Genomic DNA, 55,293 nt, shown 5'->3' on the forward strand with positions numbered 1-55,293 from the left:
GCTGATGGTCAGCGGCCGGTCGAGCTTCGAGCTCACGCAGAAGGCGGCGATGGCCGGCATCCCGGTGCTGGCCGCGGTCTCGGCGCCGTCGTCCCTGGCCGTGGAGCTCGCCCGCGAGGTGGGGATCACCCTGATCGGCTTCCTGCGCGGCGACGGCTGCAACGTCTACACCTGCCCGGAGCGGCTGGTCCTGCCGGCGAGCTGAGGTCGCGGCGGCCTGGCCGGAACCTCTGCCGGCAGGGTGAGCGCCGGCCGGCCGGACAACTCGACCTGACGCCGTCCTCGGGCCCGCGCGTCGCGCGGGCGTCACAGCGGCTACGAGCCGTACACGAGGCAGAAGGGGTGCCCGGCCGGGTCGGCGAACACCCGGAAGCCGCTCTCGCGTTCCGCGGGGAGCTTGGTGGCGCCCAGGGCCAGGACCGCTCGCTCGGCGGCCTCGACGTCGTCCACCCGGATGTCCAGGTGCTCCTGCTGCGGGCGGTGCGGGTCGGGCCACTCGGGCGGCACGTAGGTCTCCGCGCGCTGGAAGGCGAGCTCCCGCAGGCCGGGCTCGCGGCCGATGACGACCCAGTCGTCGCTCTCCTCGTTCATGCGCATGCCGAGGACCTCGGCGTAGAACGCCGCGAGCGCCCGCGGGTCCGGGCAGTCCAGGACCGTCTTCTCCAGCCGTCCGATCACCCGCGCAGCATGTGCCGCGGCCGGTCGGCGCGCAGCCCGGGGGCTACTCGGGGGACTGCAGGCCGACGAGGACGCCGCTCTCCCGACGCAGGACCTCGGGCAGCGGGTCCTCCGGCCCGGAGAAGCCGCCGGTGAACCACTGGGGGCTGCGGACCACCGGGCGCAGCACGTAGCCGCCATCGATGGGGATGTAGCTCCCCGTCGCGTCCTGCCGGTAGGCCTGCTCCACGACCCGAACGCTCGCGACCGTCGCCGTCGTCGGTGGCAGCACCTCGTCGGGGAGGCCGCCGTGCAGATCGGCGCTGAGGCTGCCCCGGCGCGGAACGGCGTCCGCCGAGAGACCGATCCACCAGGCGTACAGCGTCCCGTGCCGCAGCAGGAGTCCGCCGGGCATGGGCCCTACGCCCGCGAAGACCTCCTCCACCGTCCACGGAAGGTCCACGGCGCCGGGGCCGGCGGGGTCGTCGCCCCAGAGCAGGGGCCAGGTGACGCGGTCGCCCTCCCCCGGCGGCGGCTCGCAGCACTCGATCTCCCAGCCGGCCAGGAAGACGTCGACCTCCACGTCAGTGATCGCCGCCGCGCAGCTGGCTGACCACGTGGGGGAGCAGCGGGCCGAGGACGGCGAGGCCGTCCTTCACGCCGCCGGTCGAGCCGGGCAGGTTCACGATCAGCGTGCGGCCGGCGGTGCCCGCGATCCCCCGGGAGAGCACCGACGTGGCCACCTTGGGCTCGCCGTAGCGGCGCACGGCCTCCGCCAGCCCCGGCGCCTCGCGCTCGAGCACCACCCGGGTCGCCTCCGGCGTCACGTCGGTGGGGGACAGCCCGGTGCCGCCGGTGGTGAGGACGACGTCGGCGCCGCCGGTGACCGCCTCGCGCAGCACCTGGGCGAGCTGCTCGACGTCGTCCGGGCGGACGTGCGGGCCGTCAACCGCGAAGCCGAGCTCCCGGAGCCCCTCGGCCAGCGCCTGCCCGCTCCGGTCGGGGTAGACCCCCGCCGCGGCGCGGTTCGAGGCGGTGACGACGACGGCGCGGGCGCCGGGCGGCAGCTCCGGGCTCACCGGACCCAGTCCCCGCTCTTGCCCCCGGACTTGGCCAGCAGCCGCACGTCGGTGATCGCCGCCCGGGGGTCGACCGCCTTCACCATGTCGATCATGGTCAGCCCGGCGACGGCGACCGACGTGAGCGCCTCCATCTCCACGCCGGTGCGGTCGGCGGTGCGCGCGGTGGCGGTGATCTCCACCGCCTCGTCGGTGACCTCGACGTCGACGGTGACGCCGTGCAGCGCGATCGGGTGGCACAGCGGCACGAGGTCCGGCGTCCGCTTGGCACCGGCGATGCCGGCGATGCGGGCCACCGCGACCGCGTCGCCCTTCGGCACGCCGCCGCCGCGCAGCAGCGCGATCACCTCGGGGCTGACCAGCACCCGCCCGGCCGCCGTGGCCACCCGCGTGGTGACCGCCTTCTCCGACACGTCGACCATCCGGGCGGCGCCCGTCTCGTCGACGTGCGTGAGCCTCGGCTCAGAGGTCACTGCAGCGCTCCTTCGATCAGGACGACGTCCACCTCGGCGCCCTCGGGCAGTTCGGTGACGTCCTCGGGGACCACGACCAGGCAGTTGGCCCGGGCCAGGTGGGCGACCAGGTGCGAGCCCGGGCCGCCGACCTGGGAGACCAGCCCGCCGTCGTAGCGGCCGCGCAGGAACTGCCGCTTGCCGGCGGGGGAGCGCAGCGGCGATGTCAGCCGGGCCGGCGCCCGCAGCCGGCCGGGGGCGGCGTGCCCCAGCGCCCGGCGCAGCGCCGGCCGCACGAACACCTCGAACGACACGAACGAGCTCACCGGGTTGCCGGGCAGCGTGACGATCGGGACGCCGTCGACCGTGCCCGCGCCCTGCGGGCCGCCGGGCTGCATCGCCACCTTCACGAACTCCACCGTGCCCAGCCCCGAGAGCGCGTCCTTGACGACCTCGTAGGCGCCGGCGCTGACCCCGCCGCTGGTGATCAGCAGGTCGGCCGAGTCCAGCTCGGCGCGCAGCGTGGCCAGGAACTGGTCGACGTCGTCGGGGACGAAGTGCAGCCGCCGCGCCTGGCCGCCGGCGTCCTCGACGGCGGCGACCAGCAGCCGCGAGTTGGACTCGTAGATCTGCCCCGGCAGCAGCGGCCTGCCCGGCTCGACCAGCTCGCTGCCGGTGGACAGCACCAGCACGCGGGGGCGCCGGCGCACCGGCAGCGTCGTCACCCCGACCGCCGCGGCCAGGCCGAGCTGGGCGGCGCCGAGGGGCGTACCGGCCGCCAGGGCGACGGCGCCGGCCGCGATGTCCTCGCCGGCGGCGCGCAGGTGGGTCCCCTTCGCGGGGGCCTCGCGGATCTCCACGACGTCGGTGCCGCGGTCGGTGAGCTCCACGGGGACGACGACGTCGGCCCCGGCCGGCAGCGGCGCGCCGGTCATGATCCGTTGCACGGTGCCCGGCTCGAGCGGGCGGACGTCGGTGCGGCCGGCCGGGATGTCGTCGGCGACCGGCAGGCGGACGGGCAGCTCGGCGAGCTCCGCCGAGCGGGCCGCGTAGCCGTCCATCGCGGAGTTGTCGAAACCGGGCAGCGCGACCGCCGCCGCGACGTCCCGCGCCAGCACGCGGCCGTGCGCGTCGGCCAGGTCGACCTCCTCCTCGGCCAGCTCCGCCAGCAGGGCGGCGACCACCGCCTGGTGTTCCTCGACCGTCCGCACGGGCTCATCCTGCGCGAACGGCCCGCCGCCGGGTAAGGCGGGAGGCATGGCGGACGTCGTCGTGGTCGGGCAGGTGGGGCGGGACCTCGTGCTGCGGGTGGATGAGCTGCCGGACGCGGGAGGGGCGGTGCCGGCGGCCGAGCGGCGCGAGCTGCTGGGCGGGAAGGGCGCCAACCAGGCGGTCGCGCTCGCCCAGCTCGGCGTCCCGGTGGCGCTGGTCGGCGTCCTCGGCACCGACCACGCCGGCGACGAGGCCCGGGCGCAGGCGGCCGCGGACGGCGTCGACGTCTCCGCCGTGGTCGGCCGTCCGGGCGCGGCCACGGCGCTGCTGCTGGACCTGGTCGAGGACGGCGGCCGGCGCCGGCTGGTGGAGGCCGTCCCGGACCAGGTGCGGCTGACCGCCGACGACGTGTGCGCCGCCGCCGGCCAGCTCGCGGCCTGCGCGGCGGTGAGCCTGCAGCTGCAGACGCCGGGCCCGGCCGTGCGGGCCGCGCTGGACGCCGTCCGGCCGGACACAGTGGTGGTCTGCGACGGGGCGCCCGCCGACGACGCCACCCGGACGGCGGTGCTGGCCCGCGCCGACGTGGTCCGCGCCGACGCCGCGGAAGCCGCCCGGCTGGTGGGGCGCGACCTGGCCGGGCCGGACGACGTCCGCGACGCCGCCGCCGAGCTGCTGACCGCCGGTCCCCGGCTCGTCGCCCTCGGCGCGGGGGAGGACGGCGACCTCGTCGCCTGGCGGGCCGGCCCGCGCCTGGGCATCGCCGCCGAGGAGCTCGAGGTGGACCCGAGCTGGGCCGACGGCGAGCTGCTCCTCCCGCTGCTCGGCGGCCCGCCGGTCGACCCGACCGGCGCCGGCGACTCCTACGTCGCGGCGCTCACCGCCGCGCTGCTGGGCGGCGCGGCACCAGAGGACGCCGCCTGGGCCGCCGCCGCGGCGGCCGCGCTCTGCGTCGTCCGGGCGGGAGGCCGGCCGGAGCTCACGCCCGAGGCCCTGGGGGCGGCGGTCCGCCGGTTCCGGGTCCCGTGAGCCGTCCGGTTAGGGTCGGCCGGACGCAGGGGGCACGACGGAGGTGGCGATGTCGGAGATCGACCGGATGCTGGCGGCCAACGAGGACTGGGCGCGCCGGTTCCCCGGCTCGAAGGACGTCCGCCCGGCGCGCAAGGTCGCCGTCGTGGCCTGCATGGACTCCCGGATGCCGCTGTTCCAGATGCTGGGCCTCGAGGTCGGCGACGCGCACGTGATCCGCAACGCGGGCGGGGTGATCACCGAGGACGTCGTCCGCTCGCTCACCGTCTCCCAGCACGTGCTGGGCACCCGCGAGATCCTGCTAGTGCACCACACCCAGTGCGGCCTGCAGGCGACCGACGACAACTCCTTCGCCGACCTCGTCGAGGAGGCGACCGGCCGGCGTCCCGCGTGGGCGCTGCGCGCCTTCAAGGACGCCGAGGCCGACGTCCGCGAGTCGATCCGGCTGATCCAGGAGAGCCCCTACCTGCTCTCCCGCGAGGTCCGGGGCACCGTCTACGACGTCGAGACGGGCCGGCTGCACGAGGTTCGCTGACGTCGGCTTTCGGCCCCGTCCAGAGGCTCGCCCCGAGCTCGCGAGGGGTGAGGAGGACGGGGTCCTTCGACTGGTATCGTGGTCGGCTGGCGCGCGGGCCGGCTGGTGTCCGCGCGCGCTGCACCGTCTCCCGTGCTCGGTGAGGCGATCCCACCAGCCGTCCCGACGACGACGGAGGACACGAGCGCCGTGCGCACGTACACCCCGAAGCCCGGCGAGGTCAGCCGGGCCTGGCACGTCATCGACGCCACCGACGTGGTGCTCGGTCGACTGGCCAGCCAGACCGCGCAGCTGCTGCGCGGCAAGCACAAGCCCCAGTACGCCCCGCACGTGGACGTCGGCGACTTCGTCGTCATCGTCAACGCCGGCAAGGTCGCCCTGACCGGCACCAAGCGGGAGACCAAGAACGCCTACCGGCACTCCGGCTACCCGGGCGGCCTGAAGACCATCAACGTGGGCGACCAGCTGCGCACCCACCCCGACCGCGTGATCGAGCGCGCCGTCAAGGGGATGCTGCCGCACAACAGCCTCGGCCGGCAGATGCTGAAGAAGCTGAAGGTGTACGCCGGGCCGGAGCACCCGCACACCGCGCAGCAGCCCCAGACCTTCGAGATCAAGCAGGTGGCCCAGTGACCAGCGCCCTGACCGTGACCGACGCCGAGGGACGTCCCGTCCAGACCGTCGGCCGGCGCAAGGAGGCCGTCGTCCGCGTGCGGCTGCTGCCCGGCACCGGCCAGTTCAAGCTCAACGGCCGGACCCTCGAGGAGTACTTCCCGAACAAGGTCCACCAGCAGCTCATCCGTGAGCCGTTCGTGACCCTCGAGAAGGCCGAGCAGTACGACGTCGTCGGCATCCTCAAGGGCGGCGGCGTCACCGGCCAGGCCGGCGCGCTGCGCCTGGCGATCGCCCGCGCCCTCATCGAGGTCGAGGCCGAGGACCGCCCGGCCCTGAAGAAGGCCGGCTTCCTGACCCGCGACGCGCGGGTCAAGGAGCGCAAGAAGTACGGCCTGAAGAAGGCCCGCAAGGCGCCGCAGTACTCGAAGCGCTGACCCTTCGTGGGTCGCCTCTTCGGGACCGACGGGGTCCGGGGTCTGGCCAACGCCGACCTCTCCCCGGAGCTGGCGCTCTCGGTGGCGCGTGCCGCCGCCGGCGTGCTCGCCGACCGCGACGGGACCTCGCGTCCCGTCGCGGTCGTCGGCCGTGACCCCCGGGCCAGCGGGGAGATGATCGAGGCCGCCGTCGTCGCCGGGCTGACCAGCGCCGGCGCCGACGTGCGGCGGGCGGGTGTGCTGCCGACCCCGGCCCTGGCGTTCCTCACCGCCTCGACCGGCGCCGACCTCGGCGTCATGATCTCGGCCAGCCACAACCCGATGCCCGACAACGGCATCAAGCTGTTCAGCCGCGGCGGGCACAAGCTGCCGGACGCCGACGAGGCGGTCATCGAGCGCCTCGTCACCGGCCACGTCGACGGCGGCCACCGGCCGACCGGCCGCGGCATCGGTCGGGTCGGCGACCTGCCCGGCGGCGTCGAGGACTACGTCGAGCACCTGCTGTCGACGCTGGACCGGCCGCTCGCCGGCCTGGACCTGGTCGTCGACTGCGCGCACGGGGCCGCGGCGGCCATCGCCCCCGAGGTCTACCGCCGGGCGGGCGCCACCGTGCACACGATCGGCGCCGCCCCCGACGGCTGGAACATCAACGACGGCGTCGGCTCCACCCACCTCGGGCCGCTGACCGAAGCCGTCCGGAAGCGCGGCGCCGACCTCGGCATCGCCCACGACGGGGACGCCGACCGGTGCCTCGCCGTCACCGCCGGCGGCGAGGTGGTGGACGGCGACGCGATCCTCGCCGTCTGCGCGCTGGCGCTGCACGAGCGCGGCACCCTCAAGCAGGACACCGTCGTCGCCACGGTGATGAGCAACCTGGGCTTCCACCACACGATGCGCGACGCCGGCATCGCCGTGCAGACCACCGCCGTCGGCGACCGGTACGTGCTCGAGGCGCTGCGCGCGAACGACCTGTCGCTCGGCGGTGAGCAGAGCGGTCACCTGGTCTTCCTGGACCACGCCACCACCGGAGACGGGCTGCTGACCGCGCTGTCCCTGATGTCGCGGATGGCGGCCACCGGTGCCTCGCTGGCCGACCTCGCCTCGGTGGTGGTCAAGCTGCCGCAGGTGCTGATCAACGTGCCCGTGACCGACCGCCTCGCCGTCGTCGAGAGCGACGCGGTCGCCGACGCGGTCAACGCCTGCGAGGAGCAGCTCGGCGACTCCGGCCGGGTGCTGCTGCGCCCGTCGGGCACCGAGCAGCTGGTGCGGGTGATGGTCGAGGCGCCCACCCAGGAGCAGGCCGACGCCGTCGCCGCCCGCCTCGCCGACGTGGTCGCCGCCGTCAGCTGAGGTCCGGTACGTCGCTGCCGTCGTGATCTCGCCCACGGGGCGTGACCCGAGTGGCGGGTGCGGCCCCCGAGCGGGTGTAAGTGGACGGAGCGGTCCCCCTCCACCGGTACCCTCGGTGAAATGTGCGGGATCGTGGGTTACGTCGGCCCGCAGGACGCCCTGGACGTCGTCCTGGAGGGCCTGCGGCGGCTGGAGTACCGAGGTTACGACTCAGCGGGCGTCGCCGTCCGGACCGAGGACGGTGAGCTGGCGTCGGCCAAGAAGGCCGGCAAGCTGGCCAATCTCGAGAAGGTCCTGAGCGAGCACCCGCTGCCCGCCTCGACGCTGGGCATCGGGCACACCCGCTGGGCCACGCACGGCGGCCCCACGGACCGGAACGCCCATCCCCATCTGTCCTCCGACCGCAAGGTCGCGGTGATCCACAACGGGATCATCGAGAACTTCGCGCCGCTGCGGGCCGAGTGCGAGGCCGACGGCGTCGAGTTCACGTCGGAGACCGACACCGAGGTCACCGCCCACCTGCTCGCCGCCGCCTACGCCGACGCCCCGGAGGGCCCGGGCCGGCTCGCGGAGGCGATGCGCGTCGTCTGCCGCCGGCTCCAGGGCGCGTTCACCCTCGTCGCCGCGCACGCCGACGAGCCGGACACCCTGGTCGCCGCCCGGCGCAACAGCCCGCTGGTCGTCGGCGTGGGGGACGGCGAGTACTTCCTCGGCTCCGACGTCGCCGCCTTCATCGCGCACACCCGCGAGGCGCGCGAGCTCGGGCAGGACCAGGTCGTCGAGATCGACCGCGAGCGGGGCGTGACGGTCACCGACTTCTCCGGCACCGTCGTCGAGCCCACCGCCTACACCGTCGACTGGGACGCCGCCGCCGCCGAGAAGGGCGGCTACCCCTGGTTCATGCTCAAGGAGATCGCCGAGCAGCCCCAAGCGGTCGCCGACACCCTGCTCGGCCGGCTCGGCAGCAAGGGCGAGCTGGTCCTCGACGAGGTGCGGCTGTCCGACCAGGAGCTGCGCGACATCGACAAGGTCTTCGTCGTCGCCTGCGGCACCGCCTACCACGCGGGCCTGATCGCCAAGTACGCCATCGAGCACTGGACCCGGATCCCGGTCGAGGTGGAGCTCGCCAGCGAGTTCCGCTACCGCGACCCGGTGCTGGACCGCTCCACGCTGGTCGTCGTCATCAGCCAGTCCGGCGAGACCATGGACACCCTCATGGCGCTGCGCCACGCCAAGGACCAGAAGGCCCGCGTGCTGGCCATCTGCAACGCCAACGGCTCGACCATCCCGCGTGAGTCCGACGCGGTCCTCTACACCCACGCCGGGCCTGAGGTGGCGGTCGCCTCGACCAAGGGTTTCCTCACCCAGCTGGTCGCCTGCTACCTGGTCGGTCTGTTCCTCGCGCAGGTGCGCGGCATCAAGTACGAGGACGAGGTCGCCGCGATCGTCGCCGACCTGCGCACGCTGCCCGACAAGGTGGCCACGGTGCTGGCCGGCATGGAGCCGGTGCGTGAGCTCGCCCGGTCGCTGGCCGACCGCAACACGATCCTGTTCCTCGGCCGGCACGTGGGCTTCCCGGTGGCGCTGGAGGGCGCGCTCAAGCTCAAGGAGCTGGCCTACATCCACGCGGAGGGCTTCGCGGCCGGCGAGCTCAAGCACGGCTCGATCGCCGTCATCGACCAGGGGACGCCGGTGGTCGTCGTCGTCCCGTCGCCGCGCAGCCGGGAGTCGCTGCACGGCAAGGTCGTGAGCAACATCCAGGAGGTCCGGGCCCGCGGGGCGCGCACCATCGTGATCGCCGAGGAGGGCGACGAGGACGTCGTCCCGTACGCCGACCACCTGGTCCGCGTGCCCCGGACGCCGACCCTGCTCGCCCCCGTGGTGACGACGGTGCCGCTGCAGGTGTTCGCCTGCGAGATCGCCGACACCCGCGGTCTGGACGTCGACCAGCCGCGCAACCTGGCCAAGTCCGTCACCGTCGAATAGGCCACCCTTCAGGGGCCCGCGCCGAGCCTGCGAGGCGTGGGGGGAAGGGTGGTCCTTTGACAGACTGAGCGGGTGATCATCGGGGTGGGCATCGACGTCGTGCCCGTGCAGCGCTTCGCGGAGTCCCTGACGCGCACGCCGGGGTTGCGGGACCGCCTGTTCACCCCGGCCGAGCAGCAGACGCCGTCCGGCACGCCGCGCACCGGCGAGTCGCTCGCGGCACGGTTCGCGGCCAAGGAGGCGGTCGCCAAGGCCCTCGGCGCCCCCGGCGACCTGCAGTGGCACGACGCCGAGGTGACCGTCGGCGAGTACGGCCGGCCGCACCTGGAGATCCGCGGCACGGTGGCCGGCCGCGCCGCGCAGCTCGGCGTCACCTCCTGGCACCTCTCGCTCAGCCACGACGGCGGCATCGCCTCGGCGGTCGTCGTGGCCGAGGGGCTCGGGCACGGCGGACCCGCGTGATCGGCCTCTACACGGCCGCCGAGGTGCGGGCGGCCGAGGCGCCGGTGCTGGCCGCCACCCCCGAGGGCGCGCTCATGCAGCGCGCGGCCACCGCCCTGGCCACCGTCGGCCTGCGGCTGCTCGGCCGCGCCTACGGCGTCCGGATCACCGCGCTGGTCGGCGCCGGCAACAACGGCGGCGACGCGCTGTTCGCCGGCGCCGCGCTGGCCGGCCGCGGCGCGCAGGTGACCGCCGTCCTGCTCGCTCCCGACAAGGCGCACCCGGCCGGGCTGGCCGCGCTGCGCCGGGCGGGCGGCCGGGTGGTCGTGGACGGCGACGACGGTCTCGACCGCGCCGACCTCGTCCTCGACGGCATCGTCGGGATCGGCGGCTCCGGGGGGCTGCGGCCCCCGGCCGCGGCGATCGTCGAGCGGGCGGCGACCGGCCCGGGCCTGATGGTGGCCGTCGACGTCCCCAGCGGGGTGGACGCCGACACCGGAGCGGTGCCCGGCGCGGCGTTCCCCGCCCAGCACACCGTGACCTTCGGCGCGGTGAAGCCTGGGCTCGTGGTGGGTGCCGGCCGGGGCTACGCCGGCACGGTGCACCTCGTCGACATCGGCCTGGACCTGCCGCGGGCGTCGGCCCACCAGATCACCGACGCCGACGTCGCCGCCCGCCTGCACCCGCCGGCGCCGGACGACGACAAGTACTCGCAGGGCGTCGTCGGCATCGTGGCCGGGTCGAGCACCTACCCCGGCGCCGGCGTCCTCTGCACCGGCGCAGCCCTGCGGACGCGTCCGGGCCTGGTCCGCTACGCAGGGACGGCGGCCGAGGGCGTGCGGGCCGCCTGGCCGGAGGCGATCGTCACCTCCGGCCGCCCGTCGGACGCCGGTCGGGTGCAGGCCTGGGTGGTCGGCCCCGGCATGGGCACCGACGACGACGCGCGCAGCGTGCTGACCGAGGTGCTCGCCACCGATCTGCCGGTGCTCGTCGACGCCGACGGGCTGACCATGGCGGCGCGGGAGCCGGAGCTGGTCCGGCGGCGCGGCGCCCCGACCGTGCTCACCCCGCACGACCGCGAGTTCGCCCGCTTCGGGTTCGAGGTCGGCGCCGACCGGATCGGCGCGGCCCGCCGGCTGGCCGCGGAGCTGGGCGCCGTCGTCCTGCTCAAGGGCGACGCGACCGTCGTGGCCGGTCCGGACGGCGCGGCGTTCGTCAACGCCACCGGGACGTCGTGGCTGGCCACCGCCGGCACCGGCGACGTCCTCTCCGGGATCATCGGCGCCCTGCTCGCCACCGGGCTGCCCGCGGCCGAGGCCGCCGCCGCGGGCGCGCACCTGCACGGGCGCACCGGCCAGCTCGCGGCCGAGCGCGGGCCGCTGGTCTCGGGGGACCTGATCCGCCGGCTGCCCGACGCGGTCGGCCTGGTGCGCGGGGTTCCGGCGCGCCGCCTGGGAGACTGGACGGCGTGAACGACGCTCGGGCCGAGGTGGTCGTCGACCTCGACGCCATCGCCGCCAACACCGCGGTGCTGCGCGAGAAGGTCGGCCGGCCGCTCATGGCCGTCGTCAAGGCCGACGGCTACGGCCACGGCATGCTCCCCGCGGCCCGTGCCGCGCTGGCCGGCGGCGCCGACATGCTGGGCGTCGCCGTCATCGAGGAGGCGCTCGGGCTGCGCGCCGGCGGTGTCACCGCGCCGCTGCTGGCCTGGATCCACGCGCCGGGGGAGGACTTCGCCGCCGCGCTGACCGCGGACGTGGAGGTCTCGGTCAACGCCGAGTGGGGCCTGGCCGAGGTCCTCGCCGCCGCCCGCCAGGTCGGCCGGACCGCCCGCGTGCACCTGTTCGTCGACACCGGGCTCTCCCGGGAGGGCGCGACGATGGAGGAGTGGCCCGGGCTGGTGGCCGCGGCCGCCCGTGCCCAGGCCGACGGCGAGATCGAGGTCGCCGGGCTGTGGAGCCACATGGCCTACGCCGACGCGCCCCGCCACCCGACGATCGGCCGGCAGGTCGCCGTCTTCGAGGAGGCCGTGGCCCTGGCCCGCGGTGCGGGGCTGACCGAGGCCCGGCGGCACCTGGCCAACTCCGCGGCGACCGTGGCCCTGCCGGAGACCTGGTACGACATGGTCCGCCCCGGCGTCGCCGTGTACGGGCTCGACCCGCTCGGCGGCGACCCTGCCGACCACGGGCTGCGGCCGGCGATGACCGCCCAGGCCCGGGTCGCGCTGACCAAGCGGGTGCCGGCCGGCGTCGGCGTCTCCTACGGCCACACCTACTCGCCGGCCACCGAGACCACGCTGGCGCTCGTGCCGGTCGGCTACGCCGACGGCGTGCCGCGCGCCGCGGGCAACCGGGCACCGGTCCTGGCCGCGGGGGAGCACCGCCGGATCGCCGGGCGGGTGTGCATGGACCAGTTCGTGCTGGACGTCGGCGACTCCCCGATCCGGCCCGGCGACCGGGTCGTGCTGTGGGGGCCGGGCAAGGACGGCGAGCCGACGGCGCAGGACTGGGCGGACGCCGTCGACACCATCCACTACGAGCTCGTCACCCGGATCGGCGGCCGGTTCAGCCGCCGCTACGTGGGCTCGGCGGGCGCCGTCTGATGGCGCAGAAGCCGAGGAAGACCGCGCACCACGTCTCCAAGGGGCAGGCCGCCGGGATCGCCGGCGCCGTCCTCGGCCTCGCCGCCGCCGGCACCGCGGTGGGCGTCGCCGTCACGAGGGCCGTCGCCCGGCGGCGGCTCGGCCCGCCGCTGCCCGAGGCGTCGGAGCCCGACGCGGAGCTGCGCGAGGACGACCCGCTCGGCCCCGCCGCCCGCCGCGCCGACCGCACGGCACTGGTCCAGGCCGACGACGGCGTGCTGCTGTCGGTGGAGGAGGTCGGCCCGACCGACGCCCCGCTGACCGTGGTCTTCGTGCACGGCTACACGCTCTCCATGGCGTCGTGGACCTTCCAGCGGCTGGCGCTCGGCGCGGAGCTGGCCACCGCCAACGGCTCCCGGCCGACCGCCCGGCTGGTTTTCTACGACCAGCGGGGGCACGGCTCCTCCGGCCGCGGTTCGGCCGAGCACGCCACCATCGAGCAGCTGGCCCGCGACCTGGCCGCGGTGCTCGACCGGCGGGCGCCCCGCGGTCCCGTCGTCCTGGTGGGCCACTCCATGGGCGGCATGACGATCATGGGTCTGGCGGCGCTGCACCCGGAGCTGTTCGGGGACCGGATCGTCGCCGCGGCGCTCCTCTCGACGTCGAGCGGCAACCTCGCCGACCTCAGCTTCGGCCTGCCGGAGCTGCTGACCCGGGTCCGGGCGGCGGTGTTCCCGGTCGCGGCCTGGACGATGCGCCGCCGCCCCGCCTTCGCCGAGCGCACCCGCCGCTGGGCCGCGGACCTCGTCTCGGCCATCACCTGGTCGCTGTCGTTCTCCTCGGCCGACGTCGACCCGCGGCTCGGGCACTACGTGGACTCGATGATCGCCGGCACGCCCGTCGACGTGATCGCGGAGTTCTACCCGGCACTGGCCGGCATGGACGAGACCGGGTCGCTCGAGCCCCTGCGCCGGGTGCCGACGCTGGTGCTCACCGGCGACAAGGACCGGATGATCCCGATGGAGCACAGCGAGCTCATCGTGGATCGGCTCACGGACGCGGACTTCGTGGTCATCCCGGACGCCGGCCACCTCGTGCTGCTGGAGAAGCACGAGGAGGTGACCGCGGCGCTGTCCCGGCTGCTACGGCAGGCCGCCGCCGAGGCCGGCGTCCCGGTCGCCCGTCACTGACTGCTCAGCAGGAACCGCCGCCGCCGTCCGCGCCGCCGCAGCCGCCGTCCCCACCGAAGCCGCCCCAGCCGCCGGCGTCCCCGCCGGCCCAGTACGCCGGCATGTACGAGTGGGCGCCGCCGTGGTCGCGGACCCGGGCCCGGCGGGGCGGCGTGGGCGGCTCGAAGAGCGAGGCCCACAGGGCCGCGTCCGGCATCGCCCGGACGCCGGTGAGAGCGACCAGCATCGCGCTGGTCCCCGGCGCCACGTGGTCGGCCGGCGGGTCCGCCTTCAGCCGGCGCAGCGCCGCCCGGCCCGCACGGGTCAGCGCCGGGCGCGGGCGGTCGCCGGAGAACCAGCGCTGCCGGCCGGAGAGCAGGCCGTCGGCGGCGAGCCGGTCGCCGATGGCGGCGATGCGGGGGTCGCGGTCGAGCAGCCAGCGCAGCGTGCCCGCCGACCGGCGCGGGCGCGAACCCAACGCGTCCAGGACGGCGGCCTCGACGGGGAACCGCCGGCGGACGTCGGTCGCGGACAGCTCGCCCGTCGCCCGTGCCTTCACGCGGCCGCTCTCCGCGAGAGCCACCAGCGCGGTGTCGACCACGTGGTGGGGTCCGCCGGCCAGATAGGCGATGTCGTAGACGTCGTACCGGTCGAGGGAGGGTGCCGTGGTCGTCATCGCCGTCCGTCCTTCGGTCGGAGAAGTGGGAGGGTGTGCGGCCGCGAGGACACGGTGGCATGCGTGCATCCATGCGCGAAAGCTGGCTTGCAAGATTGCACGGGTGAGAGCACGATCATTGCCGTGATCGACACCCCGTCCGTGCGCGAGCGGAGGCTGGCCCAGGAGCTCCGGCTGCTGCGCGAGGTGGGTCAGCTCCACGGCAAGGACGTCGCCGAGCGGCTGGGCTGGTCGCCGTCGAAGGTGTCCCGCATCGAGAACGGGCGCATCGGCATCAGCCCGGAGGACCTCGAGCTGCTCATCGGCCTCTACGAGGTCCCCGAGCAGCAGGCCGGCTTCCTGCGCCGCCTGGCGCCGTCGGCCCGCCCGAAGGGCTGGTGGGACGCCTACGCCGACACCCTCTCGGCCGGCTACGCCAACCTCATCCGCCTGGAGGCCGGCTCGCGGGCGCTGCGCTGCTACGCGGCGGTGATCCCGCACGCGCTGCTCCTCGCTCCGGACTACCTGCGCGAGGTCATCCTGGCGACCTGGGAGCGCCCCGCGCAGACGGAGATCGACCGCCGGGTGGCCGTGTGCCGCCGCCGCCAGGACGTGCTGGCGGCGGACCGGCCCGGCGGGCCGCTGCAGCTCTCCGCGGTCGTCGACGAGTCGGTCCTGCACCGGCGCGTGCACCCCGATCCCGCGGTGCTGCGCGGCCAGCTCCAGCGGCTGCTCGAGGTCGCCGAGCTGCCGAACGTGACCATCCAGCTGCTGCCGTTCACGGCCGGCCTGCCGCCGGTGACCGCCGGGTCCTTCTCCGTCCTGGAGTCCCGGGCGACCGGCACCGAGGACGTCGTCTACCTGGAGAACAAGACGCGGATCTTCTTCATCGACGCCGAGGCCGAGGTGCACCGCTACTCGCGGGCGGTCGATCTGCTCGGCGAGATGGCGCTTGACCCGGACGAGTCGGCGGCCCGGATCGGCCGGGCGCTGGCCGCCCTCTGACCTGCTCGGCCTAGGGTGCTGGCGTGCCCGCCCCCCGTCCGCCGCGTCTCGACGCGGCCGCCGAGGAGGTGGCGCGCACCGCCGCCGCGGCCCCGGACTGGGGCAGCCTGGCCGCCGCCGCCCGCCCCTGCGTGGCCTGTCCCGAGCTGGCGGCGTCCCGCCGGCACGTCGTCGTCGGCGACGTCCCCGCCGCGGGCCGTCCGCGGTTCGCGCTGGTCGGCGAGGCGCCCGGGGCGCAGGAGGACGAGACCGGCCGGCCGTTCGTCGGGAGGTCGGGGGCGCTGCTGGACCTGCTGCTCGCCGAGGCGGGGCTGGACCGCGGGCAGGCCGCCGTCCTCAACGTGGTCAAGTGCCGGCCGCCCGGCAACCGGACGCCGAAGACGCCGGAGGTGGCCCGCTGCAGCGGGTGGCTGCGCCGCCAGCTCGAGCTGCTCGACCCGCCGGTCGTGGTCGCGCTGGGGCTCTCGGCCGCGAAGTGGTTCCTCGGCCCGCGGACGGTGCTGGCCGCCGTCCGCGGCGCCCCGCACGACGTCGGCGGCCGGGCGGTGTGGGCGACCTACCACCCCTCGGCGGCCATCCGGTTCGGCCCGAACGGCGCGCCCCGCGCGGGGCTGGCCGCCGACCTCGCGGCGGTGGCGGCGAGCCTGCGGGAGGTGCGCGCGTGAACCTCGAGCACACCCTGCCGACGCCCGCGGACACCCGCGCGCTCGGCGCCGAGCTGGCGAAGGTGCTGCGCCCCGGCGACCTCGTCGTCCTGGTCGGTCCGCTGGGGGCCGGCAAGACCGCGCTGACGCAGGGCATCGGCGACGGCCTCGGCGTGCGGGAGCCGGTGACCTCCCCGACGTTCGTCATCGCCCGCGTGCACACCGGCGGGCGGCTGCCGCTGGTGCACGTGGACGCCTACCGGCTCGGCAGCGTCGCCGACGTCGACGACCTGGACCTCGACGCCTCGGCGGAGGAATCGGTGACGGTCGTGGAGTGGGGGCAGGGGCTGGTCGAGCAGCTGGCCGACGAGCACCTCGAGGTGCGCCTGGACCGTCGGGACGACGACGTCCGGACGGCGGCGCTGGTGCCGCACGGCGCCGGCTGGGCGAGCCGGCTGGCCTGAGGACTACCTGCGGAAGACGACCAGCCGCAGCATGACGAAGTTCCACGCCGTCCCGAGTCCCTGGGAGATCGCCCAGGCCACCGTCACCTTCCACCAGGTGTCCGGCAGGACGAGCAGCGCCAGGGCGTTCACGCCGAGGATCAGGAAGAACGTGGTGCCGTAGAGCAGCGCGAAGCCGGTCGCGCGGCGGGCGCCGCCCTCGACCTTGAACGCCCAGCGCCGGTTGAGGGCGTAGGCGGTCGCGGTGCCGACGACGAAGCTGATCGCGCGCGCGACGTAGGTGGGCGCGCCCAGGTGCAGGGCGAGCGTGTAGACCGACAGGTCCACGATCGCGCTGAACCCGCCGACGAGGACGAACCGGATCAGCTGGCCGAGGACCTCGCTGCGGGTCCCCTCGGTGGTCTTCTCGTCGATCACGAACAGGTCCTCCAGGAAGCGGGAGCGCCCCACCCTAGGCACGTGCCCCCGCCCGCCGCCGCACCGACGCCGGGACGGGGGAGCGCGCGGGACCCGTGTGACGGGAGGGTCCGTTCTGTCGGTGCACGGTCCTACGGTGCGGGGCCATGACGCTTTCCGGCAGGGTGGCGCTCGTCGCCGGGGCGACCCGCGGCGCGGGCCGGGGGACGGCGGTGGCGCTGGGGGAGGCCGGCGCGACGGTCTACTGCACGGGCCGCACCACGCGGGAGCAGCGCTCGGAGTACGGCCGCGCCGAGACGATCGAGGAGACCGCCGAGCTGGTCACGGCGGCCGGGGGCACCGGGATCGCGGTGCAGGTCGACCACCTCGACCAGGCGCAGGTGGCGGCCCTGGTCGCGCGGATCGACCGGGAGCAGGGCCGGCTCGACGTGCTCGTCAACGACGTCTGGGGTGGCGACCCGTTCATCGAGTGGAACACCCCGGTCTGGGAGCACGACCTCGCGGCCGGGCTGCAGCTGCTCCACCGGGCCGTCGACACCCACCTGATCACCGCCCACCACGCCCTGCCGCTGCTGATCCGCCGGCCGGGCGGACTGGTCGTCGAGATGACGGACGGGACGGCCGCGTACAACGCCGGGCACTACCGGGTGAACGCGTTCTACGACCTGGCCAAGGCCGCCGTGCTGCGCCTGGCCTTCGCCTGGTCCCACGACCTGGCGCCGTACGAGGCGACCGCGGTCGCGCTGACGCCCGGGTGGCTGCGCTCGGAGGCGATGCTCGACGCCTTCGGCGTCGCCGAGGAGAACTGGCGGGACGCGCTGGAGCGGGTGCCGCACTTCGTGATCTCCGAGTCGCCGCGGTTCGTCGGGCGGGCGGTCGCCGCGCTGGCCGCGGATCCCGACCGCCGCCGGTTCGACGGGAAGTCCCTGTCGAGCGGCGAGCTCGCCGGCGTGTACGGCTTCACCGACCTCGACGGGTCCCGGCCCGACGCCTGGCGGTACGTGGTCGAGGTGCAGGACGCCGGCAAGCCCGCCGACGCCACCGGATACCGGTAGTCGCCGTCCGGTCGTCAGCGGCGGATCCCGCGCACCGACCGGTAGGTGTTCCGTGACGCCCGCATGGCCGCCCGGACCTGACCGACGAAGTAGCCGACGACGAGGCCTCCGGTGCCGCCGAGCAGCAGCCCGCTCATGAAGTCCTGCGACACGAAGCGCCTCCTGTCGAGCGAGCGTGGTCGCGCGTCAGTGAAGGGAATCGCACGGGCTCGGCCGATGCGACGCGCCGTCCCCGTGGGGTCGGCGTCCCGCTCCGGGCGAGCCCCCACCGTCGGTGGACGCCGAATCGCTCCGCGTTCACGACACGAGGGGGCTCCGGGCGCTCAGTAGTCTTGCCGTCCGTGCTCGTCCTCGCCCTCGACACCGCCACCCCGACGCTCGTCGCCGGGGTGGCCCGCTGGTCGGCCGGCGCGGCCGTCGAGGTGCTCGCCGAGCGAGCCGTGCCCTCCGGCAACCGGCACGCCGAGCTGCTGACGCCGGCCATCCAGGCGGCGCTGGCCGGGGCCGGCGTCGCCCTCGGCGACCTCGGCGCGATCGTCGCCGGCCTCGGCCCGGGCCCGTTCACCGGCCTGCGCGTCGGCGTCGTCACCGCGACGACCCTCGCCGACGCCCGCGGCCTGCCCGCCGTCGGCGTCTGCTCGCTGGACGCGATCGGCACGGGCGCGCGCACGGTGGTCACCGACGCCCGTCGCAGGGAGGTCTACTGGGCCGCCTACGACGACGCCGGCGCACGCGTCGCCGGGCCCGGCGTCGACCGGCCCGAGGAGCTGGCCGCGGCCGGGCCGTTCGTCGGCGACAACCGCTTCGCCGAGCGGCTGGGCGCGCCGGTCGCGCCGGCCGACGTGACGACGGCGGGACTGGTGGCGGCCGCGGCGGCGCAACTGTCCGACCCCTCGGCGGCCGGACCGCTGCTCCCGCTCTACCTGCGCCGTCCCGACGCCACCCCGCCGGCCTCGATCAAGGCGGTCACGCGGTGACGTTCTTGCGGGCCATGCGGCTGAGTGACCTGCCCGCCGTCCTGGCGCTGGAGGAGGAGCTCTTCGCGCCCGACACCTGGACCGCGGCGATGTACCGCGACGAGCTGGCCCGTACCGACACCCGCTGGTACCTGGTGGCCGAGGACGACGAGGCCGTCGTCGGCTACGGCGGCCTGATCGCCTATCCCGACGAGGCGCACGTGGCGACGATCGGCGTGACGAGGTCCCGGCAGGGCGAGGGGATCGGCGCGCGGCTGCTCGACGCGCTGCTGGCCGAGGCCGACCGCCGGGGCAGCCCGGTGGTGCTGCTCGAGGTGCGCGCCGACAACGAGGTCGCGCAGGGGCTCTACCGGCGGCGCGGGTTCGCCGAGATCGGCCGGCGGCGCGGCTACTACCAACCCAGCGGCGCGGACGCCGTGGTGATGAAGAGGGAGCGGCTGTGAGCGAGCCCCTGGTGCTCGGGTTCGAGACGTCGTGCGACGAGACGGGGGTCGGCCTGGTGCGCGGGCAGACGCTGCTCGCCGACGCGCTGGCCACCTCGATGGCCGAGCACGAGCGCTTCGGCGGCGTCGTCCCCGAGATCGCCTCGCGGGCGCACCTGGAGGCCATGGTCCCGACCGTGCACCGCGCGCTCGCCGACGCCGGCGTCCGGGCCGACGACGTCGACGCGGTCGCGGTGACCTCCGGACCGGGCCTGACCGGCGCGCTGCTGGTCGGCGTCGCCGCCGCCAAGGCCTACGCGCTGGCGCTGGACAAGCCGCTCTACGGCGTCAACCACCTGGCGGCGCACGTGGCGGTCGACGAGCTGCAGCACGGCCGGCTGGCCGAGCCGTCGATCGCGTTGCTGGTCTCCGGCGGGCACAGCTCGCTGCTGCTCGTGCCCGACCTCGCCCGGGAGGTACAGTCGCTGGGCCGCACGATCGACGACGCGGCGGGGGAGGCCTTCGACAAGGTCGCCCGGGTGCTCGGCCTGCCCTTCCCCGGCGGCCCGCCGATCGACAAGGCCGCCCGCGAGGGCGACGCCGCCGCGATCGACTTCCCGCGCGGGCTGACCGGCCCGCGCGACGCCCCCTACGACTTCTCGTTCTCCGGCCTGAAGACGGCGGTGGCCCGCTGGATCGAGGCGCGGCAGAAGGCCGGCGAGCCGGTGCCGGTGGCCGACGTCGCCGCCTCGTTCCAGGAGGCGGTGGCCGACGTCCTGACCGCGAAGGCGGTGCGCGCCTGCCGCGACACCGGCGTCGACCACCTGGTGCTCGGCGGTGGGGTGGCGGCCAACTCGCGGCTGCGCGCGCTGGCCGAGGAGCGCTGCGCGGCGGCCGGCATCGTGCTGCGGGTGCCGAGTCCCCGGCTGTGCACGGACAACGGTGCGATGGTCGCCGCGCTCGGGTCGCGGCTGGTCGAGGCCGGTGTGGCGCCGTCGGCGCCGGACCTCGGCGCGGACAGCTCCCTGCCGATCGACGTCGTCTCTCGTTAGCGGAGGTCGACAGCGCAGGTTTCCTGCGCTCTCAGCCTCCGGTGAGGTCGCAGACGAGGGCGGTCGGCACGCCGGCGACCCTCGTGACGACGACGACGGCGGACGCCGGCCCTGGCCCGCGCAGCCGGCGGGCCAGGGTCTCGGGCTCGATCGCCGAACCGCGCTTCTTGACCGTCACCCGTCCGACGCCGCGGGTCCGCAGCAGCGCGCGCAGCTTCTTGAGGTTGAACGGCAGCACCTCGGCCACGCGGTACGAGCGGACCCAGGGGGAGCCGGCCGCCGCGTCCGAGGTCAGGTAGGCGATCGTCGGGTCGACCAGAGTGGCGTCGAACCGGGCCGCGACCAGCGAGACCAGGCCCGAGCGGATGACCGCCGGGTCCGGCTCGTGCAGCCAGCCGCCGACCGGGCCCACCGGCGCCGGCCCGGGGTCCTCGTCGGCGGTGAGCTCCAGGAACGCCCCGTCGTGGACGAGCGTCGCCCGGCGCCACGTCGCCGCCAGGCCGGTGCCCCACAGCAGCGCCTCGGCGATCGAGCCGCCGGCGGAGACCCACTCGGCCTCCACGCCGGCGGGCACGCGCTCGTGGTCCAGCCCGGGCGCCACCTTCACCACCGTCCGCGGCACCCGGTCGAGCAGCGCGGCCACCGTGGACCACGGCGGGGACCACCGGTCGGGGTCCAGCTGCCGCCTGCCGCCCGCCCGCCGCGCCGGGTCCAGCACCGCGGCCGGGCAGCCGGCCACCCGGGCGTGCTCGGCCCGGTCGACCAGGTCGACGACGTCGCCGGCCGTGACCTGGACGCGGGAGGCCAGGCCGAGTGCGTCGGCGTTGGCCGCGGTCAGCTCCCGCGCGACCGGGTCCCGGTCGACGGCCAGCACCGAGGCGCCCCGCCGCGCCAGGGCTATCGAATCCGTTCCCGCGCCGCAGCCGAGGTCGGCGACCGGACCGCCCCCGTCGGCCAGCAGCCGCCCCGCCCGCCGGTCGGCCAGCTCCGGGCGACCGGCCTGCTCGAGGGTGTCGGCGGTGAGGAACAGCCGGTCGGCGTCGGCGCCGAACACCGGCCGGGCGCGGGCGCGCAGGCCGGCCAGCTCCCACGCCGGCCCCGCCAGCTCGGGGCTCAGCTCCTCGCGCAGCCGGGAGAGCCCGGGCAGCAGGTCGACCCCGTCGGCGAGCAGGCCGGCGGCCCGCTGCACCGCCGCGGCCCCCTCCGCCGTCCGCAGCCGGCGCAGCACGCCCAGCGCGGTATCGGCGGAGGCCGGGTCGGGTACTGCGGGCACGCGGAGAGCCTCGCGCACGCCGCCGTCGCCGGGGCGGGGGACCCGGTTGAGCGGCTGGCACTCTCATGGGTAGAGTGCCAAATCGACACGGGCGCAGTGGTCTGACCCCCGCGACGGCAGGCCCGGTTCCCGTGCCACAGCTCAGTTCCACTTATCAGCCGTCCGATCCCGAAGGGGGCGTCACGACGTGACGACCGCTACCAAGGTCAGCATCAAGCCGCTGGAGGACCGCGTCGTGGTCCAGGCCAACGAGGCCGAGACCACCACGGCCTCCGGCCTGGTCATCCCGGACACCGCCAAGGAGAAGCCCCAGGAGGGCACCGTCGTGGCGGTCGGCCCCGGCCGCATCGACGACAACGGCAACCGCGTTCCGCTCGACGTCTCCGTCGGCGACGTGGTGATCTACTCGAAGTACGGCGGCACCGAGGTCAAGTACGGCGGCGAGGAGTACCTGGTCCTCTCCGCCCGCGACCTGCTCGCCGTCGTGGAGAAGTGACCTCTCCTCTCCACCGGAGCTGACCAGCTCTTCCGACCGCCCCGGCGGCCCGCACTCCCGGGTCCCCGGGGCGGTCGTCGTCTCACCCTGCGAACCCCGAGAGGTCAGGCATGGCCAAGATCATCAAGTTCAACGAGGACGCGCGGCGCTCGCTCGAGCGCGGCGTCGACAAGCTGGCCAACGCGGTCAAGGTGACCCTCGGCCCGCGCGGGCGCAACGTCGTCCTCGACAAGAAGTTCGGCGTCCCCACCATCACCAACGACGGCGTGACGATCGCCCGTGAGGTCGAGCTCGAGGACCCGTACGAGAACCTCGGCGCCCAGCTGGCGAAGAACGTCGCCACCAAGACCAACGACGTCGCCGGCGACGGCACCACCACGGCCACCGTGCTGGCGCAGGCGCTGGTGCGCGAGGGTCTGCGCAACGTGGCCGCCGGCGCCAACCCCATCGCGCTGGGCCGCGGCATGCGCGCCGCGGTCGAGGCCGTCCACCAGGAGCTCGACAAGATCGCGATCCCGGTCGACGACCGCAGCGCCATCGCCGGCGTCGCCACGGTCTCCGCGCAGGACGCCACCGTCGGCGAGCTGATCGCCGAGGCGATGGACAAGGTCGGCCGGGACGGTGTCATCACCGTCGAGGAGAGCAACACCATGTCGACCGAGCTGGACGTCACCGAGGGCGTCCAGTTCGACAAGGGCTACCTCTCGCCGTACTTCGTCACCGACGCCGACGCGCAGGAGGCCGTCCTCGAGGACGCCCTCGTCCTGCTGGTCACCGGCAAGATCAGCGCGCTCGCCGACCTCCTCCCGCTGCTGGAGAAGATCCTGAACAGCGGGGGTTCGCCGCTGCTCATCGTCGCCGAGGACGTCGAGGGCGAGGCGCTGTCCACGCTCGTCGTCAACTCGATCCGCAAGACCATCAAGGTGGTCGCCGTGAAGTCGCCGTACTTCGGCGACCGGCGCAAGCAGTTCATGACCGACCTCGCCGTCGTCACCGGCGGCCAGGTGGTCAGCGAGGACGTCGGCCTCAAGCTCGACGCCGTCGGCCTGGAGGTGCTCGGCACCGCGCGGCGGGTCACCGTCACCAAGGACGCCACCACGGTCGTGGACGGCGGCGGCTCGGCGGAGGCGGTCTCCGACCGGATCGCGCAGATCCGACGCGAGATCGAGGCGACCGAGTCCGACTGGGACCGCGAGAAGCTGCAGGAGCGGCTGGCCAAGCTCGCCGGCGGCATCGGCGTCATCCGGGTCGGCGCGGCCACCGAGGTCGAGATGAAGGAGAAGAAGCACCGGATCGAGGACGCCATCTCGGCCACCAGGGCCGCGGTGGAGGAGGGCGTCGTCCCCGGCGGCGGCTCCGCGCTCGTGCACGCGGCCGCGGTGATCGACGGGCTCGACCTCACCGGTGACGAGGCGACCGGCGCCCGCGCCGTCCGCCGCGCCCTGGACGCCCCGCTGGCCCGGATCGCGGCCAACGCCGGCCTCGAGGGCCAGGTCGTGGTCAGCCGGGTCCGGGACCTCGGGCAGGGGCAGGGCTACAACGCCGCCACCGGCGAGTACGGCGACCTGGCCGCCCAGGGCGTCGTCGACCCGGTCAAGGTCACGAAGGCCGCCCTGGAGAACGCCGCCTCGATCGCGGCCATGGTGCTCACCACCGACTCCGCCGTCGTGGAGGCACCGGAGGAGCACCACGACCACGGGGCCGGGCACCACACCCACGGCCACTCGCACGGCCACGGGCACAGCCACAGCCACTAGGCCCTGATCGATCACCGCCTGAACGCGACAGAGGGCCGGGTCCGGACATCGTCCGGACCCGGCCCTCTCGTACGTCTGTAGGAACTACACCCCGGCGGCGACGGCGGCAGGCTCCGCGGCGATCAGCCGGGCCCGCTCCTCCTCGCTCATGCCGCCCCAGACCCCGTACGGCTCGCGGACGGACAGCGCGTGCTTCAGGCACGCCTGCACCACCGGGCACTTCGCGCAGACGGCCTTCGCCGCGGCCTGGCGCCGCGCCCGTGCCGGCCCGCGTTCCCCGTCGGGGTGGAAGAAGAGGGACGTGCTCTCGCCACGGCAGGCGCCGTGCAGCTGCCAGTCCCACACCTCGGCAACGGGGGTCGGGAGTCGGCGGATGTCGGCCATGTCGTCCTCCTGGGCTCGGGTCGCGAGCCGGAGGGGGGCTGGTCCGGCTGCAAGGGGGCCGATGCCCGAGGTCCTTCGGGGTCAAACACACCCAGGTCGCGCATTTTCGCGCGGATTCCCCGAACGCGCGACCTCACCCCCGGGAGTGAGGGTGCCTGTTGCTCCCACCAACGGTCGATCAAGGTGATTTCGGGTCGTGCCGACGACCGGGTGGGGGAACCCGGCCGCGGCACGGCTCACGTGTCGGACGGCGACTCCCTGGACGGGAGTCCCCGTCCGAGCGACACCCGGCCGGGCGCTCCCCGGCAGGGAGGGACCGGCCGGCAACGCGTCCGGGGGAACGAGGAGCAGGCGTGATCGACGATCGGATGCGCGGTCCGGGCCACGGTGCCACGACCGTCTGGGTGTACGACGAGCGGCGTCGCGTGCGCGACGACGTCGCGTCCCGACTGGTGGCCCTGCCCTTCGTGGGCCGGGTGGAGGTGGTCGGGGACGCGCAGTCGCTGCTGTCGCGGCTGGCCACCCGCACGCCCGACGTGCTGCTGGTCGGCACGCAGCGGGCCGTGGACTCCGGCCTCACCGTGGCCACCCAGGCGCTGCGCGCCCACCCGGGACTGCCGGTGCTGGTGCTCGGCGCGCCCGACGACGCCGAGACCGTCCGCGCGGCCGTCGCCTTCGGTGCCCGCGGGTACCTGCGCTGGGACGCCACCCCGATCGAGATGGGCCTCGGCCTCTCGCGGGTCGGTCTGCGCGCCGACGGCCGCATCCCGGCCCCGGCCGCCCCGCCGCAGCAGCTGGCCTCGGTCGGCGCCGGCTCGTCGTCCTGGAACACCGCCCCGCTGGCCGGCTCGCAGCCGACCACGGTGCGCTCGACCGTCCGCGAGCTGGCCCCGGTCAGCCTGTCGATGCGCGAGATGCAGGTGCTCACCGGCATGAGCCAGGGCAAGAGCAACGCCCAGATCGGCCGCGAGCTCTACCTGTCCGAGGACACGATCAAGACCCACGCCCGGCGGCTGTTCCGCAAGCTCGGCGCCAAGGACCGTGCCGAGGCCGTCGCGACGGGCTTCCGCCGCGGCATGATGCAGTAGGAGCGGGACCTACCCGACCGAGCCCCGGTGCCTCGTGCACCGGGGCTCGGGTCGTTCCAGGGTCCTCTGTCAGTCGTCCCGCGCGTGGCGGCCGCGGCTCTCGGTCCCCGACTCCCGCTCGGCGGCCGCGGCGATGCCGTCGGCGTAGCCGCTGGCGTAGTCCCAGCTGACGTAGTCGTCGGGGTTCGGGTCGAACGGCGGCTCGTGCCGGCCGGTCTGCCCCTCCTCGAGCAGCTGCCGCAGGTTGGCCTGCATGAGCGCCCAGTCGACGTGGTGCTCCTCCTCGCAGTCCGGGCAGTCGACGACGATGCCCTTGACCCCGGTCGGCTCCAGCAGGGTGCGGAAGACCTCGAGTTCCGCGAGATCGTCGAGGACGCCGGCCCGCTCCTCCATGGTCAGCGGCGGCGGACCCGGTCGGTCGGCGGGCCCGAAGTCCGGCCCCGTTGCGTCGTCCCAGCTGTTCACGGGTCCCACGGTAGTGCGACGGCAGGGGAAAGACCGCCCCCGCGACGCCGCCGCCTACGATCGGGGACGGTCCCCGCCTGCGCCCGGCCAGGGGCGCCTGCCGCCGCGGGACCCGAGAACCGAAGGGGTGGCCGCCGACGATGCAGCCCGACGACGACGTTTTCCGCAGTCTCGCGACGGAGCTGCCGGCGAAGTTCGCTCCGCTCGGCCTGACCTACGACGACGTCCTGCTCATCCCTGGCGCGTCGGACGTCGTCCCGGCCGAGGTGGACACCAGCAGCCGGCTGACCCGGCGGATCCGGCTGGCGGTGCCGCTGGTCTCCAGCGCGATGGACACCGTGACCGAGGCCCGCATGGCGATCGCGATGGCCCGCGTCGGCGGCGTCGGCATCCTGCACCGCAACCTCGCCGCGGAGGAGCAGGCCGGTCAGGTGGACCTGGTCAAGCGGTCCGAGGCCGGCATGGTCACCAACCCGGTCACCGCCTCCCCGGACAACACCCTGGCCGAGCTCGACGCCCTCTCCGCGCGCTACCGGATCTCCGGCGCGCCCGTGGTCGACGCCGACGGCGTGCTGGTCGGCATCTGCACGAACCGGGACATGCGGTTCGAGACGGACAAGAACCGGCTCGTCCGCGACGTCATGACGCCGATGCCGCTGGTCACCGCCCCCGTCGGCGTGGACCCCGACACCGCGCTGCAGCTGCTGTCCAAGCACAAGGTCGAGAAGCTGCCGCTGGTCGACGAGGCCGGCCGGCTGCGCGGCCTGATCACGGTCAAGGACTTCGTCAAGCGCGACCAGTACCCGAACGCCACCAAGGACGCCGACGGCCGGCTGGTCGTCGGCGCCGCGCTCGGCGTCGGCGACGACGCGTACAAGCGGGCCGGCCTGCTGGTCGACGCCGGGGTCGACGTGCTCGTCGTCGACACCGCGCACGGCCACCAGCGGGCGGTGCTGGACATGGTCGCCCGGGTCAAGACCGACTTCGGCGGCGAGGGCGGCCTCGAGGTCGTCGGCGGCAACGTCGCCACCCGTGCCGGGGCGCAGGCCCTGATCGACGCCGGCGTGGACGCGGTCAAGGTCGGCGTCGGCCCGGGCTCGATCTGCACCACCCGGGTGGTGGCCGGCGTCGGCGTGCCGCAGGTGACCGCCGTCTACGAGGCGGCGCTGGCGGCCAGGCCCGCCGGCGTCCCGGTGATCGCCGACGGCGGCCTGCAGTACTCCGGGGACATCGCCAAGGCCCTGGTCGCCGGGGCGTCGACGGTGATGATCGGCGGGCTGTTCGCCGGCGTCGAGGAGGCGCCCGGCGAGCTGGTCTTCGTCAACGGCAAGCAGTTCAAGACCTACCGCGGCATGGGCTCGCTCGGCGCCATGCAGAAGCGCGGCAACCAGTCCTACAGCCGCGACCGCTACTTCGCCGACGACGTCCTCTCCGACGACAAGCTGGTGCCCGAGGGCATCGAGGGCCAGGTGCCCTACCGCGGCCCGCTCGCGGGGGTCGCCCACCAGCTGGTCGGCGGCCTGCGCGCCTCGATGGGCTACGCGGGGGCGCCCACCATCGAGTACCTGCAGGAGCACGGCCAGCTGACCCGCATCACCTCCGCCGGGCTGGTCGAGTCGCACCCCCACGACATCCAGATGACCGTCGAAGCGCCCAACTACCGGGGGCGATGAGCATGCCCGTGCGCGAGACCGTCGAGATCGGCCTCAACCGCTTCGCCCGCCGCGGCTACGACCTCGACGAGGTGTCGATCGTGCCGTCGCGGCGCACCCGGGACGTCGACGACGTCTCCACCGCCTGGCAGATCGACGCCTTCCGGTTCGACATCCCGCTGGTCACCAGCCCGTCGGACGCCGTGATCAGCCCCGAGACGGCGATCGCGGTCGGCCGGGTCGGGGGCTTGAGCGTCCTCAACGCCGAGGGGCTGTGGGCCCGCTACGAGGACCCCCTGCCGGTCTACCGGAAGCTGCGCGAGGCGGCCGGCCCGGCCGGCCCGCCGGTCGCGCTGCTCCAGGAGGTCTACTGCGAGCCGGTCAAGCCGGATCTGATCACCGCCCGCATCAAGGAGATGCGCGACGCCGGGACGACGACGGCGGTGCGCGTCTCCCCGCAGCACACCGAGCAGCTGGCGCCCACGGTCCTGGCCGCGGGGGTCGACCTGCTGGTCATCCAGGGCACCGTGGTCTCCGCCGAGCACGTCACGACGCAGGGCGACGCGCTGAACCTCAAGGAGTTCATCGCCGACCTCGACGTCCCGGTGATCGTCGGCGGCGCCGCCGACTACCGCACCGCGCTGCACCTGATGCGCACCGGCGCGGCCGGGGTCATCGTCGGCGTGGGCGCCGACAGCTTCTCCACGACCGACCTGATCATGGGCATCCGGGTGCCGCTGGCCAGCGCGATCGCCGACGCCGCGGCCGCCCGTCGCGACTACCTCGACGAGACCGGCGGCCGGTACGTGCACGTCATCGCCAACGGCCGGATCGAGACCAGCGGCTCGATCGCCCGGGCGCTGGCCTGCGGTGCGGACGCCGTCCAGCTCGGCGAGCCGCTGCGGATCGCCCGCGAGGTCCCCGGCGGCGGCGTGTGGTGGGACTCCGTGGCCGCGCACCCGCGGCTGCCGCGCGGCGGCGCCTCGGCGCCGCTGCCGCCGGCCGGCTCGCTGGAGCAGGTGCTGCTCGGCCCGGCCGAGGAGGCCGACGGCCGGACCAACCTGTTCGGGGCGCTGCGCCGCACCATGGCGAAGACCGGCTACCGCGACCTCAAGGAGTTCCAGCGGGTCGACCTGGTGCTCGGGGGCTGACGCGTGGACTTCCCGACCGTCCTGGTCGTCGACTTCGGCGCGCAGTACGCCCAATTGATCGCCCGGCGGATCCGTGAGGCCGGCGTCTACTCCGAGATCGTCCCGTCGACGACGCCGGCGGAGGAGGTCCTGGCCCGCAAGCCGGCAGCGATCGTCCTCTCCGGCGGCCCCTCCAGCGTGTACGAGCCCGGCGCCCCGCAGGTGGACCCGGCGCTGTTCGAGTCCGGCGTCCCGGCCTTCGGCATCTGCTACGGCTTCCAGGCCATGGCGCAGTCGCTCGGCGGCACCGTCGCGCACACGGGCGACCGCGAGTACGGCGGCACCCCGCTGACCCTCACCACCGAGGGCCGGCTGTTCGGCGCGCTGCCGGTGCAGCAGTCGGTGTGGATGAGCCACGGGGACGCCGTCGCCGAGGCCCCGCCCGGGTTCACCGTCACCGCCACCTCCACCGGCGCGCCGGTGGCGGCGTTCGAGGACGTCGACCGCAAGCTCGCCGGCGTCCAGTTCCACCCCGAGGTGCGGCACACCGCGCACGGGCAGACGGTGCTGCAGCACTTCCTGTTCGACATCGCCGGCCTCGAGCCGACCTGGACGATGGCCAACGTCGTCGAGGAGCAGGTCGAGCGGATCCGCGCGCAGATCGGCGGCGGCCGCGCGCTGTGCGCGCTCTCCGGGGGCGTGGACTCGGCGGTCGCGGCCGCGCTGGTGCAGCGCGCCATCGGCGACCGGCTCACCTGCGTCTACGTCGACCACGGGCTGATGCGCGAGGGCGAGACCGAGCAGATCGAGCGCGACTTCGTCGCCGTCACCGGGGTCGACCTTCGGGTGGTCGACGCGCGCGAGCAGTTCCTCGGCGCGCTGGCCGGCGTCTCCGATCCGGAGGAGAAACGCAAGATCATCGGCCGGGAGTTCATCCGGGTCTTCGAGCAGGCGGCGCTCGACGTCGTCGGCGACGCCAAGGCGCACGGCGAGACGATCGACTTCCTCGTCCAGGGCACGCTCTACCCCGACGTCGTCGAGTCCGGCGGCGGCACCGGGACGGCGAACATCAAGAGCCACCACAACGTCGGCGGCCTGCCCGAGGACCTCACCTTCACCCTCGTCGAGCCGCTGCGCACGCTGTTCAAGGACGAGGTGCGCGAGGTCGGCATCCAGCTCGGGCTGCCGGAGACGATGGTGTGGCGCCAGCCGTTCCCCGGCCCCGGCCTCGGCATCCGCATCGTCGGCGAGGTGACCCAGGAGCGGCTCGACGTGCTGCGCAAGGCCGACGCGATCGTGCGCGCGGAGCTCACCTCGGCGGGTCTGGACCGCGAGATCTGGCAGTGCCCGGTGGTGCTGCTCGCCGACGTCCGGTCGGTGGGTGTGCAGGGCGACGGGCGCACCTACGGGCACCCGATCGTGCTGCGCCCGGTGTCCAGCGAGGACGCGATGACCGCCGACTGGACCCGCCTGCCCTACGACCTGCTGGCGAAGATCTCCACGCGGATCACCAACGAGGTGCGCGACGTCAACCGCGTCGTCCTCGACGTGACCAGCAAGCCGCCCGGCACGATCGAGTGGGAGTAGAAGGACCCCGCTGCCCCCACCGCTCGCAAGCTCGCGGCGGGCCCTGCGGCGGGGCCGTAACAGCGCGTCAGCCGGCGCGGTAGATCAGGCCGTTGCCGTCGGCGGCGGTCAGCGTCAGCCGGTCGCCGTCGATCGCGACGCGCGGCCCGTTGTCGAGGACGGCGAGCACGTGCTCGTCCTGACGCCCGACGTCGCCCGGGCAGCCGATGTCGTCGCGCGTGACGTCCAGCGTCAGTACGGCGCCGGCGATCTGCCACGTCCCGAGGACGCCGCGGCAGCCGGTCGAGCCGGTCGCCGTGCCGTCCTCCGCCAGGCGCAACGTCGCCTCCCCGAGCACGGACGACGCCACCTCGCCCTCCACCAGGGTGTCGAGGGTCCAGCTCGTGCCCACGAGCTCTCGGTCGGGGACCGGTGCCTGCCGGGTGAACCGCAGCGCGAGGTCGGCGCCGGTCAGCACCAGCTCGTCGCCCTCCCGGGCGGCCCGGTCGGCCGCCCCCAGCGCGGTCAAGAAGGCGGTCTCGGCGGCCATGACGTGGGGATCGCAGCCCATCTCGGTGCCGCCCAGCCCGTCGATCGTCAAGGCATCGCCGTCGAGGGTGTAGCCGCCCGCGTAGTGGTTGCAGAAGGAGATCCCGCGCAGCCGGGTGTCCTCGAACACCAGCGTCGCAGACGCGCCGGTCGGTTGCGGCAGGGCGGCGCCGCCGGAGCTGCCCGCCACGAACTGCCAGCTGCCGAGGACGTCGGGGCTGCTGCCGGCCGAGGTCCTCGCGCAGCCGGCGACCGCGAGCAGCGCCACCAGCACCAGCACCCGGACCACGGCGGCAGCGTGGAGGCCGGTGGACCCCCCGCGCAAGGACGAGGGCCCGGGGAGCGGTTGCTCCCCGGGCCCTCGTCCAGCCCCCTCTCCGTCAACGCCGGTGGCGCGCCCGCCGCGTCTCGCGCAGCAGCAGGGCGATCCCCGCGACGATCAGCACGGCCCAGAGGACGCCGCCGTCGTGGAACAGGGTGAGCGGGACGTCCACCCCGCCGAGCACCACGATCGCCAGGACGACGAAGGCGAGGCCCGGGACCAGCGCGACCAGGTCGACCCGCGGGCGGGGCGGGACCGGCGGCTCCTCCGTGGTGAGCGGCTGGACCTCCTGCCAGGCCCGCTCCTGCCACGCGGTCGGGGTGGTCGGGAACTCGCTGTAGTCGGGTTCAGGCACGGGACACCTCCACGTCGCCGGCGCCGGAGTCGATGGTGATGACGAACTCGGGCTCGCCGTCGCCGGTCCAGGCGGCCGAACCGGTGCCGGCGAAGTAGCCGTCGGTCGCCCCCTCGTCGAACACGTCGAGGTCGCCGATGCCCTGGTCGACGTCGATCTGGACGTCGGCCGAATCCGGCAGGACCACCTCGAGGTCGCCGACGCCGTGGTCGATGCGCGTCCGGATCGGCGCGTCGAGGCCGGAGACGTTCACGTCGCTGAGGTCGACGGTCAGGTCGCCGGCGCCGAGCTCGTAGAGCGGGCGGACCTGGTCGGCGGCGACCGGCCGGTACGTGCGGTCACCGACGCCGCCCTCGAAGTGCCACGGCCCGCTCGAGGCCCCGATCGCCGCCAGCGACAGGACGGCGCCGATGGCGATCAGCCCGCCGCGGGCGCGCCGGCCGCCGGAGAAGGCGGCGGCGACCAGGCCGAGGCCGACGACGAGCAGCGCGGAGCCGAGGAAGCCGCGGGCGGAGATCTCCCAGGCGCTGAACCGGTCGATCAGCACGAGGACGCCGACCACGATCAGCACCCCGGCGACGGTGATGCCCGGGACCGGCGAGCGCGGCCCGGCCGCGGCGCGGCGGTCGGCGATCCGGTCGAGCGGCGCCTGGCGGTCGCGCGGGACGGCGTCGCCGGACGGCATGAGCAGCCACAGCAGCAGGTAGACGAGGACGCCGGAGCCGCCGGCGAACGTGAGGGCGACGAAGCCGACCCGCCAGAGCAGCGGGTCGATGCCGCTGTACTCGGCGAGGCCGCCGGCGACGCCGCCGATCATCCTGTCGCTGTCGCTGCGGCGGAGCCGGGGGCGTGCGGGTGGTCCGGGCGGTGGGCTCGGCGGCTCCCAGCCCGGGTCCACCGACGGTGCGGGGGGCGGTGCGGATGTCATGGCAGAAGCGTCCTCAGCACGGCAGGAGAAGACCATCGGGGAACGCCCCCATCCGACCCTGGTCCTCGCCGCGCCCCCGACCCGGGTGATCACCGGTGTCCTCGCGGGCGGGGACGGTGCGACGATCGGAAACGTGAACACCCCTGTCGCCGGGCCGCCGGCCGTCGGAGCGGCGCCCCGGCCGCCCCTGGCGCGCCCGCGCTCGGGCCGCGTGCTGGCCGGCGTCGCCGTGGGCACGGCCGCCCACCTGCGGCAGGACCCGCTCATGGTCCGGGTCGTCTTCGTCGTCCTCGCCGCCCTGGGCGTCGGCGTCGTCCTCTACGGGCTGCTGTGGCTGACCATGCCGGTCGCCGAGGAGGGCGCGGAGCCGGTCTTCGCGCTGTCGTCGGCCACCCCGCGCAGCACCCGCCAGCTCCTGGGGCTGGGGATCGCCGGCCTGCTCGCGGTCATCCTGTTCGGCCAGGTGCTGTCGCTGGGCAGCGGCAACGTCATCCTCCCGCTGGTGCTGGTGGCGGTCGGCCTGGCGGTGATCTGGCGGCAGCTGGACACCGACCGCACGCTCGCCCTCCCCGGGGTCCGCTGGGTGCTCGCCGGCGGGGTCGCCCTGGCCGGGGGCGGCGTCGTCCTGCTGCTGGCGACGACCGGCCAGCTGGCCAACGCGCGCAACGGCTTCGCCGCGACCCTGGTCATCCTGGTCGGCATCGTCCTGGCGACCGCGCCGCTGTGGCGGCGGCTGCTGGTCTCGCGCGAGGCCGAGCGCGCCGCCCGGATCCGCTCGGAGGAGCGGGCTGCGGTCGCTGCGCACCTGCACGACTCGGTGCTGCAGACGCTGGCGCTGATCCAGCGCAACGCCGACGACGCGGAGGCGGTCAGCCGCCTCGCCCGTGGCCAGGAGCGCGAGCTGCGCACCTGGCTCTACGAGCCCGCGGTCGCGGCCGGCGGCACGTGGGCCGGGCTGGTGGCCGGGATCGTCGCCGAGGTGGAGGCCGACCACGCGCTGACCATCGACCCGGTCGTCGTCGGGGACGCCCCGGTCGACGACGCGCTCGCCGCGCTCGGCGCCGCGACCCGGGAGGCGCTGGTCAACGTGGCCAAGCACTCGGGGGTGACCTCCGCGGACCTCTACACCGAGGTCACGCCGGACCGGGTCTCGGTGTTCGTGCGCGATCGCGGCAAGGGGTTCGACCCGGAGACGGTGTCCGACGACCGGCGCGGGCTGCGGGACTCGGTGCGCGGCCGGATGGCCCGGCTGGGCGGGACGGCGGAGATCCGGTCGGCGCCGGGGGAGGGGACCGAGGTGGAGCTGGCACTGCCGCGCGAGGTGGCCCCGTGACCGACGAGGTGCGGGTGTTCGTGGTGGACGACCACGCGATGGTGCGCGCCGGGGTGCGGGCCGAGCTGGGCGACGACGTCACGTTCGTCGGGGAGGCGGCGGACGTCGCCGGCGCGGTCGAGGGCATCCGGGCGACCGTCCCGGACGTCGTCCTGCTCGACGTGCACCTGCCGGGCGGCGGCGGACGGGCGGTGCTGGAGAGCCTGCGGGCCGAGCTGCCCTCGGTGCGCTGGCTGGCGCTGTCGGTGTCCGACGCGGCCGAGGACGTCATCGCGGTCATCCGTGCCGGGGCCCGCGGCTACGTGACCAAGACGATCTCCGGGCCGGATCTGCTCGCCGCCGTCCGCCGGGTCGCCGACGGCGACGTCGTGTTCAGCCCGCGGCTGGCCGGGTTCGTGCTCGACGCCTTCGCCGCGACCGGCCCCGCCCCTGCGCCGGCGGAGGACCCGGCCACCGACCCCGGGCTGGACCTGCTGTCCGCCCGCGAGCGCGAGGTCATGCAGCTGCTGGCCCGCGGCTACACCTACCGGGAGATCGGCTCGCGGCTGTTCATCTCGGTGAAGACGGTGGAGTCGCACGCGTCGAACGTGCTGCGCAAGCTGCAGCTGTCCAACCGCAACGAGCTCACCCGCTGGGCAGCGACGAACAGGTTGCTGTGAGGCGTGCGCTGCTCGTCGTCCTCCTGGTGGTCGTGGTCGTGACCGGACTCCTGTGGACCGTCCAGCGGCGGCTGATCTACCTGCCGCAGGGGTCCCCGGGACCGGTGCCGGCGGGAGCGCGGGACGTCGAGCTGCGGACCTCCGACGGCCTGCGGCTGGACGGCTGGTTCTTCGCTGCCGACGACGGGGCGCCGGCCGTCCTGGTCGCCAACGGCAACGGCGGCCACCGGGGTCTGCGGGTGCCGCTCGCGCAGGCGCTGCACGACGCCGGCCTGTCGGTGCTGCTCTTCGACTACCGCGGCTACGCCGGCAACCCCGGCAGCCCGAGCGAGGAGGGGCTGGCGCGTGACGTCCGCGCCGCGCGGGAGTACATGCTCGAGGACGCCGGGGTGCCGCCGGAGAGGCTGCTCTACCTCGGCGAGAGCCTCGGCGCCGCCGTGGTGACCGAGCTGGCCGCCGAGCACCCGCCGGCCGGGCTGGTGCTGCGCTCCCCGTTCGTCGACCTCGCGGCGGTGGGCAGCGTGCACTACCCGTTCCTGCCGGTCCGGGCGCTGCTGCGCGACCGCTACCCGGTGGCCGAGCGCATCGCGGACGTGCGGGTGCCGACCGTCGTCGTCCTCGGCGCTGCCGACTCGATCGTGCCGCCGGAGCAGAGCCGCGCCGTGGCGGATGCGGCGGCCGGCCTGGTCCGGCTGGTCGAGGTGCCCGGCGCCGACCACAACGACCTCGTCCTGCTCGACGGACCGCAGCTGGTCGGTGCCGTCGTCGAGCTGGCCGGTCAGCTCGACTGAGCGGCCACGAAGGCGCGTGCCTCCTCGACGAGCGACGGCCACTGGTCCGACGGGGCGACGACGACCCAGCCGTTCATCGGCCGGCCGTCCATGGGCTCGAACGGCTCGGCCTGCCCCGCGGCCACCAGCGCCTGCTGCCGCTCGGCCGGCAGCTTGAGCACGAGCTGCTCGTGCCACCAGATCGCGAAGAACTTCCGGCCGGTCCGCAGCCCGTGCGAGCCGAACATCCTGCCGCGGGTCACCTCGCCACCGACCGCGCGGTCGGCGAGCTCGTCCCAGCGTGTTCCCGCGCTCATGCCGTGAACACCACGTGGAAGGCCTCGGCCAGCCGGCCTTCCGGCAGGCCGAACCGCTGCGCGGTCTGGCCCATCCAGCCGCGCACGAAGCCGTCCAGGTCGTCCAGGTGGCTCACCTGGCTCTTGTGGCAGGACAGCGCCTCGATCTTGCGCGCGGCCACGTCGGTGACGTCGACGGCGTGGTCGGCCCGCGGGCTGGCGCTCAGCCAGACCTCCGACACCGTCCACGGCTCGAGGCCCTCGTCGGCCAGCAGCTCCGGGAACGCGAACGGGTTGCGGGCGTCGGGGTACACCGCGCGCAGCGTGGACTCGCCGACCGTCAGGTGGTCGGGGTGGCTGGCCCCGATCCGCTCGTAGAACCGCTCCGGCGAGCTGGTCAGCACCCGCTGGGGCCGCACCTGCCGGATCACCCGGCTGATGTCGCGGCGCAGGTCCAGCGTGAGCTCCAGCCGCCCGTCCGGGTAACCGAGGAAGCGGACGTCCTCGACGCCGCACGCAGCGGCCGCCGCCCGCTGCTCGGCCTGCCGGAGCGGGCCCATCTCGTGCCGCGGCGTCTCGTCGAAGCCGCCGGCGTCCCCGTCGGTCACGATGCAGTAGCTGACCTCGGTGCCCGCCGCCGTCCAGGTCGCCACGGTGCCCGCGCTGCCGAAGTCGACGTCGTCGGGGTGGGCGAGCACGCAGAGCGCGCGCTCCACGTGCTCCGCGGGCGTCGTCGGACGGGCGAACGGACTGGTCACCCGCGGCAGCCTAAGTTCCGCCGGGCGCCCCGGCGATCCCGGCCAGCTTGTCCGGGTTGCCCATGAAGAACACCCGGTCGACCAGCCCGTCGACGAGGACCAGCTGCAGGGCCATGTACGGCCCGGCGTCGGTCCAGGCGACGACCGCCGGCGCGCCGTTGATGTCCGCGAACCCGATCCGCAGCCCCAGGTCCGCGGCCTGCGGGCCGACCCCGGCCAGGAAGCGGGCCACCTTGTCCGCGCCGACGATGGGCCGCCGCGCCGCCGAGACCTTGCCGCCGCCGTCGGAGACGAGGACGACACCCGGCGACATCGCGGCGAGCAGGCTCTCGACGTCCCCGCCGACGGCGGCGGCCAGGAGCCGTTCGGTGACCTCCCGCGTCTTCCGGCGGTCGGTGTCGAACCGCGGACGCCGGGCCTGGACGTGCTCCCGCGCCCGGTGCCCGAGCTGGCGGACCGCGGCCTCGGACCGGTCGAGGACGCCGGCGACCTCGGCCCACGACATGCCGAACACCTCGCGCAGCACGAACACCGCCCGCTCGACCGGTGAGAGCGTCTCCAGGACGACGAGCACCGCCAGGGAGACTTCCTCGCCGAGCTCCGCGGCCTCGGCCGGGTCGGGATCGGTCCCGGTGAGCAGCGGTTCGGGCAGCCACGGCCCGACGTAGGTCTCCCGCTGGGCCCGGGCCGACCGCAGCCGGTCCAGCGCCAGGCGGGTGACGATGCGGACCAGGTAGGCGCGCTCGTCGGCGACGTCGCCGCGGTCGGCCGCCGACCAGCGCAGCCACGCGTCCTGCACGGTGTCCTCGGCGTCGGCGACGCTGCCCAGCATCTCGTAGGCGACGGTGAACAGCAGCCGCCGGTGCCGGTCGAACGCGGCGAGCAGCTCGTCGCCGGCGCCGACCGTCACGACGCCGCGCTCCGCACCCCGGCGGTCCGCGCGGGGGCCTCCGGGATCTCGCAGCGGTCCTTGAAGCCCTGGCTGGTCAGCCCGAGCGCGCTGTTGAACCGGGAGCGTTCGTTCTCCACGGCGATCATCATGGTCAGCTCGACGAGCGCCGCGTCGTCGAGCTCCCGCCGCAGGTCGGCGACCATGTCGTCGGTCACGGTGGGCGGAGTCGCCGTCGCCGCCTCCGCGTAGGCGAGAACCTTGCGCTCGAGGTCCGTGTAGACGTCGCTGTCCCGCCAGCGGGGGACGTCGCGCAGCTTGACCGGATCGACGCCCCGGTTCGTGCTGATCCAGTAACCGAAGTCCACGCACCACGAGCAGCCGATGGCGGCGGCCGACGCCATCTCCGCCAGCGCCTTGAGGGTGGGGTCGAGCCGGTGCCACTTCTCCACCGACATCTCGAACCGGGCGTTGCTGATCAGCACCCGGGGGTGGTGCCCCATCGCCGCGGCGGGGTCGGCGACCACCCCGAATCGGCGGCGCGAGTACCAGGCGACCAGCCGGTTGACCAGCGTGCGGGGCGGGTCGAGCGAGATGCGTGCCATGACGAACTCCTCTTCATCGGGTGAACACCCATGAAGACGGGACGGGCCCGGCGGATGTGACACCGGCGCGCCCGACGGGGTTGGCGTCGGCGGGCGGCCGCGGGAGGCTTGGGGATCGGGACAGTGCCGGAACCGGGAGGACGGCCGTGGAGACGGACCTCGCGCGCACGCTGGAAGGGGTGGCCGACGGACTCGGCGGGATCGCGGCCGGCGATCCCAGCGGCTACGCCGCCTGCTGGGCCCGCACCGACGACGCGACGCTGTTCGGCGCGTGGGGGCCGATCGAGAAGGGCCACGACGCCGTCGTCCGGACCTTCGACTGGGTGGCCTCCCGGTTCAGCGACGGGGAGCTGAAGCCCGAGTACGAGGTCGTGGCGGCCAGCGGGGACCTCGCGTACACGGTGGGCTTCGAGCGCGGCACGGTGCGGGTCGACCGCGGGGAGCGCCGTCCGATGACCATCCGGGTCACGCACGTCTACCGCCGCGTGGACGGCGACTGGCGGCTGGTCCACCGGCACGCCGACTTCCCGCCGGCCGACGAGCGCCGGTCGTAGCTCCGTCAGAGCCGGCCGCGGCCCTGGCGGAGCAGCATCATCCCGAGCGTCGCGCCGTCGGCACCGAGCGCGCCCTGGAACTTGGCGAGGATCTGCTGCTCGCGGGCCAGCGACAGACGGGTGCCGCCCGCGGCGGCGCGCAGCCGGCCGATCTCCCGGGAGATGGCCAGCCGGCGCTGCACGAGCTCGATGATGGCGGCGTCGCAGGCGTCGATCTCGGTGCGCAGCTCGCCGATCCGGGCCGTGGGGTCGACGGCGGCGTCAGCGGTGAGGTCGGCGGTGGTGGTGCTCATCGGAGGGCTCCTCAGGGGCGGTCCGGGCCGTCGACCCCGGGAACGAGAAACGCCCCGGGCTCTCGGGCCCGGGGCGTCGGTTGCGGCGGTGTGCTCAGCCAGCGGTGACGGACACCGGATCCCGGTGACCGTAGAAAAAGCTGACCGTGGCGAGCACGGCGGGAAGTGTGCCACACCGGCCGCGGACGGCGCCAGCAGCTCATCCGGGACGGGTGGGACGGGCGGTCCTGCGCCGGAAGGGAGCGTCACCCGACCGGCTTACAGTGATGTGGTCATGAATCCACCCCACGAAAACGCTCCGCTGGCGCTCCCCGTTTCCGCGGGGACCCCGGAATGAGCGCCCAGTCAGCCCTTCCCGGTACCGCTACCCTGCAGCGCACCGCGCCGGGCTCGGCGGGTCGCGACCTCGACCGCATGCTCGCCGGGCTCAACGGCCCGCAGCGCGACGCCGTCGTCCACGAGGGCGGCCCGCTGCTCATCGTGGCCGGCGCCGGATCGGGCAAGACCCGCGTGCTCACCCACCGCATCGCCTACCTCCTCGGCGCGCGCCACGTGCAGCCCGGCGAGATCCTGGCGATCACCTTCACCAACAAGGCCGCCGGCGAGATGAAGGAGCGGGTCGCGCAGCTCGTCGGCCCCCGCGCCCGGGCCATGTGGGTGTCGACGTTCCACTCGATGTGCGTGCGGATCCTGCGCGCCGAGGCGGCCAAGCTGGGCCTGAAGTCGTCGTTCACCATCTACGACCAGGGCGACTCCGTCCGGCTCATGACGATGGTCGCCCGCGATCTCGACCTCGACGCCAAGCGCTACCCCGGCCGCAGCCTCGCCGCCCAGGTGTCGAACCTGAAGAACGAGCTGATCGACGAGGAGAGCTACGTCCCACAGGCGGCGCCCGAGAAGGTGCTGGCCGAGGCGTACCGGCTCTACCAGCAGCGGCTGCGCCAGGCGCACGCGCTGGACTTCGACGACCTGATCATGACCACGGTCCACCTGCTGCAGGCGTTCCCGGACGTCGCCGAGCACTACCGCCGCCGCTTCCGGCACGTGCTGGTCGACGAGTACCAGGACACCAACCACGCGCAGTACGTGCTGGTCCGCGAGCTGGTGGGGCCGCCCGGCGGGCCGGTGCCCCCGGCGGAGCTCTGCGTCGTCGGCGACGCCGACCAGTCGATCTACGCCTTCCGCGGCGCCACGATCCGCAACATCGACGAGTTCGAGCGCGACTACCCCGAGGCCACGACCATCCTGCTGGAGCAGAACTACCGCTCCACCCAGCGGATCCTGCGGGCGGCCAACACGGTCATCGCCAAGAACACCGGGCGCCGTCCGAAGAACCTGTGGACCGACGCCGGCGACGGCGAGCTGATCGAGGGCTACGTCGCCGACAACGAGCACGACGAGGCCGCGTGGGTCGCCGAGCAGATCGACGCGCTGGTCGACGAGGGCAAGGCGGCCCCCAAGGAGATCGCCGTCTTCTACCGGACCAACAACGCCTCGCGCGTGTTCGAAGAGGTCTTCATCCGCGTCGGCATGCCCTACAAGGTCGTCGGCGGGGTGCGCTTCTACGAGCGCAAGGAGGTCCGCGACGCGCTGGCCTACCTCAAGGTGGTCGCCAACCCGGCGGACGTCGTCAGCCTCCGGCGGGTGATCAACACCCCGAAGCGCGGCATCGGTGAGCGGGCCGAGGCGTGCATCGAGCAGTTCGCCGACCGCGAGCGGATCGCCTTCGCCACGGCGCTGCGCCGCTGCTCCGAGGTCACCACGCTGGCGCCGCGGTCGCTGAAGAACATCCAGGAGTTCGTGGCGCTGCTCGAGGAGTTCGAGCAGCTGGTGGCGACGGGCTCGGGCCCGGCCGCGCTGCTGGAGAGCATCCTCGACCGCACCGGCTACCTCGCCGAGCTGTCGGCGTCGACCGACCCCCAGGACGAGGGCCGGGTCGACAACCTCAACGAGCTCATCTCGGTGGCCGCCGAGTTCGAGGCCGCCAGCCCCGGGGGGTCGGTCACCGACTTCCTCGAGCAGGTCTCGCTGGTGGCCGACGCCGACCAGGTGCCCGTCGCCGGCGACGACGCCGGCGTGGTCACGCTCATGACCCTGCACACCGCGAAGGGTCTGGAGTTCCCGGTCGTCTTCCTGACCGGCCTGGAGGACGGCGTCTTCCCGCACCTGCGCGCGCTCGGTGACCCGCGCGAGCTGGAGGAGGAGCGCCGGCTGGCCTACGTCGGCATCACCCGGGCGCAGCAGCGGCTGTTCCTCTCCCGCGCCCAGGTGCGCACCAGCTGGGGGCAGCCGGCGTACAACCCGCCGTCCCGGTTCCTCGACGAGCTGCCGGCCGACACCGTGCACTGGGCGCGCACCGAGCCGGCGCCGGCGTCGACGTCCTTCTCCTCGGCCCAGCAGCGGGTGGCCGCCACCGGGCTGTCGACCGGCGGACTGCGCGGGGGCCGCGGCAACCGCGAGGTCATCTCCGTCGACGTCGGCGACCGGGTCAGCCACGACGCGTTCGGCATGGGCACCGTGGTCGAGGTCAACGGCGTGGGCGACAAGGCCCAGGCGACGGTCGACTTCGGCTCCGGCGGCACGAAGCGCCTCGTCCTCCGCTACGCCCCGCTCGTCAAGCTGTAGCCGGGCGCCGCCCACCGTCACTGGTGCGGTGTTGCTGCCGCGTCTGCGGTGCTGCACGACCGCAAGAGCGCGCGGAACACCGCAAGTGCGGGCGGGCGGCGGAAGGCTCAGCCGACGGTGATGCCACGCTCGGCGAGCCACTCCTGCGGGTCGAACGGCCGGCCGGTCATGCCGCCGCGGTGCAGCTCGAAGTGCAGGTGCGGGCCGGTCGACTGGCCCTGGTTGCCGACCTTGGCGATCTGGTCGCCGGCGTGCACGACGTCGCCGGCCGCCACGTCGTAGTAGCGCATGTGGCCGTAGATCTGCACGTTGCCGTCGGCGTCCTGGATGTAGACGGCGTTGCCGTACCCGGAGGCCGGGCCCGCGCGGAGCACGACCCCGTCGGTCGCGGCGTAGATCGGCGTGCCCAGGGGAGCGGCCAGGTCGATCCCCCAGTGCATGGTGCCCCAGCGCGTGCAGAAGCAGGTGGTCAGCCGGCCCTCGGTGGGCAGCACCGTCTTCGGCTCGCGGGCCGCGCGGGACGCCGCCAGCTCCCCGAGGCGGGCCTGCGCCTCGGCCTCGGTGATGCTCTGCCGCGCCGCGGCGTCCTCCAGACCCCCGGTCATGCCGACGTCGGACCCGGTGCCGAGCCCGTAGTCGGCGGCGGTGGCGGAGATGTCGGTGGCCCCGCCGCCGGTGAAGGCCGGGATGCCGGCGATCACGGCGCCGGCGATGAGGGCGGCCAGCCACAGGTGCGCCCGCTTGCCGGGCGGCTGGGGCAGCCGTCGTCCGGAGAGGCGGCGCGTCGGCTCGCTCCGCTCGCCCTCGACCGCCTTCTCGACCGCGGGCGCGGCAGCTGACACGGCAGCGGGGAGGGTCCCGGGCCGGGGAAGGACCAGGGAGCTGGACACGGGTGCACCTTCCGGTGGATCGACGACCACCGGCTCGTACCGGGACCGTGACCGGACCGTAACGATGCGTCAGGAGTCGACAAAGCACCGCGCGGAACGTGTCGTGCCGACTGCGTTCCGTATGGGACGAGTGGGACTCAGGCGACGGCGGCGGGTGCGTCCAGGGCCGTCACGGCGGGCCGGCGGACGCCGGCCAGCGTGGCCGCCACCTCGTCGAGGACGCCCCGGTGGATCGGCAGCGACAGGTGCCCGACACCGCGGACGAGGACGTTGCGCGCACCGAGATCGGGGTGGTCGCACCTGCCCGAACTCGTGGGCACGACCATCTGGTCGATGTCGCTGTAGATCGCGGTGATCCGCGTGGTGAACCCGGGAGCCGGCTCGGCCAGCTGCTGCAGCAGCTCCGAGCCCGGGCGCAGCTGCCGGATCAGCGGGGTGGGGACGACGTGCGCCCACACCGAGCCCTCGTGCGGTGTCCCCAGCGTGACCAGGGACTCGACCCGGCGGTCGCCGCCGAGGCGCTGGACGAGGTAGCGGGACATCAGCCCGCCGAGGCTGTGCCCGACCACGTGCACCCGCTCGTGGCCGGTCTCCTCGCAGATCTTCTCGATGTGGTCGCCGAGGTGGCGGGCGCCCGCGGCCACGTCGCCCAGCAGCGGGCTGTAGTTCCACGAGCAGACGGAGGCGAACCCGCGGCGGCGCAGGCTGCGGCGCATGACCGCGAAGACCGAGCGGTTGTCGACCAGCCCGTGCACGAGCAGCACGGGGATGCGTGCGGCGAGCGGGTCGCCGGCGAACAGCGCCCGTACGGCCGGCGGCTGGACGCCGGGCCGGAAGCGCCCGTCGGGCCGCAGCGGCTCGGTGCGCGTGCCGAGCGGGTAGAGCAGCGCGTGGCCGGCCACCCAGGCCAGCTCGGTCAGCCCCCCGGTGAGCGTCGCGGCGGTGCAGAGGGAACGCAGGCCACCTCGTGGCGGAACGGAGACATCGGCGCCGGTGTGCGACTCTGGACCAGAGCCCGGATCGCTCGTTGGGCGCATGGACAGCTACCTCCGTCTGTTCCCACCGGTGAGGTCCGGGACCACCTGCCCGCCGGTGGCGGAGCACTGTCGGTGTGCTCCGTTCACGCGACGGTAATGCCCGTGTGTGGTTGTCGTCACACAAGCGTTGCTGCTCATCGGCGGATCGAGGCCCGTTCGTGACCGTCCCTGCCGAAGGGGGAGCCGTGCCCGCCCGCGACGCCCGAAGCGGACCCGCCCGCGACCGCGCCGCCAGCCGGAAGGACGGCGCCCGGTCCCGCCCCGGCCGGGTGCCCGGCAAGCCGTCCGCCCGCCGCAGCGGGGCCGGGCGGGACGGCGCGGCGCCGGCGGACGCGCTCGTCGTCGGCCCGGTTCCCGCGGCCGCCCGGCTCACCGGCGTGCTCCTCGTGCTGGCCGGGCTGACCGCCATCGCCGGGCTGGTGCCCACCTACCTCGTCGTCGGCGGCACCGAGGTGTCGCTGGCGACCGGTGTCGGCAGCGCGCTCGTCGCACTCCTCGTCCCGGTCGCCCACCTCGCCGTCGGAGGCACCCTCGTCCGCGGACTGGTGCCGAAGTTCGGGCTGGCCTACGCAGGGGTGTCCGCCGCGCTCGCCATCGGCGAGCTGCTCATCGAGCTCTACCGCGGCAGCAGCTCCACGACCCGGCCGGGGGTCGAGGTCCTCGCCGGCCAGCGCGTCCTGACCAGCACGGTCGAGGTCGGCGCCGGCTGGGTCCTCGGCGTGGTCTCCCTCGCGCTCACCGTCCTCGCCGGCATCTGCGCGGCCGTCGCGTGGGGCCGCACGGTCATGGAGGACGGCGGGACGCTCGACCCCGCTCGGTCGTCGCTGGCCGGCGGCGCGGTCCTGGTCGGCGTCGCGACCGTGCTCTGCCTGAGCCTGCCCGCCGCCGACGTCCCCGCCCGGATCGTCACCGACCCCTCCACCGGACTGCAGACCGTCGTCACCCAGGAGGGGCCGCAGGCCCTGCTGGAGCGGCCCGGCCTGGCGCTGCTGGGCGGGCTGCTGCTCGCCGGCGCCGTCGTGCTCTGCTCGGTCATCGCGCCGTCGCTGCGCCCGCGGCTGGCCACGGTGGGCGCGCTGCTCGCGCTGGCGGTCGCGGTGCTGGCCGCCGGGCTGACCGGCGTCCGGGACGCGGTCGCCTCGAGCGAGCTGCAGTGGACCGTCCCCGGGGCGGGCCTCGTGGTGGCCGGCCTGGCCTACGCGCTGCTCACCGTCCTGGCCTGGCGACTGCGGCGCGCACCGGCCTCCCGGCGGGTGTGATCGCCGCCACTACGCTGCCTGCCGTGGCGGACGAACGCATTCGGGTGGTCATCGCCAAGCCCGGCCTCGACGGGCACGACCGGGGCGCCAAGGTGGTGGCCCGGGCGCTGCGCGACGCCGGCATGGAGGTCGTCTACACCGGCCTGCACCAGACGCCGGAGCAGATCGTCGAGACCGTCGTGCAGGAGGACGCCGACGCGGTCGGCCTGTCAGTCCTCTCCGGGGCGCACATGACGCTGTTCCAGCGGCTGGCCGAGCTCATGCGCGAGCGCGGCATCGACGACGTCGTGGTGTTCGGCGGCGGGATCATCCCGGACGAGGACATCCCCGAGCTCGAGCGCATGGGGGTTGCCCGCATCTTCACGCCGGGCGCCACCACGACGGAGATCGTCGACTGGGTCCGCGAGCACGTCGGGGCGCCCGCCGGCGCCTGAGGCAGGGAAGACGAGCCGCGCGGTCACGAGGTCACCGGCAGGGTGAGCTGCTGGACAGCGCCGGGGCCGGTCGTGAGCGTCACCGGCTGCGGCGCCGTCGACCCGCGGTAGGCCAGGTCCCCACCGGCGAGGACGACGGCGAGCCGGTGCCCGGGCTCGAAGCGGTGCACGATGCCCGGCAGCTCGATGGTCACCGGCCGCGTCACGTCCCCGATGCGGGCCGGTGAGATCAGGCGGTGCGGCAGCTCGACCGCGCCGTCCGGGCCGATGTCGTAGAGCTTGGCGAAGACGACCAGCTGCCCGGCCGGCCCGGCGCCCTGGGTGAGCGCGGCGGGGGAGTCCAGCCGCACGGTCAGCCGCGGCGAGCCGACGACGTCGAGCGGCCGGGTCAGCGGCGCGGTGGCGAACCGGATCGCCGTCCCCGGTGGGTCGGTCACCGGCCCGCTCTGGTCGAGGAACGACGTCTCGGTGTAGTTGGGACCGACCGGCGCCACGCTGCTGTAGCCGCTCGTGCCCGGCACCACCGCGGCGCGGCTGTCGACCAGCGCCCCGTCGCCGGAGAGGTGGAGGGTCCGCTCGCGGCCGACCGGGAACGCGGGGGCCGACGCGTAGGCCCGGCCGGCGTCCCCCGTCGCCGCGAAGACCCAGTCGCGGAAGTACGTGAAGTCCAGCTTCGGCGCCGGGCCGCGGCCGAGCAGGTAGTGGTCGAACCAGGCGATCGCCCGCCGGCCCTGGTAGGACGACGCCGGGTGCCGCTCGTCGAGCTCCCCGGCCACCGGCGTCAGGTTGCTGTGGCCCCACGACTGCCACTGCAGGGCCACCGGCGTGCCCTGCTGCCTCAGCGCGGTGTAGGTCGCCACCGACTCCTGCAGGTTGAACAGCGTGTCGGCCTGGCCCTGGGCGATCAGCGTCGGGACCCGGACGTCGGAGACGTAGCTCGCCACCGAGTTCGACCGCAGGAAGTCGATCGAGGCCTGGCTCGCGTAGCCCTGGGCGGCCACCTCCAGCAGCGCCTGGCACACCGGCGGGTCGAAGTTGCCGCAGTTCCGGTTCACGAATGCCTTGAAGCTCGCCGCATCGGCCAGCGCCTGCAGGTCCTCGACGCCGTTGACCACGCCGAGCGTGGTGAACAGCGCCGACCACTGGTACTTGAAGACGCCGCTGCCGGTGTAGCCGGTCGAGCCGCTGCGGGCGGTGCCGCTGGGCAGCGAGCTGTTGTCCGGGTCCAGCGCGTAGGCCAGGTCGTTCCAGGTGATCATCGGGACGATCGCGTCGAGCCGGTCGGTGCCGGCGGCGTGCTCGACGGCGGCGGTCGCGAACTGGATCTGGCCGCCGTAGGAGCCGCCGATCATGCCGACCGCGGGGTCGTGCGGCGTGCCGGTCCGGGCGTCCTGCCGGATCACTTGGTCGACGCGCACCGGCTCCCCGGTCGCGTCGTCGACGGCGGTGATCGACGGGTCGCCGCCGAGGAAGCGCAGCAGTTGGCTCGCCGCGGCGCCGTCGTGCTCGCGGTCGTCGAGGGTGATCGGGCAGGGGTCGCCGTCGACGAAGCCCAGGCCGGTGTAGGACAGCGTCATGTAGCCGCGCTCGCCGAAGCCCTGGGCGAGGTCGGCCTGGTCGGCCTTGGTGCCGCCGAAGCCGTTCGTGGCCAGCAGCGCCGGGCCGGGCGTCGCCGCCGTCACGCCCGGGGGCACGTACAGATCGGCGTCGATCCGGCAGGTCCGGTCCTCCGGGCCGACGTGGGTCACCGTGATGGTGAGGTCGCGCGGCGCGATGCCGGCCGCGGACGCCGGTGGGGCGAGCACGGCCGACCCGGCCGCGGTCAGCGCGCTGGTGGTCAGGACGATGGCGGCTCGGCGCACCTCGGCGGCCTCCTCGGCGTCGGGAGCGGGTCGTGGTGACCCGGCCCACTCCTCAACGCGCCACCCGGCCTGGGGTTACGCGCCGGTAGCGAACGCCCGCCGCTGTGATGCCCCGCACCTCACCCTTGCCGGTGGAGCGGCCGTGTTACGCGCGGGCTACGGTGCCTGTTCGTGGATCTCTTCGAGTACCAGGCCCGTGACCTGTTGGCGTCGCACGGCGTGCCCGTGCTCCCCGGTGGTGTCGCCGAGACCCCGGAGCAGGCAGAGGCGATCGCGCGCGACATCGGCCAGACCGTCGTCGTCAAGGCGCAGGTGAAGGTCGGCGGCCGAGGCAAGGCCGGCGGCGTCAAGCTGGCCGACAACCCCGACGACGCGAGGGCGCGCGCGCAGGACATCCTCGGCCTGGACATCAAGGGCCACATCACCCACCGCGTGATGGTCGCCCAGGCCAGCGACATCGCCGAGGAGTACTACTTCTCCTACCTGCTCGACCGCGCCAACCGCACCTTCCTGGCCATGGCCTCGCGCGAGGGCGGCATGGAGATCGAGCAGCTCGCCGTCGAGCGCCCGGAGGCGCTGGCCCGCATCCCGGTCGACGCCACCCAGGGTGTCGACGAGGCCAAGGCCGCCGAGATCGTGGACGCCGCGAACTTCCCGGCCGAGGTCCGCGACCAGGTCATCGCCGTCGCCCAGCGGCTGTGGGAGGTCTTCACCAAGGAGGACGCCACCCTCGTCGAGGTCAACCCGCTGGCCAAGGCGCCCGACGGCACCGTCCTCGCGCTCGACGCGAAGGTGACCCTCGACGACAACGCCGCCTTCCGGCACGACAACCGGACCGGCCTCGAGGACACCGCCTCGGCCGACCCGCTCGAGGCCGCCGCCAAGGAGAAGGACCTCAACTACGTCAAGCTCGACGGCGAGGTCGGCATCATCGGCAACGGCGCCGGCCTGGTCATGAGCACCCTGGACGTCGTCGCCTACGCCGGCGAGGAGTTCGGCGGGGTGAAGCCGGCCAACTTCCTCGACATCGGCGGTGGCGCCTCGGCGGAGGTCATGGCCAACGGGCTGCACATCATCCTGTCCGACCCGGCCGTGAAGAGCGTGTTCGTCAACGTCTTCGGCGGGATCACCGCCTGCGACGCCGTCGCCAACGGCATCGTCCACGCGCTGCAGCTGCTCGGCGACGAGGCGACCAAGCCGCTCGTCGTCCGCCTCGACGGCAACAACGTGGAGGAGGGCCGGCGGATCCTCGCCGAGGCCAACCACCCGCTGGTCACCGTCGTGGACACCATGGACGGCGCCGCCCGTCGCGCCGCCGAGCTCGCCGCCGCCTGACCGCCTCTTCCGAACAGGAATCCAACAGAGATGTCGATCTTCCTCAACGAGAACAGCAAGGTCATCGTCCAGGGCATGACCGGCTCGGAGGGGCGCAAGCACACCCAGCGCATGCTGGCCTCCGGGACGGCGATCGTCGGCGGCGTGAATCCGAAGAAGGCCGGCGAGAGCGTCGAGTTCGACGGCTCCACCGTGCCGGTGTTCGGCAGCGTCGCCGAGGCGATGAAGGAGACCGGCGCCGACGTCAGCGTCATCTTCGTGCCGCCGGCCGGCGCGAAGGGCGCCGTCCTCGAGGCCGTCGACGCCCAGATCGGGCTCGCCGTCGTCATCACCGAGGGCATCCCGGTGCACGACTCGACCTACTTCTGGGCGCACGCCCAGGGCGGCTCGACCCGGATCGTCGGCCCGAACTGCCCCGGCCTGATCAGCCCCGGACGGTCCAACGCCGGCATCATCCCGGCCAACATCACCAAGCAGGGCAAGATCGGCCTGGTCAGCAAGTCGGGCACGCTGACCTACCAGATGATGTACGAGCTCCGGGACATCGGTTTCTCCACCTGCGTCGGCATCGGCGGCGACCCGGTCATCGGGACGACGCACATCGACTGCCTCCAGGCGTTCCAGGACGACCCGGAGACCGAGGCCATCGTGATGATCGGTGAGATCGGCGGCGACGCCGAGGAGCGCGCGGCCGACTTCATCAAGGCCAACGTGACCAAGCCGGTCGTCGGCTACGTCGCCGGCTTCACCGCGCCCGAGGGCAAGACGATGGGCCACGCCGGCGCGATCGTCTCCGGCTCCTCCGGCACCGCGCAGGCCAAGAAGGAGGCCCTCGAGGCCGCCGGCGTGCGGGTCGGCAAGACGCCGTCGGAGACCGCTCGGCTCATGCGGGAACTGGTGGGCTGAGAGGCCGCCCTTCAGGGGCCCGCGCCGAGCCTGCGAGGCGTGGGGGGAAGGGCGGTCCTTCTACTGCCGCTGCCCGGCGACCTCATGGGGTCGCCGGGCAGCGCCGTGTCCGGGCCCGCGAGGACGCGGATCACGGACAGGGGACACCGGGCGTGCCAGTGTTGCCTGGAGCGACCTGGGCGGACACCATGCGCTCCGCACGCCTGTCACTACTGAGGAGAACCCCGTCATGACCTCCAGTCAGCCCCCGCAGCCGCCGGGCGGGTACGGGCCGCCGCCGCAGGGCGGGCAGCCCGGTTACGGGCAGCAGCCGGGCTTCCCGCCGCCCGCGCCGGGGCAGCCGTCCTACGGTCAGCAACCGGGGCAGCCGCCCTACCCGCCGCCGGGGCAGCCCTCCTACGGTCAGCCGCCGCAGCCCGGCCAGCCGCCCTACGGGCCGCCCCCCGGCTACGGCCAGCAGCCTCCCTACGGTCAGCACCCTCCCTACGGCCACCAGCCGTACGGCCAGCCCACCTACGGGCAGCAGCCGGGCTACAACCCCTACGGGCAGCACGCGGGCACCGGCGCCGGCGTCTCGTTCGACGCCGCCAAGCTGAAGATGGCGCACTACGTCATCGCCGGCGGCACGCTGGTCTACCTGGTCCTGTCGTTCTTCCCCTGGTTCGACTTCAGCGACTACGTCTTGGGATTCCCGAGCGACGCCACGTTCATCGACGAGTCGATCAGCGGCTGGACCAGTTTGCTGGTCAAGTTGGCCTTCTTCCTGTTCCTGTTCGCCGCGGTGTGGGCGGTGCTGCCGGCGTTCTACGAGGTCACGCTCGGCTTCCCGCGCGGCTGGATCACCGTCGGCCTGGCCGGTCTCGGGTTCCTGCTGACGCTGATCGCCTGGATCCGGTCCCTCGGCGGCGGCTTCTTCGTCTTCGCGCTGCTCGGCCTGCTCGTGGCCGCGGCGATCGCGTTGTTCGCGTTCCTGTCCCTGCTGCCCGAGCTGCGCAACCGGCCGGCGCTGCCGGGCGGCCTGGCCAACGCGGCGCAGTGGGCCAACCAGCAGGCGCCGGACGTCACCGGCCAGTTGGGTGGCCAGCCCGGCCGTCCGGGCAGCGCCCCGGGTCAGCCGTACGGGCAGCAGCCCGGCGCACCCGCCGGCCCGCCGCCCCAGCAGCAGTACGCCCCGCCGCCGCCTCCTCCGGGGCCGGCGCAGGGCGGTCCGGCGGCCCCGGCGAGCCAGGGCGGCCCGGCCCCGGCGGGGGAGGGCACGCCGCCCCCGCCGTACGGGCAGCCGGGCCCGACCGGCTCGACCGCGTCCGGTGAGCAGCCGAGCGGGCCCAGCGCCCCGTCGACCAGCGCCTGACCCCTGCACACCCACGACCGCCGGCGCCTCCGGGCCGCCGGCGGTCGTGGCGTTCCGGGCTCTCCGGCGCGTGCGCCGACGATCCGCGGGACGGCCTTGGGACAGTGGACCCATGGCGGTTTCCTCCCCACGGGCCCTGCTCGCCCGGCTGCCCGGATCCGGGCGGGACGGCGGACCGCCCCTGGGCTGGGCGGCGGCCGCGGTCGCGGCGGTCTCACTGGCCGGGCTGGCCGGCCTCGGCGTCGCGGTCGTCGTCGTCTCGACGCTCGACCCGACCGGCGGGCTCTCCGTCGGCGGCTCCGCCGCGCTGGCCGGCCGGCTGTGGCTGCTGGCCAACGGAGCGGAGCTCGAGCTGCCGTCCGGTCCGCTGCGGCTGGCGCCGCTGCTGCTGACCCTCGGCATCGCCTGGGGGCTCGCCCGCGCGGGCCGGTTCGCCGTCCACGTCTCCGGCGAGGTCGGCCCGCGTGCCGCGGGATGGACGACGGCGGCGATGGTGGGCCTCCACACGGCGCTGACCGTGCTGCTCGGCCTGGTCCTCGACGACCCCGACGCCGGCGTGGACCTGCTGCGCACCGCGCCCGGCGCCGCCGTCCTCGCGCTCGTCGCCTGCGGCTGGGGGGTGCTCCGCGAGTCGGGCGGGCTCGACGCGCTGCTCGACCGCGCCCCCGGGGCGGTGCGCCCGTTGCTGCGCGCCGTCGTCGCGGGGGTGCTGACGCTGCTGGCCCTGTGCCTGGCTGTCGTGGCCGTGGCCGTGGCCGACGACGCGAGCGGGTACGCCGCGCTCTCCGGCGGCCTCGGCGGGGCGGGCGCCGGCGCGCTCGGGCTGCTCGGCCTCGGGCTGCTGCTCCTGCCCAACGCCGCCGCCGCCGTGCTCGGGCTGGCCGCCGGCCCCGGCTTCGTGGTCGGCACCGGCACGCTGGTCTCGGTGCACGGCGTGACGCTCGCCGCCGTCCCGGCCCTGCCGCTGCTGGCCGCGCTGCCCGACACCCAGGCCGTGCCGCTGCTCGCCTTCGTCTCGCAGGCGGTGCCGGCGCTGGCCGGGCTGGTCACCGGCGCGGTGCTCGGCCGCCGGATGGGCCCGGACGACGGCGGCCCGGTCGTCGCCGGGCTGTGGGGCGTGGCGGCCGGCGTCCTGCTGGGACTGCTGAGCGCCGCCGGGGTGTGGGTGGCCGCCGGTTCGCTGGGCGACGGCGCCCTGGCCGAGGTGGGCGCGCCGGCGCTGGCGACCGGCATCGCGGTCGCGGCGCAGGCCGGGATCGCCGCCGCCGTCGCCGCGACGGTGAGCCGGTGGCGGTCCCGGGCTGACGGCGGCGGGTCCGGGCGGTCGCACTAGGGTCGGGTCGTGCCCGCACCCGAGCCCACCCCGCGGGCGCGCGTCGTCGTCCTGCTGTCGGGGACGGGGTCGCTGTGCGCCGCGCTGCTCGACGCCGCCGACGACCCCGGCTACCCGGCCGAGGTGGTCGCCGTCGGTGCCGACCGGCAGGCGCCGGGGCTCGAGCACGCCCGCAGGCGCGGCCTGCCGGCCTTCGTGTGCGCGCTGGGGGAGCACCCCGACCGCGCCGCCTGGGACCGCGCGCTGGCCGCCGCGATCGCCGGCTTCGAGCCGGACCTCGTGGTCTCCGCCGGTTTCATGAAGATCGTCGGCCCGGCCGTGCTGGACGCGTTCGGCGGCCGGCTGATCAACACCCACCCCGCCCTGCTGCCGGCCTTCCCCGGCGCGCACGCCGTCCGGGACGCCCTGGCCGCCGGGGTGCCGGTGACCGGATCGACCGTGCACCTGGTCGACGCCGGGGTGGACACCGGCCCGGTGCTCGCCCAGCGCGAGGTCCCCGTCGAGCCCGGGGACGACGAGGCGAGGCTGCACGAACGCATCAAGACGGTGGAGCGCGAGCTCCTGGTGGAGACGGTGGCGCAGCTCGTCACCGCGAACGTGACGAGGGAGAACTCGCGATGACCGACCGCACGCCGATCCGTCGTGCGCTGCTGGGCGTCTACGACAAGAGCGGGATCGAGGAGCTCGCCCGCGGCCTCGCCGCCGCCGGGGTGGAGCTGGTGAGCACCGGCGCCACCGCCCGGAGGATCGCCGAGGCCGGCGTCCCGGTCACGCCGGTGGAGAAGGTGACCGGCTTCCCCGAGTGCCTCGACGGGCGGGTGAAGACGCTGCACCCCGCCGTCCACGCCGGGATCCTGGCCGACCGGCGCCGGGCCGAGCACAGCGCGCAGCTCGACGAGCTCGGCATCGCGCCGTTCGACCTCGTGGTGGTCAACCTCTACCCGTTCACCGAGACGGTGGCCTCCGGCGCGTCCTCCGACGAGTGCGTCGAGCAGATCGACATCGGCGGTCCGGCCATGGTCCGGGCCGCGGCGAAGAACCACCCGTCGGTCGCCGTCGTCGTCGACCCGGCCCGCTACGGCGACGTCCTGGCGGCGGTGGCCGAGGGCGGGTTCACCCTCGCCCAGCGGCAGCAGCTGGCCGCGGCGGCGTTCCGGCACACGGCCACCTACGACATCGCCGTCGCGTCGTGGATGGGCAACGTGCTCGCGCCGGACGACGACGGCTCCGGCTTCCCCGGCTGGGTCGGGGCCACCTGGCAGCGGGCCGACGTGCTGCGCTACGGCGAGAACCCGCACCAGCGGGCGGCCCTCTACCGCGGTGAGCGGCCGGGGCTCGCGCACGCCGAGCAGCTGCACGGCAAGGCGATGTCCTACAACAACTACGTCGACACCGACGCCGCCTGGCGGGCCGCGCACGACCACAACGACCCCTGCGTGGCGATCATCAAGCACGCCAACCCGTGCGGGATCGCGGTGGGCGCCGACATCGCGTCGGCGCACCGCAAGGCGCACGCCTGCGACCCCGTCTCGGCGTTCGGCGGCGTCATCGCGGCAAACCGCGAGGTCGACCTGACGATGGCCGAGCAGGTCGCCGAGGTGTTCACCGAGGTGGTCGTCGCGCCGTCGTTCACGGCCGACGCCCTGCAGGTGCTGACCACGAAGAAGAACATCCGCATCCTGCGGCTGCCGCACGTGCCCGGAGCCGGTGCGGAGCTGCGCCCGGTCGGCGGCGGGCTGCTGCTGCAGACCATCGACCGCATCGACGCCTCCGGCGACGACCCGACGACGTGGACGCTCGTCGCCGGCCAGCCGGTGGACGCCGCGGAGCTGGACAACCTGGTGTTCGCCTGGCGCAGCGTCCGCGCCGTGAAGAGCAACGCGATCCTGCTGGCGCACGACAAGGCCACCGTCGGCGTCGGCATGGGCCAGGTCAACCGGGTGGACGCCGCCCGGCTGGCCGTGGCGCGGGCGGGGGACCGGGCCGCGGGGGCGGTGGCGGCCTCCGATGCGTTCTTCCCGTTCGCCGACGGGCTGCAGGTGCTGCTCGACGCGGGGGTCCGGGCCGTCGTCCAGCCCGGCGGGTCGGTGCGCGACGAGGAGGTCATCGCGGCGGCCACCGCGGCCGGCGTCCCGATGTACCTGACCGGCACCCGCCACTTCGCCCATTGAGGGGCGCGCGACCCCACGTCCGCCCGCCGGAGGACGGGACCGTCGTCGAGGGGGCGGACTTCGCCCGGGTGGAGTGGGACTGGGTGGAGCTGTCGAACGTCACGTTCACCCGCTGCCGGTTCGACGACGCCTCGCTGTCGGAGCTGGTCACCCGCCGCTGCGTCTTCGAGTCGTGCGTGCTCACCGGCGTGCTGCTCGGTGGGTCGCGGCACTCCGGTTCGGCGTTCCTGTCCTGCCGGTTCGACCGGGCCAAGCTCTTCGACGCCGTGTGGGACGGCTGCAAGCTGACCGGCTCGCAGTTCCCCGGGGCCGAGCTGCGGCCGATGACGTCGACCGACAGCGACTGGAGCTGGACGTCGTTGCGCGGCGCGGACCTCTCGGGCCTGGACCTCTCCGGTCAGCGGCTGCGCGAGGCCGACCTCACCGACGCCGACCTGCGCGAGTGCAACCTGGTCGGTGCCGACCTGGACAACGTCCGCGTGCATGGGCTGAAGCTGCGCGGGGCCGACCTGCGGGGCGCCTCCACCGAGGGCGTCAACTGGCGGGCGCTGAACCTGCTCGGCGTCCGCCTGGACCTCGTGCAGGCGGTCGCGTTCGCCCGCGCCCACGGCGCCCTGGTCGCCGAGTAGCGGCCGGAGCGCCGGGAGGTCAGGCCGGTGGAGCCGTCGTCGTCCCCTTCTTGGGGCCGGTGAGCAGGGCCTTGAGCGAGCCGAGCAGGCCGAGGACGGCGACGGCGATCGCGAACCAGAAGCCGATGCCGAAGTCGCCGAGGTCCCAGCCGTTGTCGGCCAGCGGCACGAGCACCCCCGCGGCGACAGCGATGCTGACCAGCAGCGCGAGCAGGCCGAGGAAGCGGTGGGCGCGGGCGGGGACGAGCATCAGCAGCCCGAGGACGAACAGCACCCCGCCGCCGAGGATCACCGCCAGCGGCTGCCAGAACCCGGAGGTGAACAGCCCACCGATGCCGTCCTCGGCGATCGTGTCGAACCCGAGCCGCAGGATGTCCCAGCCGCGGGTGTTGTCGCGCGGCAGCCAGGACAGCAGCAGGCTCACCCCGGCCGCGATGCCGGCGAGGATCAGCAGCAGCGCCGCGAACGCGTCCGCGCGGCGCACCTTGACCGGCTGGGTCGAGTACTGCGGGGCCGTGTAGTAGTTCTCGCCCGTCCCGGCGTAGCCCTGCGCCGCCGGCCCCACCGCGGTCGAGCCGCCGACGACGGGCGTGATCCCCGGCGTGGTCTGCTCCCGCCACGTGTCGTCGACGGGGCGGGACTGCTGCTCGTCCTGCGCGGACCGGCTCCCGGTCGGGTAGGGGGTCTGTTCGCGCTCGCTCATCTGGCTCCTCCGACGGGTCGGCGGGCGCGGGAAGTCGCCCACGCAGCCGAGCCTAGGGCCGCGGGCGCTCCCCGTGAGTCGTCTCGGGCACACTGTCGGTCGTGCCCGCGACGATCCTGGACGGCAAGGCCACGGCGGCGGCGATCCGCACCGAGCTCACCGAGCGCGTCGCGGCACTGACCGCGGCCGGTCACCAGCCGGGGCTCGGCACGCTGCTGGTCGGCGACGACCCGGGCAGCCGCTGGTACGTCGACGCCAAGCACAAGGACTGCGCCCAGGTCGGCATCGCCAGCATCCAGCGCGAGCTGCCGGCGACGGCGACGCAGGCCGACGTCCTCGGCGTCGTGGCCGAGCTCAACGCCGACCCGGCCTGCACCGGCTACATCGTCCAGCTGCCGCTGCCCGAGC

62 protein-coding genes (2 of these 62 cut by a window edge) are annotated in these 55,293 nt (G+C 74.7%); 39 read left to right on the forward strand and 23 right to left on the reverse strand.

The features are described from left to right. Positions 1-205: the final stretch of a formate dehydrogenase accessory sulfurtransferase FdhD gene (gene fdhD / locus ACWIYF_RS04260; protein ID WP_448626867.1), read on the forward strand. 629 nt of this gene lie to the left of the window's left edge; 205 of the gene's 834 nt are visible here — the last part of the coding sequence; its start codon lies off the left edge, out of view; its stop codon occupies positions 203-205. Positions 206-315: 110 nt separating this feature from the next. Here fdhD and ACWIYF_RS04265 read toward each other — a convergent pair whose 3' ends face one another. The 5 genes from ACWIYF_RS04265 to moeA are packed head-to-tail and all read right to left on the reverse strand — an operon-like array spanning position 316 to position 3,399. Then, on the reverse strand, positions 316-678 hold the full coding sequence (locus tag ACWIYF_RS04265; RefSeq protein WP_448626868.1) for a VOC family protein: 363 nt from the start codon (positions 676-678) through the stop codon (positions 316-318). 43 nt (positions 679-721) lie between these two features. Beyond that, the gene (locus ACWIYF_RS04270) at positions 722-1,240 is read right to left on the reverse strand and encodes a DUF6578 domain-containing protein (RefSeq protein WP_448626869.1); all 519 of its coding nucleotides are present in this window, start codon (positions 1,238-1,240) and stop codon (positions 722-724) included. A gap of 1 nt (position 1,241) precedes the next feature. Next, complete coding sequence (locus ACWIYF_RS04275) at positions 1,242-1,736, reverse strand: MogA/MoaB family molybdenum cofactor biosynthesis protein (protein WP_448626870.1); 495 nt, start codon at positions 1,734-1,736, stop codon at positions 1,242-1,244. Beyond that, positions 1,733-2,209: a cyclic pyranopterin monophosphate synthase MoaC gene (gene moaC / locus ACWIYF_RS04280; RefSeq protein WP_448626871.1), complete on the reverse strand. Its 477-nt coding sequence runs from the start codon at positions 2,207-2,209 to the stop codon at positions 1,733-1,735. Before moaC ends, ACWIYF_RS04275 begins: the two co-directional genes overlap by 4 nt. Further along, on the reverse strand, positions 2,206-3,399 hold the full coding sequence (gene moeA / locus ACWIYF_RS04285; RefSeq protein WP_448626872.1) for a molybdopterin molybdotransferase MoeA: 1,194 nt from the start codon (positions 3,397-3,399) through the stop codon (positions 2,206-2,208). Before moeA ends, moaC begins: the two co-directional genes overlap by 4 nt. A gap of 46 nt (positions 3,400-3,445) precedes the next feature. Between moeA and ACWIYF_RS04290 the strand changes: the two genes are divergently transcribed. The 10 genes from ACWIYF_RS04290 to ACWIYF_RS04335 all read left to right on the forward strand — a co-directional run bounded on the left by ACWIYF_RS04290 (position 3,446) and on the right by ACWIYF_RS04335 (position 13,558). Next, positions 3,446-4,426 carry a PfkB family carbohydrate kinase gene (locus ACWIYF_RS04290; RefSeq protein WP_448626873.1) on the forward strand — a complete coding sequence of 327 codons (981 nt, stop codon included), beginning with the start codon at positions 3,446-3,448 and terminating at the stop codon, positions 4,424-4,426. A gap of 49 nt (positions 4,427-4,475) precedes the next feature. Beyond that, positions 4,476-4,961, forward strand: a complete 486-nt coding sequence (locus ACWIYF_RS04295) for a beta-class carbonic anhydrase (RefSeq protein ID WP_448626874.1) — start codon at positions 4,476-4,478, stop codon at positions 4,959-4,961. Positions 4,962-5,150: 189 nt separating this feature from the next. Then, positions 5,151-5,594: a 50S ribosomal protein L13 gene (gene rplM / locus ACWIYF_RS04300; protein ID WP_448626875.1), complete on the forward strand. Its 444-nt coding sequence runs from the start codon at positions 5,151-5,153 to the stop codon at positions 5,592-5,594. Beyond that, the gene (gene rpsI, locus ACWIYF_RS04305; protein ID WP_448626876.1) at positions 5,591-6,010 is read left to right on the forward strand and encodes a 30S ribosomal protein S9; all 420 of its coding nucleotides are present in this window, start codon (positions 5,591-5,593) and stop codon (positions 6,008-6,010) included. The genes rplM and rpsI overlap by 4 nt, the downstream gene beginning before the upstream one ends. Before the next feature lie 6 nt (positions 6,011-6,016). Continuing rightward, the gene (glmM, locus tag ACWIYF_RS04310; protein WP_448626877.1) at positions 6,017-7,360 is read left to right on the forward strand and encodes a phosphoglucosamine mutase; all 1,344 of its coding nucleotides are present in this window, start codon (positions 6,017-6,019) and stop codon (positions 7,358-7,360) included. Positions 7,361-7,480: 120 nt separating this feature from the next. Beyond that, the gene (gene glmS / locus ACWIYF_RS04315; protein WP_448626878.1) at positions 7,481-9,346 is read left to right on the forward strand and encodes a glutamine--fructose-6-phosphate transaminase (isomerizing); all 1,866 of its coding nucleotides are present in this window, start codon (positions 7,481-7,483) and stop codon (positions 9,344-9,346) included. Positions 9,347-9,418: 72 nt separating this feature from the next. Then, complete coding sequence (locus ACWIYF_RS04320; RefSeq protein ID WP_448626879.1) at positions 9,419-9,808, forward strand: holo-ACP synthase; 390 nt, start codon at positions 9,419-9,421, stop codon at positions 9,806-9,808. Then, on the forward strand, positions 9,805-11,259 hold the full coding sequence (locus ACWIYF_RS04325) for an NAD(P)H-hydrate dehydratase (protein WP_448626880.1): 1,455 nt from the start codon (positions 9,805-9,807) through the stop codon (positions 11,257-11,259). Before ACWIYF_RS04320 ends, ACWIYF_RS04325 begins: the two co-directional genes overlap by 4 nt. After that, positions 11,256-12,389, forward strand: coding sequence for an alanine racemase (alr, locus tag ACWIYF_RS04330; RefSeq protein WP_448626881.1), 1,134 nt, complete (start codon positions 11,256-11,258; stop codon positions 12,387-12,389). The genes ACWIYF_RS04325 and alr overlap by 4 nt, the downstream gene beginning before the upstream one ends. Next, positions 12,389-13,558, forward strand: coding sequence for an alpha/beta fold hydrolase (locus tag ACWIYF_RS04335; RefSeq protein ID WP_448626882.1), 1,170 nt, complete (start codon positions 12,389-12,391; stop codon positions 13,556-13,558). Before alr ends, ACWIYF_RS04335 begins: the two co-directional genes overlap by 1 nt. A 4-nt stretch (positions 13,559-13,562) precedes the next feature. Here ACWIYF_RS04335 and ACWIYF_RS04340 read toward each other — a convergent pair whose 3' ends face one another. After that, the gene (locus ACWIYF_RS04340) at positions 13,563-14,282 is read right to left on the reverse strand and encodes a TIGR04222 domain-containing membrane protein (protein ID WP_448626883.1); all 720 of its coding nucleotides are present in this window, start codon (positions 14,280-14,282) and stop codon (positions 13,563-13,565) included. A 54-nt stretch (positions 14,283-14,336) separates the two neighbouring features. On the opposite strand from ACWIYF_RS04340, the gene ACWIYF_RS04345 reads away from it, so the two are divergent. Genes ACWIYF_RS04345 through tsaE form a run of 3 tightly spaced genes read left to right on the forward strand, consistent with a single transcriptional unit; the run spans position 14,337 to position 16,305 of the window. Continuing rightward, positions 14,337-15,197, forward strand: a complete 861-nt coding sequence (locus tag ACWIYF_RS04345; RefSeq protein WP_448626884.1) for a helix-turn-helix domain-containing protein — start codon at positions 14,337-14,339, stop codon at positions 15,195-15,197. 23 nt (positions 15,198-15,220) lie between these two features. Next, positions 15,221-15,862 (forward strand): uracil-DNA glycosylase, encoded by a 642-nt coding sequence (locus tag ACWIYF_RS04350; RefSeq protein ID WP_448626885.1) that lies wholly within the window; start codon positions 15,221-15,223, stop codon positions 15,860-15,862. Then, on the forward strand, positions 15,859-16,305 hold the full coding sequence (tsaE, locus tag ACWIYF_RS04355; protein WP_448626886.1) for a tRNA (adenosine(37)-N6)-threonylcarbamoyltransferase complex ATPase subunit type 1 TsaE: 447 nt from the start codon (positions 15,859-15,861) through the stop codon (positions 16,303-16,305). Before ACWIYF_RS04350 ends, tsaE begins: the two co-directional genes overlap by 4 nt. A 3-nt stretch (positions 16,306-16,308) precedes the next feature. Here tsaE and ACWIYF_RS04360 read toward each other — a convergent pair whose 3' ends face one another. Next, positions 16,309-16,755: a GtrA family protein gene (locus ACWIYF_RS04360; protein ID WP_448626887.1), complete on the reverse strand. Its 447-nt coding sequence runs from the start codon at positions 16,753-16,755 to the stop codon at positions 16,309-16,311. Between the two features lie 113 nt (positions 16,756-16,868). Here ACWIYF_RS04360 and ACWIYF_RS04365 point away from each other — a divergent pair, with 113 nt between their 5' ends. Further along, positions 16,869-17,777, forward strand: a complete 909-nt coding sequence (locus ACWIYF_RS04365) for an SDR family oxidoreductase (RefSeq protein WP_448626888.1) — start codon at positions 16,869-16,871, stop codon at positions 17,775-17,777. Between the two features lie 14 nt (positions 17,778-17,791). On the opposite strand, the gene ACWIYF_RS04370 is transcribed toward ACWIYF_RS04365, so the two are convergent. Continuing rightward, positions 17,792-17,929: a hypothetical protein gene (locus ACWIYF_RS04370; RefSeq protein WP_448626889.1), complete on the reverse strand. Its 138-nt coding sequence runs from the start codon at positions 17,927-17,929 to the stop codon at positions 17,792-17,794. 189 nt (positions 17,930-18,118) lie between these two features. Between ACWIYF_RS04370 and tsaB the strand changes: the two genes are divergently transcribed. Genes tsaB through tsaD form a run of 3 tightly spaced genes read left to right on the forward strand, consistent with a single transcriptional unit; the run spans position 18,119 to position 20,228 of the window. Further along, positions 18,119-18,754, forward strand: coding sequence for a tRNA (adenosine(37)-N6)-threonylcarbamoyltransferase complex dimerization subunit type 1 TsaB (gene tsaB / locus ACWIYF_RS04375; protein WP_448626890.1), 636 nt, complete (start codon positions 18,119-18,121; stop codon positions 18,752-18,754). Further along, the gene (gene rimI, locus ACWIYF_RS04380) at positions 18,751-19,197 is read left to right on the forward strand and encodes a ribosomal protein S18-alanine N-acetyltransferase (protein ID WP_448626891.1); all 447 of its coding nucleotides are present in this window, start codon (positions 18,751-18,753) and stop codon (positions 19,195-19,197) included. Before tsaB ends, rimI begins: the two co-directional genes overlap by 4 nt. Beyond that, the gene (gene tsaD, locus ACWIYF_RS04385) at positions 19,194-20,228 is read left to right on the forward strand and encodes a tRNA (adenosine(37)-N6)-threonylcarbamoyltransferase complex transferase subunit TsaD (RefSeq protein ID WP_448626892.1); all 1,035 of its coding nucleotides are present in this window, start codon (positions 19,194-19,196) and stop codon (positions 20,226-20,228) included. The genes rimI and tsaD overlap by 4 nt, the downstream gene beginning before the upstream one ends. 31 nt (positions 20,229-20,259) lie before the next feature. Here tsaD and ACWIYF_RS04390 read toward each other — a convergent pair whose 3' ends face one another. Continuing rightward, entirely contained in the window at positions 20,260-21,501 is a 1,242-nt protein-coding gene (locus ACWIYF_RS04390) for a class I SAM-dependent methyltransferase (RefSeq protein WP_448626893.1), read from the reverse strand. Positions 21,502-21,688: 187 nt separating this feature from the next. Between ACWIYF_RS04390 and groES the strand changes: the two genes are divergently transcribed. Further along, positions 21,689-21,997: a co-chaperone GroES gene (gene groES / locus ACWIYF_RS04395; RefSeq protein ID WP_448626894.1), complete on the forward strand. Its 309-nt coding sequence runs from the start codon at positions 21,689-21,691 to the stop codon at positions 21,995-21,997. A gap of 110 nt (positions 21,998-22,107) precedes the next feature. Then, positions 22,108-23,754, forward strand: a complete 1,647-nt coding sequence (gene groL / locus ACWIYF_RS04400) for a chaperonin GroEL (protein WP_448626895.1) — start codon at positions 22,108-22,110, stop codon at positions 23,752-23,754. Between the two features lie 84 nt (positions 23,755-23,838). Here the strand turns inward: groL and ACWIYF_RS04405 are convergent, their stop codons facing one another. Continuing rightward, positions 23,839-24,138, reverse strand: coding sequence for a WhiB family transcriptional regulator (locus ACWIYF_RS04405; RefSeq protein ID WP_448626896.1), 300 nt, complete (start codon positions 24,136-24,138; stop codon positions 23,839-23,841). Positions 24,139-24,491: 353 nt separating this feature from the next. Between ACWIYF_RS04405 and ACWIYF_RS04410 the strand changes: the two genes are divergently transcribed. Beyond that, the gene (locus tag ACWIYF_RS04410) at positions 24,492-25,226 is read left to right on the forward strand and encodes a response regulator transcription factor (protein ID WP_448626897.1); all 735 of its coding nucleotides are present in this window, start codon (positions 24,492-24,494) and stop codon (positions 25,224-25,226) included. 69 nt (positions 25,227-25,295) lie between these two features. Here ACWIYF_RS04410 and ACWIYF_RS04415 read toward each other — a convergent pair whose 3' ends face one another. Beyond that, the gene (locus ACWIYF_RS04415) at positions 25,296-25,691 is read right to left on the reverse strand and encodes a DUF5319 family protein (protein ID WP_448626898.1); all 396 of its coding nucleotides are present in this window, start codon (positions 25,689-25,691) and stop codon (positions 25,296-25,298) included. 140 nt (positions 25,692-25,831) lie between these two features. On the opposite strand from ACWIYF_RS04415, the gene guaB reads away from it, so the two are divergent. From guaB to guaA, 3 genes are read left to right on the forward strand one after another with little or no spacing between them, the layout of a single operon-like run. Continuing rightward, on the forward strand, positions 25,832-27,364 hold the full coding sequence (gene guaB, locus ACWIYF_RS04420; RefSeq protein WP_448626899.1) for an IMP dehydrogenase: 1,533 nt from the start codon (positions 25,832-25,834) through the stop codon (positions 27,362-27,364). 2 nt (positions 27,365-27,366) lie between these two features. Next, complete coding sequence (locus ACWIYF_RS04425) at positions 27,367-28,494, forward strand: GuaB3 family IMP dehydrogenase-related protein (RefSeq protein ID WP_448626900.1); 1,128 nt, start codon at positions 27,367-27,369, stop codon at positions 28,492-28,494. 3 nt (positions 28,495-28,497) lie between these two features. Further along, positions 28,498-30,060 carry a glutamine-hydrolyzing GMP synthase gene (guaA, locus tag ACWIYF_RS04430; RefSeq protein WP_448626901.1) on the forward strand — a complete coding sequence of 521 codons (1,563 nt, stop codon included), beginning with the start codon at positions 28,498-28,500 and terminating at the stop codon, positions 30,058-30,060. Positions 30,061-30,127: 67 nt separating this feature from the next. Here guaA and ACWIYF_RS04435 read toward each other — a convergent pair whose 3' ends face one another. The 3 genes from ACWIYF_RS04435 to ACWIYF_RS04445 all read right to left on the reverse strand — a co-directional run bounded on the left by ACWIYF_RS04435 (position 30,128) and on the right by ACWIYF_RS04445 (position 32,229). Next, on the reverse strand, positions 30,128-30,877 hold the full coding sequence (locus ACWIYF_RS04435) for an META domain-containing protein (protein ID WP_448626902.1): 750 nt from the start codon (positions 30,875-30,877) through the stop codon (positions 30,128-30,130). Positions 30,878-30,968: 91 nt separating this feature from the next. Continuing rightward, entirely contained in the window at positions 30,969-31,265 is a 297-nt protein-coding gene (locus ACWIYF_RS04440; RefSeq protein WP_448626903.1) for a hypothetical protein, read from the reverse strand. After that, complete coding sequence (locus ACWIYF_RS04445) at positions 31,258-32,229, reverse strand: PspC domain-containing protein (RefSeq protein ID WP_448626904.1); 972 nt, start codon at positions 32,227-32,229, stop codon at positions 31,258-31,260. Before ACWIYF_RS04445 ends, ACWIYF_RS04440 begins: the two co-directional genes overlap by 8 nt. Before the next feature lie 97 nt (positions 32,230-32,326). On the opposite strand from ACWIYF_RS04445, the gene ACWIYF_RS04450 reads away from it, so the two are divergent. From ACWIYF_RS04450 to ACWIYF_RS04460, 3 genes are read left to right on the forward strand one after another with little or no spacing between them, the layout of a single operon-like run. Next, on the forward strand, positions 32,327-33,526 hold the full coding sequence (locus ACWIYF_RS04450) for an ATP-binding protein (RefSeq protein ID WP_448626905.1): 1,200 nt from the start codon (positions 32,327-32,329) through the stop codon (positions 33,524-33,526). Further along, positions 33,523-34,185, forward strand: a complete 663-nt coding sequence (locus ACWIYF_RS04455; RefSeq protein WP_448626906.1) for a response regulator — start codon at positions 33,523-33,525, stop codon at positions 34,183-34,185. The genes ACWIYF_RS04450 and ACWIYF_RS04455 overlap by 4 nt, the downstream gene beginning before the upstream one ends. Further along, on the forward strand, positions 34,182-34,976 hold the full coding sequence (locus ACWIYF_RS04460; protein WP_448626907.1) for an alpha/beta hydrolase: 795 nt from the start codon (positions 34,182-34,184) through the stop codon (positions 34,974-34,976). The genes ACWIYF_RS04455 and ACWIYF_RS04460 overlap by 4 nt, the downstream gene beginning before the upstream one ends. Here ACWIYF_RS04460 and ACWIYF_RS04465 read toward each other — a convergent pair. Genes ACWIYF_RS04465 through ACWIYF_RS04480 form a run of 4 tightly spaced genes read right to left on the reverse strand, consistent with a single transcriptional unit; the run spans position 34,964 to position 37,503 of the window. Further along, positions 34,964-35,272 (reverse strand): TfoX/Sxy family protein, encoded by a 309-nt coding sequence (locus ACWIYF_RS04465; protein WP_448626908.1) that lies wholly within the window; start codon positions 35,270-35,272, stop codon positions 34,964-34,966. The genes ACWIYF_RS04460 and ACWIYF_RS04465 overlap by 13 nt on opposite strands. Beyond that, entirely contained in the window at positions 35,269-36,009 is a 741-nt protein-coding gene (locus tag ACWIYF_RS04470; protein ID WP_448626909.1) for a PIG-L deacetylase family protein, read from the reverse strand. The genes ACWIYF_RS04465 and ACWIYF_RS04470 overlap by 4 nt, the downstream gene beginning before the upstream one ends. A 10-nt stretch (positions 36,010-36,019) precedes the next feature. Further along, positions 36,020-36,919 (reverse strand): RNA polymerase sigma-70 factor, encoded by a 900-nt coding sequence (locus tag ACWIYF_RS04475; protein ID WP_448626910.1) that lies wholly within the window; start codon positions 36,917-36,919, stop codon positions 36,020-36,022. Next, positions 36,916-37,503 carry a carboxymuconolactone decarboxylase family protein gene (locus tag ACWIYF_RS04480; protein ID WP_448626911.1) on the reverse strand — a complete coding sequence of 196 codons (588 nt, stop codon included), beginning with the start codon at positions 37,501-37,503 and terminating at the stop codon, positions 36,916-36,918. The genes ACWIYF_RS04475 and ACWIYF_RS04480 overlap by 4 nt, the downstream gene beginning before the upstream one ends. Before the next feature lie 146 nt (positions 37,504-37,649). Between ACWIYF_RS04480 and ACWIYF_RS04485 the strand changes: the two genes are divergently transcribed. After that, positions 37,650-38,057, forward strand: coding sequence for a YybH family protein (locus tag ACWIYF_RS04485; RefSeq protein WP_448626912.1), 408 nt, complete (start codon positions 37,650-37,652; stop codon positions 38,055-38,057). 5 nt (positions 38,058-38,062) lie between these two features. On the opposite strand, the gene ACWIYF_RS04490 is transcribed toward ACWIYF_RS04485, so the two are convergent. Then, positions 38,063-38,350, reverse strand: coding sequence for a chorismate mutase (locus tag ACWIYF_RS04490; RefSeq protein WP_448626913.1), 288 nt, complete (start codon positions 38,348-38,350; stop codon positions 38,063-38,065). Positions 38,351-38,683: 333 nt separating this feature from the next. On the opposite strand from ACWIYF_RS04490, the gene pcrA reads away from it, so the two are divergent. Continuing rightward, on the forward strand, positions 38,684-40,975 hold the full coding sequence (gene pcrA / locus ACWIYF_RS04495) for a DNA helicase PcrA (RefSeq protein ID WP_448626914.1): 2,292 nt from the start codon (positions 38,684-38,686) through the stop codon (positions 40,973-40,975). Positions 40,976-41,082: 107 nt separating this feature from the next. Here pcrA and ACWIYF_RS04500 read toward each other — a convergent pair whose 3' ends face one another. Both ACWIYF_RS04500 and ACWIYF_RS04505 read right to left on the reverse strand, forming a co-directional pair. After that, entirely contained in the window at positions 41,083-41,817 is a 735-nt protein-coding gene (locus ACWIYF_RS04500; protein ID WP_448626915.1) for a M23 family metallopeptidase, read from the reverse strand. A 185-nt stretch (positions 41,818-42,002) separates the two neighbouring features. Then, the gene (locus tag ACWIYF_RS04505; protein ID WP_448626916.1) at positions 42,003-42,902 is read right to left on the reverse strand and encodes an esterase/lipase family protein; all 900 of its coding nucleotides are present in this window, start codon (positions 42,900-42,902) and stop codon (positions 42,003-42,005) included. Between the two features lie 185 nt (positions 42,903-43,087). On the opposite strand from ACWIYF_RS04505, the gene ACWIYF_RS04510 reads away from it, so the two are divergent. Further along, positions 43,088-44,161 carry a hypothetical protein gene (locus ACWIYF_RS04510; protein WP_448626917.1) on the forward strand — a complete coding sequence of 358 codons (1,074 nt, stop codon included), beginning with the start codon at positions 43,088-43,090 and terminating at the stop codon, positions 44,159-44,161. A gap of 23 nt (positions 44,162-44,184) precedes the next feature. Then, positions 44,185-44,595 carry a cobalamin B12-binding domain-containing protein gene (locus ACWIYF_RS04515; RefSeq protein ID WP_448626918.1) on the forward strand — a complete coding sequence of 137 codons (411 nt, stop codon included), beginning with the start codon at positions 44,185-44,187 and terminating at the stop codon, positions 44,593-44,595. 23 nt (positions 44,596-44,618) lie between these two features. Here ACWIYF_RS04515 and ACWIYF_RS04520 read toward each other — a convergent pair whose 3' ends face one another. After that, a complete protein-coding gene (locus ACWIYF_RS04520) occupies positions 44,619-46,457 on the reverse strand; it encodes a CocE/NonD family hydrolase (protein ID WP_448626919.1) in 1,839 nt (612 codons plus the stop codon). Between the two features lie 171 nt (positions 46,458-46,628). Here ACWIYF_RS04520 and sucC point away from each other — a divergent pair, with 171 nt between their 5' ends. The 7 genes from sucC (at position 46,629) to ACWIYF_RS04555 (ending at position 54,182) form a co-directional block, all read left to right on the forward strand. Beyond that, on the forward strand, positions 46,629-47,792 hold the full coding sequence (gene sucC / locus ACWIYF_RS04525; RefSeq protein WP_448626920.1) for an ADP-forming succinate--CoA ligase subunit beta: 1,164 nt from the start codon (positions 46,629-46,631) through the stop codon (positions 47,790-47,792). A gap of 30 nt (positions 47,793-47,822) precedes the next feature. Next, entirely contained in the window at positions 47,823-48,698 is an 876-nt protein-coding gene (gene sucD, locus ACWIYF_RS04530) for a succinate--CoA ligase subunit alpha (protein ID WP_448626921.1), read from the forward strand. A gap of 229 nt (positions 48,699-48,927) precedes the next feature. Then, positions 48,928-50,049 carry a hypothetical protein gene (locus ACWIYF_RS04535; protein WP_448626922.1) on the forward strand — a complete coding sequence of 374 codons (1,122 nt, stop codon included), beginning with the start codon at positions 48,928-48,930 and terminating at the stop codon, positions 50,047-50,049. 112 nt (positions 50,050-50,161) lie between these two features. Continuing rightward, positions 50,162-51,382 (forward strand): cell division protein PerM, encoded by a 1,221-nt coding sequence (locus tag ACWIYF_RS04540; RefSeq protein ID WP_448626923.1) that lies wholly within the window; start codon positions 50,162-50,164, stop codon positions 51,380-51,382. A 9-nt stretch (positions 51,383-51,391) separates the two neighbouring features. After that, positions 51,392-52,003, forward strand: coding sequence for a phosphoribosylglycinamide formyltransferase (gene purN / locus ACWIYF_RS04545; protein WP_448626924.1), 612 nt, complete (start codon positions 51,392-51,394; stop codon positions 52,001-52,003). Further along, on the forward strand, positions 52,000-53,553 hold the full coding sequence (gene purH, locus ACWIYF_RS04550) for a bifunctional phosphoribosylaminoimidazolecarboxamide formyltransferase/IMP cyclohydrolase (RefSeq protein WP_448626925.1): 1,554 nt from the start codon (positions 52,000-52,002) through the stop codon (positions 53,551-53,553). Before purN ends, purH begins: the two co-directional genes overlap by 4 nt. Beyond that, positions 53,550-54,182, forward strand: a complete 633-nt coding sequence (locus ACWIYF_RS04555; protein ID WP_448626926.1) for a pentapeptide repeat-containing protein — start codon at positions 53,550-53,552, stop codon at positions 54,180-54,182. The genes purH and ACWIYF_RS04555 overlap by 4 nt, the downstream gene beginning before the upstream one ends. A gap of 19 nt (positions 54,183-54,201) precedes the next feature. Here ACWIYF_RS04555 and ACWIYF_RS04560 read toward each other — a convergent pair whose 3' ends face one another. Then, positions 54,202-54,885: a hypothetical protein gene (locus ACWIYF_RS04560; RefSeq protein WP_448626927.1), complete on the reverse strand. Its 684-nt coding sequence runs from the start codon at positions 54,883-54,885 to the stop codon at positions 54,202-54,204. Positions 54,886-54,986: 101 nt separating this feature from the next. On the opposite strand from ACWIYF_RS04560, the gene ACWIYF_RS04565 reads away from it, so the two are divergent. Next, on the forward strand, positions 54,987-55,293 hold the 5' end (the start) of the coding sequence (locus ACWIYF_RS04565) for a bifunctional methylenetetrahydrofolate dehydrogenase/methenyltetrahydrofolate cyclohydrolase (protein WP_448626928.1). It continues 563 nt past the right edge of the window; 307 of the gene's 870 nt are visible here — the first part of the coding sequence; it begins with the start codon at positions 54,987-54,989; its stop codon lies beyond the right edge, outside the window.

The sequence above is a fragment of the Geodermatophilus sp. URMC 64 genome (assembly GCF_053502555.1).

Coding starts and splice junctions, on each gene's coding strand:
- guaB (WP_448626899.1), top strand. CDS start 25,832: ATGCAGCCCGACGACGACGTTTTCCGCAGTCTCGCGACGGAGCTGCCG.
- ACWIYF_RS04340 (WP_448626883.1), bottom strand. CDS start 14,282: ATGCACGCATGCCACCGTGTCCTCGCGGCCGCACACCCTCCCACTTCT.
- ACWIYF_RS04480 (WP_448626911.1), bottom strand. CDS start 37,503: ATGGCACGCATCTCGCTCGACCCGCCCCGCACGCTGGTCAACCGGCTG.
- sucD (WP_448626921.1), top strand. CDS start 47,823: ATGTCGATCTTCCTCAACGAGAACAGCAAGGTCATCGTCCAGGGCATG.
- ACWIYF_RS04405 (WP_448626896.1), bottom strand. CDS start 24,138: ATGGCCGACATCCGCCGACTCCCGACCCCCGTTGCCGAGGTGTGGGAC.
- ACWIYF_RS04365 (WP_448626888.1), top strand. CDS start 16,869: ATGACGCTTTCCGGCAGGGTGGCGCTCGTCGCCGGGGCGACCCGCGGC.
- ACWIYF_RS04295 (WP_448626874.1), top strand. CDS start 4,476: ATGTCGGAGATCGACCGGATGCTGGCGGCCAACGAGGACTGGGCGCGC.
- groL (WP_448626895.1), top strand. CDS start 22,108: ATGGCCAAGATCATCAAGTTCAACGAGGACGCGCGGCGCTCGCTCGAG.
- ACWIYF_RS04465 (WP_448626908.1), bottom strand. CDS start 35,272: ATGAGCGCGGGAACACGCTGGGACGAGCTCGCCGACCGCGCGGTCGGT.
- pcrA (WP_448626914.1), top strand. CDS start 38,684: ATGAGCGCCCAGTCAGCCCTTCCCGGTACCGCTACCCTGCAGCGCACC.
- ACWIYF_RS04560 (WP_448626927.1), bottom strand. CDS start 54,885: ATGAGCGAGCGCGAACAGACCCCCTACCCGACCGGGAGCCGGTCCGCG.
- ACWIYF_RS04505 (WP_448626916.1), bottom strand. CDS start 42,902: ATGCGCCCAACGAGCGATCCGGGCTCTGGTCCAGAGTCGCACACCGGC.
- glmS (WP_448626878.1), top strand. CDS start 7,481: ATGTGCGGGATCGTGGGTTACGTCGGCCCGCAGGACGCCCTGGACGTC.
- ACWIYF_RS04290 (WP_448626873.1), top strand. CDS start 3,446: ATGGCGGACGTCGTCGTGGTCGGGCAGGTGGGGCGGGACCTCGTGCTG.
- ACWIYF_RS04425 (WP_448626900.1), top strand. CDS start 27,367: ATGCCCGTGCGCGAGACCGTCGAGATCGGCCTCAACCGCTTCGCCCGC.
- ACWIYF_RS04490 (WP_448626913.1), bottom strand. CDS start 38,350: ATGAGCACCACCACCGCCGACCTCACCGCTGACGCCGCCGTCGACCCC.
- ACWIYF_RS04335 (WP_448626882.1), top strand. CDS start 12,389: ATGGCGCAGAAGCCGAGGAAGACCGCGCACCACGTCTCCAAGGGGCAG.
- purH (WP_448626925.1), top strand. CDS start 52,000: ATGACCGACCGCACGCCGATCCGTCGTGCGCTGCTGGGCGTCTACGAC.
- ACWIYF_RS04445 (WP_448626904.1), bottom strand. CDS start 32,229: ATGGTCTTCTCCTGCCGTGCTGAGGACGCTTCTGCCATGACATCCGCA.
- ACWIYF_RS04540 (WP_448626923.1), top strand. CDS start 50,162: ATGGCGGTTTCCTCCCCACGGGCCCTGCTCGCCCGGCTGCCCGGATCC.
- ACWIYF_RS04535 (WP_448626922.1), top strand. CDS start 48,928: ATGACCTCCAGTCAGCCCCCGCAGCCGCCGGGCGGGTACGGGCCGCCG.